General features: G+C 39.0%; 61 protein-coding genes and 5 pseudogenes (2 of these 66 only partly in view). 10 read left to right on the forward strand and 56 right to left on the reverse strand.

The genetic code is table 11. From position 1 onward, the window contains the following. Together RHOM_RS14580 and RHOM_RS14585 are read right to left on the reverse strand one after the other, a co-directional pair. A protein-coding gene (locus tag RHOM_RS14580) for a TRAP transporter substrate-binding protein (RefSeq protein ID WP_014081065.1) crosses the window boundary here: on the reverse strand, positions 1-411 show its start. 633 nt of this gene lie to the left of the window's left edge; 411 of the gene's 1,044 nt are visible here — the first part of the coding sequence; the start codon lies at positions 409-411; its stop codon lies off the left edge, out of view. A 39-nt stretch (positions 412-450) separates the two neighbouring features. After that, positions 451-2,964 carry a glycoside hydrolase family 31 protein gene (locus RHOM_RS14585; protein WP_014081066.1) on the reverse strand — a complete coding sequence of 838 codons (2,514 nt, stop codon included), beginning with the start codon at positions 2,962-2,964 and terminating at the stop codon, positions 451-453. A gap of 219 nt (positions 2,965-3,183) precedes the next feature. On the opposite strand from RHOM_RS14585, the gene RHOM_RS14590 reads away from it, so the two are divergent. Next, positions 3,184-4,005 carry an AraC family transcriptional regulator gene (locus RHOM_RS14590; protein ID WP_014081067.1) on the forward strand — a complete coding sequence of 274 codons (822 nt, stop codon included), beginning with the start codon at positions 3,184-3,186 and terminating at the stop codon, positions 4,003-4,005. A 146-nt stretch (positions 4,006-4,151) separates the two neighbouring features. On the opposite strand, the gene RHOM_RS14595 is transcribed toward RHOM_RS14590, so the two are convergent. The 4 genes from RHOM_RS14595 to RHOM_RS14610 form a co-directional block, all read right to left on the reverse strand. Next, the gene (locus RHOM_RS14595) at positions 4,152-4,712 is read right to left on the reverse strand and encodes a nitroreductase family protein (RefSeq protein WP_014081068.1); all 561 of its coding nucleotides are present in this window, start codon (positions 4,710-4,712) and stop codon (positions 4,152-4,154) included. A 146-nt stretch (positions 4,713-4,858) separates the two neighbouring features. Continuing rightward, the gene (locus RHOM_RS14600; protein ID WP_014081069.1) at positions 4,859-5,086 is read right to left on the reverse strand and encodes a hypothetical protein; all 228 of its coding nucleotides are present in this window, start codon (positions 5,084-5,086) and stop codon (positions 4,859-4,861) included. A gap of 229 nt (positions 5,087-5,315) precedes the next feature. Further along, positions 5,316-7,127 (reverse strand): ABC transporter ATP-binding protein, encoded by a 1,812-nt coding sequence (locus RHOM_RS14605; RefSeq protein ID WP_014081070.1) that lies wholly within the window; start codon positions 7,125-7,127, stop codon positions 5,316-5,318. Then, complete coding sequence (locus RHOM_RS14610) at positions 7,105-8,061, reverse strand: glycoside hydrolase family 113 (RefSeq protein ID WP_014081071.1); 957 nt, start codon at positions 8,059-8,061, stop codon at positions 7,105-7,107. Before RHOM_RS14610 ends, RHOM_RS14605 begins: the two co-directional genes overlap by 23 nt. Before the next feature lie 133 nt (positions 8,062-8,194). Between RHOM_RS14610 and RHOM_RS14615 the strand changes: the two genes are divergently transcribed. After that, complete coding sequence (locus tag RHOM_RS14615; protein ID WP_014081072.1) at positions 8,195-9,079, forward strand: AraC family transcriptional regulator; 885 nt, start codon at positions 8,195-8,197, stop codon at positions 9,077-9,079. Positions 9,080-9,121: 42 nt separating this feature from the next. Here the strand turns inward: RHOM_RS14615 and RHOM_RS14620 are convergent, their stop codons facing one another. The 27 genes and pseudogenes from RHOM_RS14620 to RHOM_RS14745 all read right to left on the reverse strand — a co-directional run bounded on the left by RHOM_RS14620 (position 9,122) and on the right by RHOM_RS14745 (position 31,005). Beyond that, positions 9,122-9,520 (reverse strand): bacteriohemerythrin, encoded by a 399-nt coding sequence (locus RHOM_RS14620; protein ID WP_014081073.1) that lies wholly within the window; start codon positions 9,518-9,520, stop codon positions 9,122-9,124. Positions 9,521-9,625: 105 nt separating this feature from the next. Further along, the gene (locus RHOM_RS14625) at positions 9,626-10,882 is read right to left on the reverse strand and encodes an HD-GYP domain-containing protein (protein WP_014081074.1); all 1,257 of its coding nucleotides are present in this window, start codon (positions 10,880-10,882) and stop codon (positions 9,626-9,628) included. A 106-nt stretch (positions 10,883-10,988) separates the two neighbouring features. Further along, positions 10,989-11,396, reverse strand: coding sequence for a Fur family transcriptional regulator (locus tag RHOM_RS14630; protein ID WP_014081076.1), 408 nt, complete (start codon positions 11,394-11,396; stop codon positions 10,989-10,991). Between the two features lie 126 nt (positions 11,397-11,522). After that, positions 11,523-12,272: a peroxide stress protein YaaA gene (gene yaaA / locus RHOM_RS14635; protein ID WP_014081077.1), complete on the reverse strand. Its 750-nt coding sequence runs from the start codon at positions 12,270-12,272 to the stop codon at positions 11,523-11,525. Beyond that, positions 12,272-12,727, reverse strand: a complete 456-nt coding sequence (gene bcp / locus RHOM_RS14640; protein WP_014081078.1) for a thioredoxin-dependent thiol peroxidase — start codon at positions 12,725-12,727, stop codon at positions 12,272-12,274. Before bcp ends, yaaA begins: the two co-directional genes overlap by 1 nt. Positions 12,728-12,730: 3 nt before the next feature. Further along, complete coding sequence (locus tag RHOM_RS14645; RefSeq protein WP_015516636.1) at positions 12,731-12,940, reverse strand: DUF6219 family protein; 210 nt, start codon at positions 12,938-12,940, stop codon at positions 12,731-12,733. A gap of 189 nt (positions 12,941-13,129) precedes the next feature. Then, positions 13,130-13,561 carry an IS200/IS605 family transposase gene (tnpA, locus tag RHOM_RS14650; RefSeq protein ID WP_014081080.1) on the reverse strand — a complete coding sequence of 144 codons (432 nt, stop codon included), beginning with the start codon at positions 13,559-13,561 and terminating at the stop codon, positions 13,130-13,132. A 210-nt stretch (positions 13,562-13,771) separates the two neighbouring features. Further along, on the reverse strand, positions 13,772-16,231 hold the full coding sequence (locus tag RHOM_RS14655; protein WP_014081081.1) for a restriction endonuclease-like protein: 2,460 nt from the start codon (positions 16,229-16,231) through the stop codon (positions 13,772-13,774). Continuing rightward, positions 16,206-18,386 (reverse strand): MrcB family domain-containing protein, encoded by a 2,181-nt coding sequence (locus RHOM_RS14660; RefSeq protein WP_014081082.1) that lies wholly within the window; start codon positions 18,384-18,386, stop codon positions 16,206-16,208. The genes RHOM_RS14655 and RHOM_RS14660 overlap by 26 nt, the downstream gene beginning before the upstream one ends. Continuing rightward, positions 18,387-18,704, reverse strand: a complete 318-nt coding sequence (locus tag RHOM_RS14665) for a nucleoside triphosphate pyrophosphohydrolase (protein ID WP_014081083.1) — start codon at positions 18,702-18,704, stop codon at positions 18,387-18,389. Positions 18,705-18,716: 12 nt separating this feature from the next. Further along, complete coding sequence (locus RHOM_RS17480; protein WP_014081084.1) at positions 18,717-19,877, reverse strand: HNH endonuclease domain-containing protein; 1,161 nt, start codon at positions 19,875-19,877, stop codon at positions 18,717-18,719. 32 nt (positions 19,878-19,909) lie between these two features. Next, positions 19,910-20,086, reverse strand: coding sequence for a MerR family transcriptional regulator (locus tag RHOM_RS14675; RefSeq protein ID WP_014081085.1), 177 nt, complete (start codon positions 20,084-20,086; stop codon positions 19,910-19,912). Between the two features lie 348 nt (positions 20,087-20,434). Next, on the reverse strand, positions 20,435-20,935 hold the full coding sequence (locus tag RHOM_RS14680; protein ID WP_014081086.1) for a DUF6933 domain-containing protein: 501 nt from the start codon (positions 20,933-20,935) through the stop codon (positions 20,435-20,437). A gap of 18 nt (positions 20,936-20,953) precedes the next feature. Beyond that, positions 20,954-21,895 carry a nucleotidyl transferase AbiEii/AbiGii toxin family protein gene (locus RHOM_RS14685; RefSeq protein WP_044024704.1) on the reverse strand — a complete coding sequence of 314 codons (942 nt, stop codon included), beginning with the start codon at positions 21,893-21,895 and terminating at the stop codon, positions 20,954-20,956. Next, positions 21,882-22,649: a type IV toxin-antitoxin system AbiEi family antitoxin domain-containing protein gene (locus tag RHOM_RS14690; RefSeq protein ID WP_014081088.1), complete on the reverse strand. Its 768-nt coding sequence runs from the start codon at positions 22,647-22,649 to the stop codon at positions 21,882-21,884. Before RHOM_RS14690 ends, RHOM_RS14685 begins: the two co-directional genes overlap by 14 nt. A 213-nt stretch (positions 22,650-22,862) precedes the next feature. Then, positions 22,863-23,222 (reverse strand): DUF6017 domain-containing protein, encoded by a 360-nt coding sequence (locus tag RHOM_RS17650; protein WP_162470216.1) that lies wholly within the window; start codon positions 23,220-23,222, stop codon positions 22,863-22,865. 20 nt (positions 23,223-23,242) lie between these two features. After that, positions 23,243-23,635, reverse strand: a pseudogene (gene tnpA / locus RHOM_RS14700) (IS200/IS605 family transposase); the annotation flags it as partial. A 142-nt stretch (positions 23,636-23,777) separates the two neighbouring features. Beyond that, on the reverse strand, positions 23,778-24,815 hold the full coding sequence (locus RHOM_RS14705; RefSeq protein ID WP_014081091.1) for a hypothetical protein: 1,038 nt from the start codon (positions 24,813-24,815) through the stop codon (positions 23,778-23,780). A 174-nt stretch (positions 24,816-24,989) separates the two neighbouring features. Continuing rightward, on the reverse strand, positions 24,990-25,358 hold the full coding sequence (locus RHOM_RS14710) for a hypothetical protein (RefSeq protein ID WP_014081092.1): 369 nt from the start codon (positions 25,356-25,358) through the stop codon (positions 24,990-24,992). A gap of 15 nt (positions 25,359-25,373) precedes the next feature. After that, the gene (locus tag RHOM_RS17755) at positions 25,374-25,550 is read right to left on the reverse strand and encodes a hypothetical protein (protein WP_014081093.1); all 177 of its coding nucleotides are present in this window, start codon (positions 25,548-25,550) and stop codon (positions 25,374-25,376) included. A gap of 3 nt (positions 25,551-25,553) precedes the next feature. Next, the gene (locus RHOM_RS16620; protein WP_014081094.1) at positions 25,554-26,627 is read right to left on the reverse strand and encodes a ribonuclease III domain-containing protein; all 1,074 of its coding nucleotides are present in this window, start codon (positions 26,625-26,627) and stop codon (positions 25,554-25,556) included. Positions 26,628-26,924: 297 nt separating this feature from the next. Then, positions 26,925-27,239: a hypothetical protein gene (locus RHOM_RS17655; protein WP_044024706.1), complete on the reverse strand. Its 315-nt coding sequence runs from the start codon at positions 27,237-27,239 to the stop codon at positions 26,925-26,927. A gap of 48 nt (positions 27,240-27,287) precedes the next feature. Further along, positions 27,288-27,515: a hypothetical protein gene (locus RHOM_RS18035; protein WP_242823142.1), complete on the reverse strand. Its 228-nt coding sequence runs from the start codon at positions 27,513-27,515 to the stop codon at positions 27,288-27,290. A gap of 145 nt (positions 27,516-27,660) precedes the next feature. Next, a complete protein-coding gene (locus tag RHOM_RS14730; RefSeq protein WP_014081097.1) occupies positions 27,661-29,157 on the reverse strand; it encodes a glycoside hydrolase family 43 protein in 1,497 nt (498 codons plus the stop codon). A 275-nt stretch (positions 29,158-29,432) separates the two neighbouring features. Then, the gene (locus RHOM_RS14735) at positions 29,433-29,957 is read right to left on the reverse strand and encodes a flavodoxin family protein (RefSeq protein ID WP_014081098.1); all 525 of its coding nucleotides are present in this window, start codon (positions 29,955-29,957) and stop codon (positions 29,433-29,435) included. Between the two features lie 107 nt (positions 29,958-30,064). Continuing rightward, positions 30,065-30,774, reverse strand: a pseudogene (locus RHOM_RS18325) (type IV secretory system conjugative DNA transfer family protein); the annotation flags it as partial. Positions 30,775-30,816: 42 nt separating this feature from the next. Then, positions 30,817-31,005 carry a hypothetical protein gene (locus RHOM_RS14745; RefSeq protein WP_197736947.1) on the reverse strand — a complete coding sequence of 63 codons (189 nt, stop codon included), beginning with the start codon at positions 31,003-31,005 and terminating at the stop codon, positions 30,817-30,819. A 442-nt stretch (positions 31,006-31,447) separates the two neighbouring features. Here RHOM_RS14745 and RHOM_RS14750 point away from each other — a divergent pair, with 442 nt between their 5' ends. Together RHOM_RS14750 and RHOM_RS14755 are read left to right on the forward strand one after the other, a co-directional pair. Then, positions 31,448-32,179 carry a helix-turn-helix domain-containing protein gene (locus tag RHOM_RS14750; protein WP_014081102.1) on the forward strand — a complete coding sequence of 244 codons (732 nt, stop codon included), beginning with the start codon at positions 31,448-31,450 and terminating at the stop codon, positions 32,177-32,179. Between the two features lie 87 nt (positions 32,180-32,266). Continuing rightward, positions 32,267-32,467 (forward strand): helix-turn-helix transcriptional regulator, encoded by a 201-nt coding sequence (locus RHOM_RS14755; RefSeq protein ID WP_004611564.1) that lies wholly within the window; start codon positions 32,267-32,269, stop codon positions 32,465-32,467. 139 nt (positions 32,468-32,606) lie between these two features. Here the strand turns inward: RHOM_RS14755 and ftsH are convergent, their stop codons facing one another. From ftsH to RHOM_RS18250, 3 genes and pseudogenes are all read right to left on the reverse strand, one after another. Further along, complete coding sequence (ftsH, locus tag RHOM_RS14760) at positions 32,607-34,421, reverse strand: ATP-dependent zinc metalloprotease FtsH (RefSeq protein WP_014081103.1); 1,815 nt, start codon at positions 34,419-34,421, stop codon at positions 32,607-32,609. 49 nt (positions 34,422-34,470) lie between these two features. After that, positions 34,471-35,460, reverse strand: a complete 990-nt coding sequence (bsh, locus tag RHOM_RS14765; protein WP_014081104.1) for a choloylglycine hydrolase — start codon at positions 35,458-35,460, stop codon at positions 34,471-34,473. Positions 35,461-35,481: 21 nt separating this feature from the next. Then, a pseudogene (locus tag RHOM_RS18250) lies at positions 35,482-35,664 on the reverse strand (hypothetical protein); the annotation flags it as partial. A 160-nt stretch (positions 35,665-35,824) separates the two neighbouring features. Here RHOM_RS18250 and RHOM_RS14770 point away from each other — a divergent pair. Further along, positions 35,825-36,163 carry a hypothetical protein gene (locus RHOM_RS14770; RefSeq protein WP_007887600.1) on the forward strand — a complete coding sequence of 113 codons (339 nt, stop codon included), beginning with the start codon at positions 35,825-35,827 and terminating at the stop codon, positions 36,161-36,163. Positions 36,164-36,370: 207 nt separating this feature from the next. Here RHOM_RS14770 and RHOM_RS14775 read toward each other — a convergent pair whose 3' ends face one another. From RHOM_RS14775 to RHOM_RS17620, 17 genes and pseudogenes are all read right to left on the reverse strand, one after another. Then, the gene (locus RHOM_RS14775) at positions 36,371-36,943 is read right to left on the reverse strand and encodes a CDP-alcohol phosphatidyltransferase family protein (RefSeq protein WP_014081106.1); all 573 of its coding nucleotides are present in this window, start codon (positions 36,941-36,943) and stop codon (positions 36,371-36,373) included. Beyond that, positions 36,933-37,997, reverse strand: coding sequence for an FUSC family protein (locus tag RHOM_RS14780; protein ID WP_014081107.1), 1,065 nt, complete (start codon positions 37,995-37,997; stop codon positions 36,933-36,935). Before RHOM_RS14780 ends, RHOM_RS14775 begins: the two co-directional genes overlap by 11 nt. A 31-nt stretch (positions 37,998-38,028) precedes the next feature. Further along, a complete protein-coding gene (locus RHOM_RS14785) occupies positions 38,029-39,072 on the reverse strand; it encodes a HAMP domain-containing sensor histidine kinase (RefSeq protein WP_014080820.1) in 1,044 nt (347 codons plus the stop codon). After that, positions 39,072-39,782, reverse strand: coding sequence for a response regulator transcription factor (locus tag RHOM_RS14790; protein ID WP_044024695.1), 711 nt, complete (start codon positions 39,780-39,782; stop codon positions 39,072-39,074). Before RHOM_RS14790 ends, RHOM_RS14785 begins: the two co-directional genes overlap by 1 nt. Continuing rightward, positions 39,761-41,194 carry a phospholipase D family protein gene (locus RHOM_RS14795; protein ID WP_014080821.1) on the reverse strand — a complete coding sequence of 478 codons (1,434 nt, stop codon included), beginning with the start codon at positions 41,192-41,194 and terminating at the stop codon, positions 39,761-39,763. Before RHOM_RS14795 ends, RHOM_RS14790 begins: the two co-directional genes overlap by 22 nt. 175 nt (positions 41,195-41,369) lie before the next feature. Continuing rightward, positions 41,370-41,795 (reverse strand): MarR family winged helix-turn-helix transcriptional regulator, encoded by a 426-nt coding sequence (locus tag RHOM_RS14800; RefSeq protein ID WP_005360235.1) that lies wholly within the window; start codon positions 41,793-41,795, stop codon positions 41,370-41,372. 1 nt (position 41,796) lies between these two features. After that, a complete protein-coding gene (locus tag RHOM_RS14805) occupies positions 41,797-43,161 on the reverse strand; it encodes a citrate/2-methylcitrate synthase (protein ID WP_172623729.1) in 1,365 nt (454 codons plus the stop codon). Between the two features lie 254 nt (positions 43,162-43,415). Further along, positions 43,416-44,975, reverse strand: a complete 1,560-nt coding sequence (gene cls, locus RHOM_RS14810) for a cardiolipin synthase (RefSeq protein WP_014080824.1) — start codon at positions 44,973-44,975, stop codon at positions 43,416-43,418. 241 nt (positions 44,976-45,216) lie between these two features. Further along, a pseudogene (locus tag RHOM_RS14815) lies at positions 45,217-45,579 on the reverse strand (methionyl-tRNA formyltransferase); the annotation flags it as partial. 304 nt (positions 45,580-45,883) lie between these two features. Continuing rightward, positions 45,884-46,120 (reverse strand): annotated as a pseudogene (locus RHOM_RS14820) (macro domain-containing protein); the annotation flags it as partial. Continuing rightward, a complete protein-coding gene (locus RHOM_RS18430) occupies positions 46,099-46,779 on the reverse strand; it encodes a DUF6462 family protein (RefSeq protein ID WP_014081110.1) in 681 nt (226 codons plus the stop codon). The pseudogene RHOM_RS14820 and the gene RHOM_RS18430, both read right to left, overlap by 22 nt. 9 nt (positions 46,780-46,788) lie before the next feature. Continuing rightward, on the reverse strand, positions 46,789-47,016 hold the full coding sequence (locus tag RHOM_RS14830; RefSeq protein ID WP_014081111.1) for a DUF6462 family protein: 228 nt from the start codon (positions 47,014-47,016) through the stop codon (positions 46,789-46,791). 457 nt (positions 47,017-47,473) lie between these two features. Further along, positions 47,474-48,706: a site-specific integrase gene (locus RHOM_RS14835; RefSeq protein WP_002596379.1), complete on the reverse strand. Its 1,233-nt coding sequence runs from the start codon at positions 48,704-48,706 to the stop codon at positions 47,474-47,476. A 46-nt stretch (positions 48,707-48,752) separates the two neighbouring features. Continuing rightward, positions 48,753-48,935, reverse strand: a complete 183-nt coding sequence (locus RHOM_RS14840; RefSeq protein WP_002596378.1) for a hypothetical protein — start codon at positions 48,933-48,935, stop codon at positions 48,753-48,755. A gap of 107 nt (positions 48,936-49,042) precedes the next feature. Continuing rightward, positions 49,043-49,225, reverse strand: coding sequence for a DUF6462 family protein (locus RHOM_RS18045; protein WP_002596377.1), 183 nt, complete (start codon positions 49,223-49,225; stop codon positions 49,043-49,045). 541 nt (positions 49,226-49,766) lie between these two features. Beyond that, positions 49,767-50,096 carry a helix-turn-helix transcriptional regulator gene (locus tag RHOM_RS14850; RefSeq protein ID WP_002596376.1) on the reverse strand — a complete coding sequence of 110 codons (330 nt, stop codon included), beginning with the start codon at positions 50,094-50,096 and terminating at the stop codon, positions 49,767-49,769. 3 nt (positions 50,097-50,099) lie between these two features. Next, complete coding sequence (locus RHOM_RS17620; RefSeq protein ID WP_014081113.1) at positions 50,100-50,261, reverse strand: hypothetical protein; 162 nt, start codon at positions 50,259-50,261, stop codon at positions 50,100-50,102. A gap of 386 nt (positions 50,262-50,647) precedes the next feature. Here RHOM_RS17620 and RHOM_RS18340 point away from each other — a divergent pair, with 386 nt between their 5' ends. From RHOM_RS18340 to RHOM_RS14875, 5 genes are all read left to right on the forward strand, one after another. Further along, the gene (locus RHOM_RS18340; RefSeq protein ID WP_002596375.1) at positions 50,648-50,989 is read left to right on the forward strand and encodes a MobC family plasmid mobilization relaxosome protein; all 342 of its coding nucleotides are present in this window, start codon (positions 50,648-50,650) and stop codon (positions 50,987-50,989) included. After that, on the forward strand, positions 50,938-52,341 hold the full coding sequence (locus RHOM_RS14860; RefSeq protein WP_014081115.1) for a relaxase/mobilization nuclease domain-containing protein: 1,404 nt from the start codon (positions 50,938-50,940) through the stop codon (positions 52,339-52,341). The genes RHOM_RS18340 and RHOM_RS14860 overlap by 52 nt, the downstream gene beginning before the upstream one ends. A gap of 217 nt (positions 52,342-52,558) precedes the next feature. Next, positions 52,559-52,906 carry a helix-turn-helix domain-containing protein gene (locus RHOM_RS14865; RefSeq protein WP_014081116.1) on the forward strand — a complete coding sequence of 116 codons (348 nt, stop codon included), beginning with the start codon at positions 52,559-52,561 and terminating at the stop codon, positions 52,904-52,906. A gap of 231 nt (positions 52,907-53,137) precedes the next feature. After that, positions 53,138-53,524, forward strand: coding sequence for a BlaI/MecI/CopY family transcriptional regulator (locus RHOM_RS14870; RefSeq protein WP_014081117.1), 387 nt, complete (start codon positions 53,138-53,140; stop codon positions 53,522-53,524). Between the two features lies 1 nt (position 53,525). After that, the gene (locus tag RHOM_RS14875; protein WP_014081118.1) at positions 53,526-55,322 is read left to right on the forward strand and encodes a BlaR1 family beta-lactam sensor/signal transducer; all 1,797 of its coding nucleotides are present in this window, start codon (positions 53,526-53,528) and stop codon (positions 55,320-55,322) included. 90 nt (positions 55,323-55,412) lie between these two features. Here RHOM_RS14875 and RHOM_RS14880 read toward each other — a convergent pair whose 3' ends face one another. The 3 genes in view from RHOM_RS14880 to RHOM_RS14890 are tightly spaced (at most 59 nt apart) and all read right to left on the reverse strand, a layout consistent with a single transcriptional unit that may run on beyond the window. Further along, positions 55,413-56,921 carry a WD40/YVTN/BNR-like repeat-containing protein gene (locus tag RHOM_RS14880; RefSeq protein WP_014081119.1) on the reverse strand — a complete coding sequence of 503 codons (1,509 nt, stop codon included), beginning with the start codon at positions 56,919-56,921 and terminating at the stop codon, positions 55,413-55,415. A gap of 20 nt (positions 56,922-56,941) precedes the next feature. After that, positions 56,942-57,382 carry a hypothetical protein gene (locus tag RHOM_RS14885; protein ID WP_014081120.1) on the reverse strand — a complete coding sequence of 147 codons (441 nt, stop codon included), beginning with the start codon at positions 57,380-57,382 and terminating at the stop codon, positions 56,942-56,944. A 59-nt stretch (positions 57,383-57,441) separates the two neighbouring features. Further along, positions 57,442-57,671 carry the final stretch of a DUF6070 family protein gene (locus RHOM_RS14890; protein ID WP_014081121.1) on the reverse strand. It continues 1,036 nt past the right edge of the window, so 230 of the gene's 1,266 nt are visible here — the last part of the coding sequence; its start codon lies off the right edge, out of view; the stop codon is at positions 57,442-57,444.

A 57,671-nucleotide genomic window follows, 5' to 3' on the forward strand; every position in this document is an offset into this window, starting at 1 on the left:
ATCCATAATGTCGTAGAAGTCTTCGGTATCATTGAAAATGTACGGAAGGCCGAACGTATTGTAAGCTTCGTTATAGGTGGCAAGACCCGGTGCGGAAACCTTGGTCATTGCGATTACGCCTGCCTGCAACTGCTCTAAGTTCTCTGTCTCAGAACCAAGCTGTCCGTTCGGGAAAATGTTGATAATGATGCGTCCGTCGGTCTTCTCTTTTACCTCATCCGCAAACTGCGTCATGGCAATATGTACGGTGTGCGTCTCGGAAAGACCGTGTGCCAGAGTCAATACCATCGGATTCTCTGCCGTTGCCTCTGCACTGCTGGAAACTCCGGAGTTTGCGCCACAGCCGCCTGCCGCAATTACGGTCGGCAGAACGAGCGCTGCCGCCAAAATGAGGGCGATGTTCTTTTTCATTGCTTTTGTTCTCCTTTTCCTTTTTTATTCTAATTTAAATTACATTCCAATCATATCGAATACCTCAAAGGAAATCATCACATGATGATCCTTTTTCGGATTCGGGTACTTCACCTGTACCGACTTTAAGCTCTGGCTGTAATACCAGCCGGTCTGCGCCTCTTCAAATTTGCGTCTGTGAAGAAAATGCGGAACTTCCACACCGTCAATCTGAACATAGAACGGCGCTTTTTCCCTGTGTACCACATCCAGATACATCGTGTCCACGGTATTCTCATAATTTCCTTCATAAGTGAAGTCCACACAGGTTCTGACTCCTGCCGTCACTTTAATATGGGTCTTAAGATATGCCCCGTTCTGGTACTCATTGGTCTTTCCGTCATCGTCATATACGGTAAATTCAGAATCTACGTCCGGCGCCATAAGAATATGAAGTCCGGTTACCGTCTCATGCATCAGGTTGTAGATCTGATTCTCCGCCATCGGAATAATCGCACCGCTCTTGATGTAAAGCGGGATGGAACTGATATCGACCGGCACCTCGATCGTCTGTCCCTGCGCATACTCTTCTCTGGTATAAAAATCATAGAAACGAACGTTCTCATCCCCCGTCTGCGGCAGGTAAATGCTTCTGGTCTTTGCTCCTTTTTCCACAACATTAGCTACCAGGAGTGAATCGCCCCACATAAAATCTACGCCTTCATTGTAGGTCTTCGGGTCATTCTGAAATGCCATAAACATCGGCTCCATAATCGGAAGACCGGTCTCATGCGCTCTGCTCTCCAGAGAATACAGATACGGAATCATGCGGTAGCGGAACTTGATTGCGTCCCGGATATACTGCTTCTTGTCCGTGTACATCCACGGTTCCGTTACCGTATTGTCGGTGTTGGTCGAGTGGATGGAAAATCTCGGCATAAAGATACCGTTCTGCACCCAGCGGACGAAAAGCTCCGGTTCCGGAGAAACACCATAGAAACCTCCGACATCGCAGCCGTGGTTTGCGACTCCGGAGAGTCCCATTCCGAGAATGGTTGCGATATTGTATTTTAACGTATCCCAGCAGGTCAGGTTATCGCCTGCCCACACCTGTGCGTATCGCTGGATTCCGGCATGTCCGGACCGGCACACGGAAAACGGGCGAACCGATGGATTGTACTCCGTTACCGCTTCATTGGACAGCTGGCACATCAGGTTGCTCATAACCGGCTTCATCGTACCGATCGTGCTGCCTTTTCCCTCAAAATATACTCTGGCATCCTTGTCTACCATGGAATCGTATTCACAGTTATCGTTCCATACAGACTCGCAGCCATACTGGATCAGACCCTGCTTCAGATACTCTTTCCAGTTCTTGCGGTTCTCTTCTTTGGTAAAGTCGACGAAAATTCCGGTTCCACCCCACCATGTACCGATTCCCGGCTCATCCGTTGTGCTGTCGAGGACGAACATCTTCTTTTCCTTCATCTCCTCCAAAAGCGGATGAACGAGAAGCATTCCCGGCTTTACATTCGGTGAGACAACGATGCCCGCCTGCTTCATCTTTGCAAACCAGTCCGCCGGGTCCTTGAATCTTTTATAATTCCAGGTAAAGCTGCATCTCTTGATGCCCTGCTCTGTCTCAACGGCACAATATCCGGAAGAAAGCTGGAAACCATCCACCGGAATGCCCTCTTCCCTGGTGGTGTCAATGAATTCCAGAATTGCATCGTCACAGTTCTCCGGCAGTTCCGGATAGTACATCGACGATCCCAGATATCCGAATGCAGCCTTCGGAAGAAGAATGGACTTTCCTGTCAGATCGGTGTAGCGCTCAACGACCTCCCCGATCGACGGTCCCGCGATCAGGAATAAATCCACATCGCCGGCATCTGCACGGAAGGAAGAATAACGATGCCAGTAATTCCGCTTCTCGCGTCCCATATTGAAGTCACATTCTGCCGTGCTGTGGTAGAAATATCCTACAGCTTTTTTCGTGCTGCGCTGCAGCTTGATATAGAACGGAATATGCTTGTACAGGGAATCTGTCTCCTTCGCATTGTATCCCATCGCATCTCCGGGAGCCATGTTCATATATTTTTCTGCTTTATTGATCTCGCCGCCTTTTTCACCAAATCCGTAAAAATAATCGTCATCCTCGATCTGGCTGGTATGAATGCGGCGCCTGTTAGAATCCTCACGGTACGCAAGCTCCGGAATATCCGCATGAAGCATGGTTCCTTCTGCATCATAGACACAGATACGGAATGGATCTTTTTCCACTTCCACACGGAGCTTCTTTCCGGTAATCACTGCCCTGGTCTCACCATCCACCAGTGCAGCTTCCGCTACGTTAATCCGCTTCCGGTAATCCTTCATCAGTTCATCTGTGCGGGATTCCCACGCGGTTGTTACCAGACTGTAGGATGCTTCATCCCAGTCTCCGTCAAAGCCCGCCCGGATACGGATGATATCATCCGTAAGGAACCATACACGAATCTCCACTGCATCTGCAGCAATCGAATAATAATGATTCTGTGCTGTGACAGCACCTGCTTTGTAACATACTTTCACGAGTTTTCCTCCTTTGGTTTTGTAACTCTTTTTCTTATTGTCTATATCCGGTTCATTCAGATCTGTTTTCCTTCTGTCATCATCTTACAAAAACTCAGGTTCAATAACTATACAGACTTTGTTCAAAATCGCACTTTTTTTTACATATCTTGCACTTGTTGCGTTTTTGCTTTATAATTTCCATAGAAACAGAGTTTTTTATTTTCTATGAGGTGCCTTATGATTGATGTTGCACAGACAAGTATGGCAGCCGGTGCAGCCTGCGCCATCGCCCAGGTAACTGGCGTCAATGACAATATGTCACAGTCTCACTATCACGATTATTTTGAGCTGTATTTTCTCGACAGCGGGGAGCGCTATCATCTGATGGATGACAAGCTCTTCAAGCTTCAGGCCGGGGACTGTATTCTCTTCCCTCCACAGACGATGCACCGTTCCTACGGTGACCAGGATATGGCATTTTCGCGGGTGGTGCTGTATTTCCGCCCGAAAACGATCACCTCGGCGGATCTTCTTCATAAGCTTCTCCACTCGCAGGTGGTTTACCGTCCTGACAGTCAGGAGCTTCACCAGCTGCGGCGCATCATCTATGCCATGGAAGAGGAGCAGCATTCGCATCTGGACTGCCACGACGAATGTATGCAGTCTCTTTTGAACCTGATTATGGTGCAGCTTCTGCGCATGAATCAGGAGAGCACCGGCATCCTCCGCGAGACCCGGGTTACCAAAGTGATTCAGTATATCCATAACCATTATGCAGAAGATATCACACTCAAGGACCTCTCCGAGCGTTTTTATGTCAGCGAATATTACCTCTGCCGGGAATTCAAGAAAAGTACCAAGCGCACGATCGTGGAGTATATCAAGCAGACCCGCATCATGAACGCCAAGCGGCTCTTCATGGAAACGGACCGGAATGTCACCGAAGTCGCCAGAGAAACCGGGTTTTCCAATCTGACACATTTTAACCGGGTCTTCCGGGAAGTCGCGGATGTTACACCGTCCGAGTACCGGAAACGCTGTCAGGAGCTGCACCGCTAAAGCGTCGGCAAGCAGGGGGCTTGTTCTCCCTCTTATTTTTCATAAATATACGAAAACGGGGCGGCAGAGAAACGCTTCCCTGCCGCCCCGTTTTTATAATGTGATATCTTTGTTTGCCAACCTTCTGCTCTCGGAATATTGGCTTATCAGTTCATAATATAGTGCACTCTGCTCTCCTCATACCGGTCTTCCTGCGCTCTCTCCTCTGCCGGGTAACCGCAGGGAACCAGCGCAAATGCATGAAGATCCTCGGGAATATCCAGCACTTCCTGCACCGCTTTCATTCTGCCTTCGTCCGGCGAAATTCCCATCCAGACCGCGCCAAGCCCAAGCTCGTCCGCCTCCAGCAGAAGGTTCTCCACCGCCGCGCTCATATCGATATTAAAATATTCCGGCGCAATCCCCTTAGACCGGAAGCACGGCACAAACACGACCGGCGCGTCCTTCGCACATTTTGCATAGGGCGACGCCTCTGACAGCCGCTCGATCACCGCCTTGTCCTTCACCACATAAAATTCCCACGGCTGCTGATTACATGCGGACGGAGCAGCCATCGCCGCTTTTAACATCAGCTCGATTTTCTCCTGCTCCACGTCCCTGTTCTGATATTTTCTAACGCTGATTCTGTGAAAAATACTGTTCATCCCGTATCCCTGTCCTCTCTGCATGTTCCGCCGGCAGTCTTCCCTTCTCTTACCTTCTGCCATGCGCAGCTGTCCCTGCCGCGCTCTGTCTTATGTCCGGTACTCCATATTCCGGCTGTCCATACTTTTTATCTGTAATCTTCCGACACTTCCATGTACTCCCAGCTGCAATACTCCTCGTTTAGTTCCCGCAATTCCTTTTCGCCATATCAATACTCCTTTCCGATCTCATCCTCAATGCCATACATTTTCTTAAACCGTTCCAAATCCGCCGGCCCCTTAATCAGCATCACTTCCTCGATCTTTCCCGTATGAAGATCCTTGAAACCGGCAATCTGCTCGCCGTTGCAGATGCTCGCCTTAATCACCGGCTTTTGGCTGGCTTTATCATAAGTCTGTTCGGGAATTTTTTTCTTAAACAGTTTCGTTGTGGTCACCTTCTTTCAAATGCGGGCTGATCCTGAGTAATTTATCCCCTACTCAAATAGCTTTGGTAAATCGTTGGTAAAAATCTACTGTAACATCCCCAAAACACTGTAAAATCAAGTATTTTTAATCAAGGTTAGTATGTTGCTCTGTGCCTCTGCATCTGTCCAGCTATTTTCTTTCTACTCTTTCCAGATCAATTCCGCAGACAGGTTTCTGAACTAACCAGCTACTGATTTTTTACATTTTCTCCATCCGATAAAATGCGCCTTTTTTCTCTATCAATTCTTCGTAAGAGCCACATTCCAGAACATTTCCTTTTTCAATCACAGCAATCCGGTCAGCATTGCGAATGGTAGACAGACGGTGGGCTACGATCAGTGTGGTACGTCCTTTCACAAGTTTCTGGATTGAATCCTGAATCTTCTTTTCAGAGATGCTGTCAAGCGCAGAAGTTGCCTCATCCAGAATCAGGATCTTCGGATTCCGTAAAAATGCGCGGGCAATGGAGATGCGCTGCCGTTGTCCGCCGGAAAGATTTTCCCCATGTTCTGTGATCATCGTGTCCAGACCATCAGGCAGTTTCTGGACAACTTCTTCCAGGTTGGCTGCACGGATGACATTCCATAACTGTTCCTCGGAGATGGATTCAGATCCATAGGTGATATTCTCGCGGAAAGTTCCGGTGAAGAGAATGGACTGTTGTGGAACGACGGCAATCTGCTTTCGGTAGCTGTGCAGATCCAGTTCCATCAGGTCATTTCCATCAACCAATACCTGTCCGCTGTCAGCTTTCAGGAAACCGATGGCAAGATTGAGGATTGTTGTTTTTCCAGAGCCGGAACAACCGGCAAAGGCAACTGTTTCCCCCGGCTGAATCTTGAAGTTCAGATGACTTAATACCGGTTTTTCATCGCCTTTATAAGTAAAAGATACATCCTGAAATGTAATCTCACCTTTCAGATCAACTACTTTTTTCTTCCTACGGTTGTCCTCAATATCATTTGCACAAAGCACATCACCAATCGATTCAACGGATTCCAGGCCTTTCGCAATGATTGGCAGCAAAGTCACAATACCTGCAATCTGAGCGACGATGCTGGAAAAATAAGTCTGGTATAAGGTGATATCTCCGACACCGATGATTCCTTTCCATGCAATGTAGGCTGTAAATGCAAGACAGAATACCTGAAAGATCTGAAATGCAACCCAGCTGATTGAAGAAAAGTATGTCTGAATCATATCAAGCTGAAGCCCTTTTTCAGCAACTTTACGAAGCTGTTCACTCATTTTACGGGCTTCCTGATCTTCCAGAGCGTGAGCTTTCGTTACAGGAATCATTTCAACCATTTCCATTACTTTTGCAGAAGTTTCTTCCATTTCTTTACGGAAAGCACGGTTATGGGTTTTGATTTTTCCTTTAAAACCAACAATGATCAAAACAGAAACCGGTATCGTGCAGAGGAAGAAAAGAAATACGATCCGGCTTTTGAAGATGACCACTCCGAAGGATACACCAATGTTCAGAATGATAGTCAAAAGAGAGATAAAGATCTGAGATGCAAGATTTTGTATCTGTTCTACATCTCGCATGATCTTCGACTGAAGCCTTCCGGACTGCATTTCCTTGTGATAGGTGATCGACAATTGCTGAAGCTTGCAGACTAGGGCTTCGCGCAGTTCTTTCTCTACTGTTCGTACCGTTTTGGCATAGAGCCAGGTATGGATGTAGTTGGTTGGTATGTTCTGTACCAGAAATACAATCATAAGGATGGTATTCAGAATCAGAATTTTGGTAATATTCCCGTTGTGGTCTGTCACTGCATTGATAATATTAGCTGTGACGATTGGAAGAACCCAGGTTGGGGAATGCTTGATAATGAAAAAGAAAATGGAACCAGCCAGCGCGCCATAATGTCCCTTGAAAAGAGAAAGAAGCGTGCGCAGGTTATTTTTTCTGTTCCGGCTGAAGATGTGCATCATGGCAGCTTCTTCCTGCCAGAGATCCTGTTCTGAAGTTTGTTGTATGTTATTTTCTTTTGTCTCTCCCATAGTAGTCTTTAATAACCTCCTGTACCGGTTTGTTGCAGATTTCGTAGCTGGTATCTCTTGCCGCAGTACTTCTGGAAGGAAGAACCGGTGCCCATTCCCACATGGCAAAACCATTTACCCATGAGCGTTTTGCGCAGGCCTCGAACATAGCTCGATACCAGTCTGGTTGTTCCTCCAGACGTAAAGCTCCCTGATTTGCCCAATTGTTAGGCACCATTGAGGAACCTTTTCTGGACATGCATCCTGCTTCAGCGAAGAAAAATGGTTTCTTGAACTTCTGAACGACCCTTTCAATACGGTCAAGTTCCTGTTCCCACTGATCAATCGGATAATATCCGCTGGAGGAGATCATGTCGACACAATCCCACCAGGTTACATTTTCTTCCTGATATTTATCGGTATTATAGGAAACAGGTCCGTGGTAATAGTTTCGGATCGCAGCGATTACGTTTCTCCATTCTTCACTGCGGTGTTCCGTCATTACCATCTCACATCCTGCAATAAAAAGATCACATTGTTCGGCTTCTGCAATTTTGGCATAGTATGTCTGGAATTCTGTGTAAGAGGCAAACCAGTTTTCCCATTTCGGTTCACATGGAACATCTTTTTCAAAGAAACTGATGTAAGCGCGCCAGACACCGTTTTTACAATTAACGGTAGGTTTCAGGGCAACACGGATGCTCTTGCTTTTTGCATAACGTATCATATTGATTAATTCTTCATCTGAGAATGTGGCACTGGAAGTGTAACAAATCTCTTCTGAGTGTGCGTGCTCCTGTAGCCCTACAGGAGCAAGGATTACGAAATCAGCAGCCGTGTGTTCTATCATATAATCAAAACTATCACGTGCAGTCTGTGTAGAAAGAGAACCACGTTTGTGAAATGGGGCAAATGTAATTCCTTTAATATATCCAAGTTGATTTTGAATTTTCATTTTAGTAAAAATCTCCTGTCTTTCGAATTATATAGTTTCTGGATGTTTTCTGCTGAAAGTATATCATGTAGAAAAAAGATATGATATAATGAATCTATTACAAAATTGTAAAAATCTATGATGGAGATAATCTGTGAAACCTTATTTTGAATGCTCAGACAAATTAAACAAACCATATGAAGCCTTTTTATTTGATGCACAGACATCTGAGATGTTTCCAATTCTTCCACATTGGCATTATTTTGTGGAGATTCTTTACATGGTGGAGGGAAAGGCGTATGTAGAGGCAGGAGAAGAGAATTATGTATTGGAACCGGGAGATCTAATCGTATTTTATCCGCAGATGGCTCATGCAATTTATTCAGCAGGACAACTTCCAATCCGCTACTATGTTCTGAAATTTGATCCGGTACATCTGAATATATCCGGTTCGGCGCTTCCACCGATTTCGAGTCTGATCGCCATGGCAGCAGTGGAGCAGAAGCTATCGGTTTATTTTTCGAAAGAGAAATTTAATCAGGAAAAATTGAAGCAGCTGATTCAGGGATCAGTGAAGACGTTAGAAGAAAAGCAATTTGGTTATGACATTATTATGCATTCGAATTATTGTCTTCTTATGGCAGAAATTCTTCGTGTCTGGAAGCAGGAAGGCTTTCAGATAAAAAAAAGGAAAAAAGAAACTGTATTAAGCGAAAAATTTACAGAGGTATCTGAGTACATTTCACAGCACTACCAGGAAGCTCTCTCGGTGGCGGAGCTGGCGGAAAAATTTCATATGAGTTATTCATATTTTGCCGCAATATTCAAGGAGTACTATGGGCAGACCTGCAAGGAGATGGTTCTCACAGTAAGACTGCAAAAAGCGGAGGACTTATTGCAATTCACAGATTTTGACCTAACTTATATCAGCCAGGAGACAGGATTTTGTGACTGCAGCCATTTTATCAAGGCGTTTAAACAGAAGTATGGCGTGACACCTAGGAAGTATAGGATGTGTCATATTTTATATTCAAAATAAAAAAGGCTGCTACTCTAAAAAATAACAGCCTTTCTTACTATATCAGCCTTTTGGAATTTGACCATCGACATACAGAATGTGATTAACTAACCACTCTGTGAGATATTTTAAAATTCCCATAATCTGTTCATCTTGATCTTCTACCTCATCATTGTGATGTTCCATAAATTCATCAAGTTTATGTATAAATTCCTGATGTTGAACTTTCTGTGTAAATATCTTCTTATAATTAATAGATTCCATATACTGCTCTTCATCACTAAAGTGTTTTACTGTATAATTTCGGAGATTTTCTAATATTATATCAATCCTATCATATTTATCCGGTGTAAACTCATCAAGAAGCAGTTCATATGCCTCATCTGCATATTTAAATAACTGCTTGTGTTCTTCGTCTATCATATCTATACCGATATAATATTCTGGTTTCATTTCATACATAAATTAATCCTACCTTCCGTTTATTTGTTTTATGAACCTGTTCCATACTATTCATAACAGGCAAATGCATTTCTCATGAATTTCCTATATTTTCTCGTTTTAATGTTAGATTCCACCAAAACATTCCCTAATTTTCTTGGAAATATCCGAATCAACAAAACCTTTCTGCGCCATGTCATCGAGTATCTCACACGTTTTTTCGTGCGATAAACCTTTCTTATATGGTCTGTCCTCGGTTAATGCCTGATAAATATCAATACATGCCATAATACGTTCCGGCTCATTTAATTCAGCTGCGGTTTTTCCAAAAGGATACCCTTTTCCATTTAACTTTTCATGATGGAAAGCTGCCCAGTCTCGTATTTCTTCAAAATCATTAACCTCTGATAATATAAGGTATGTATAGCCAGCATGATTCTTCATTTTTGAAAATTCATCATCCGTAAGCTTATCCGGTTTTTCCAAAATTTCATTGCCTACTGCCATCTTCCCAATATCATGCAGTGCACCAGCCAGATAAATTTTTTGCACATTAATAGAATCATATCCGATATATTGAGCAAAAAAAGCTGCTTTTTCAGCCACTCCTATAGAATGTCTGCTTGTAAAAGAAGATTTATAATCTACAATCTTTGCAAAAAAATCTGCGACATTTTTACACGTTTTCCAATCAAAAACCTGTTTTTGTCTTGGGATAATCTCCCATAGCTTCGTTTCAAAAGAATTATCACGTAAACATATAAATGATTCAGAATGTGTGAATGCATGAAAAAAGGCATTCACACATTCTGAATCGAATAATCCATCCCTATTTTTTAAAAGGTACTGACATATAAAATTCCAACTGTTATTTCCAGATCCCGTATTATTTCCTATAATATCAATGGTATCTGCAAGATGAATAATCCTTGCAAACAATGGAATTTCATTCCACTTTTTTTGAAAAGGACCGGTTCCATCGGCATGTTCATGATGATACAAAATCACATTTGACACATCTGTTTTAAATGGAATTTTAGTAATATTTTTTTCACCATAAATACAATGAAGATTTGTTTTTTTCTCGGATAAATCTTTTTTACAATTAATGACGGAATCCTTTTTCAGTTCTTCCGAAATATATTGTGTCAAAGCATTATCATGCAGTAAAGCACACATGGCTAAATCTTGTAATTCATCACCTTGAATTTTCCAATATTCAGCCATGCATATACTTATATAAGCCACTCTTTTTCCATGTTTGTTTTTGATATTTACCAACTCTGCTTCTATACAGTCCAAAGCATAAGAATAGGCTCCTGCAAGTCCGATGATATCTATACTTAGTTCTTCTTTCATTGGTATAATCCTATCATAATACATTTATGCTTCTGAGAACTGGTCTTTTCCTACAGAGCATCCGTTATCTTTTTCTGCTTCTTTAGCGGTCAATATAAACAGTCCATAACTCAACTTATACATTGCTTTTCTATCCATGCTGTTCCTTCTTTACCTTCTCCCTGCATTTCGGGCAAATGCCTTTAAATGAAATATCATAATCCACAAATTCAATTCCATGAGTGTTATGAATTCTTTCCAGCAAATCCGGTATTTGATCCATATCCACATCAAAAACTTCACCGCACTTTATACATCTTACATGGTAATGATTTTTCAATGTAAAATCAAATCGGTTCGGTCCATCCGGAACTTCAACCTTTCTTAATGCACCTTCCTCTACCAATATATCAAGATTTCTATATACAGTTCCCTTTCCAATTGTTGGATATGCTTCTTTTATAAATTCATACACTTCATTTGCCGTAACGTGTCTTCTCATTTCGTATACGGTATTTCTTACAAGATCTTTTTGAATGGTATTTCTCCTACTTGTCATTTTCCTCCTTATTAGGATTAGTTCTTAATAAGGATTGTATACCACTATCATCCTGTTGTCAATAAAAATAGTAATAATTCTCATTATTATAAAAGCTTCCAAACTGAGCATCTTTTTCCTGAATAACTATTTTATTTCGCGTTCAAATACATATTCTGAATCTGAAGATAAATCAGACCTAAACGAATATCCGAGTCTGTCAAATTTCTGAATCTCCACCGGATTTTCAATATTATTTTCCGCTATGAATCTGACCATTTCACCACGAGCCATCTTGGCATAGGTACCTTTTGTTACCAATTTATCTCCGGATAACTCACAAAATACAATCGTAATATATCTGTCCTGTGATGTCAGATACTTTTCTATACATTTTGAGTATTCTTTTGATGCAAGATTAATGATAATCCTACTGTCATCGATTACTGAGCGGTATAACAATTCTCCCCAGTACTCATACAGATTTTTTGCATCTCCAATTCCAACCTTTGCCTGCATTTCAAGACGATAAGGAGTCACACCATCCATTGGTTTTAAAATGCCATAAAACGCAGACAAGATTCTTAAATGATTTTTCAAATACTCAAACTGCTGGATTTCAAACACAGATGGTGCCATATATTGAAATGCAATCCCTTCATATGCTAAAACAGCCGGAGTAAGCCTGTTATAAAGATCCATATTTTCCAATCTGTTAAAGTTCTGCTCTGCAATCTTGTCATTACATTTCCAGATAGCTTTCAGTTCTTCTTTTGATTTGCTTTTCATCCAGTTTAATACTTCTGCTGTCTTATCAATATAGACAGGCAGTTCAACCGGTGCTAAGTTATCGGTATCTACAATCATCTTTTTTGCAGGTGATAAAATAATCTTCATTATGCCAATTCCTTAAGCATATTTTCAGGATCATCTGCCGCCTTGACTTTATCATTTGCCTTTATAATGATTCCCTGCTCATCAATAAGATATGTAGTTCTTACTACGCCAATAGATACTTTTCCATAATTTTTCTTTTCTTTCCAGACATCATATGCTTCAATAACTTTACGATCCGGATCTGCTAATAGCGTAAATGCCAGTCCGTATTTTTCTTCAAATCTCTTGTGAGACGCTACAGAGTCCTTGCTTACTCCGAGAATAACAGCTCCCTTCTCAGTAAACTGTGGATAACGCTCAGAAAAGCCACATGCCTGCTTCGTACATCCTGGTGTATTATCCTTTGGATAAAAATATAAGATCACTTTTTTTCCTGCATAATCGCTTAATTTATGCATTTCTCCATTCTGATCCGGCAATTCAAAGTCCGGTGCTTTTATTCCTAACTCTAACATTTACTATTCCTCCGCTTTTGTATTTTCCACCTGTTTTCTTGTTCTTTTATTACCTGAAATCATTTTATGACCAGAATAGACTGCCATAATCATGCATATCAGAGAGCCAAATGCAAAGTATTTGTGTGCTGCTTTTAACCCTTTATATCCTGTATAAAAAGTTCCAACCATTGTAACTATTGCTCCGATTGACCAATATTTATGTGCTTTCATGATACACCTCCATATTTTATTATCAACATCATAATACAACAATTTATTATTTTTCAACACCAGCATTTTTCATAGTTTTCTTTTAAGTCAGCAACCACCAGTTCAACTGGTGGTTTGCTATAAGCCCTCCAAAGGGCTATGTTACTACTCGCCCCAAAGGGCGGTGTCACAAGCATTTTTACTGGTCCGCTATAAAGCGGTACTTCTTGAATCTTCTTTTCTCGATTCTTCTGCTTGTTCTTTTATATACTTCTGTACTGCCTCGTCTGTGATATTACCGATTGTTTCCACATAATATCCTCTTGCCCAAAATGCTGCTTTATCCCACTTACTCTGTAACTCTGGGTGACGATCGTATAGCATTAGGGTGCTTTTACCCTTTAAATATCCCATAAAATCTGAGACACTTAATTTCGGTGGTATTGCGACACTTAAATGCACATGATCTACACAAACTGCTCCTGCAATTATTTCTACATTTTTATATTTGCATAGTGTATTTAAGATTTCACGTACATCCTCTCTTACCTTCCCATACAATACCTTTTTCCGATATTGGGGAATGAAAACGATGTGATATTGGCATTTCCATCTAGTGTGTGATATGCTTTTATTGTCCACTTGGACCACCTCCTGTGTTGAGTTTGGCTTGCGACACCATTCTCAATATACCACAGGAGGTTTTTCTTTTTTATCCTCACCGTTTCCAACTATTCCATTCTCCCCAGCATAGCTGGGGGATTAGACTTTTCATTCAAGAAAAAGGCGTGTTCATGGGAGTAAGCAACAATGTAGTCATTCTTTCTTTTATTAGTACTATTTTAAAATATTCTATTTCGCTATCACCCTCATTGACTCCCTTGGTTTCCTCATAAAAGTCTCAATAGAAATTTGCTCAATCTTTGTTCCATCCTTAAGAACAACAATGTCCCCATTCTCCATAATTATTGTCTTATCATCATACTTGAAACCAGGCTCAGCATCCGTCTCGTTGACCGATGCGTCATTTGCCAATCTTCGTACTTCAATGTACAGGCGATATTCTTCCTCTGAACTGATATGAAGATCTGGCACATCTGGACAGTGCTGCAACAAGAACATATTTGTAAAGAATGGGAAATCCCTGACTTCTTTTGCAACCAATGGGATGTTTAATTCTTTCCATTCCTTAATCTCAAATCGATAATATGCCTCATCAGAATTCTTTGGAATCTCTCGTATGTCTCTACGCTTTACAGCACTTGTCTTTGTAACCTCACCATAGTACCTGATTCCCGCTTCTCTCCCAAAGATATTGATAGATTGATAAATTGCCACATAATGAATTGGTAAATCCGCATCCCTAATCTTTGACGCCGGGATATGATAAAACTTATACTTTAAGCAAGTATCCAACTGTGCTCTGTTTCTCAACGCTCCAACCAGCACATCGCGTTGATTCCAATCAATCTTGGCAAGCTTGTCCTCAATACCTCTTGGCAATGTTGCTCTTTCAAATGCCGAATCTGGAGAATCAGCTATCAAAGCATCAAGCATATCCTGTACCATAGAAGTCTCTGAAGGAAGAAATGGCAAACCGCCTATGTTCACTTTCTCAATACTTTCGAAGAATTTGTGATTTCTATATTCTTCCTTATTTGCATAAGGGAATAACACATATGCCCCAAACATTGTTCTCTCGTATGGATCTGCACCATTATGATAAACAATCGCATCTCTGTAACGATGCATTGTATTTATATCATCCGTTTCAGGACCAGGTGTATGTGAAATAGTATTGTAATAATCACTGCCTTCCAACGCAGGATTTACGCGATACTTTGCATCAAATACATATTCATATTTAACCTTTTTTCCAACCTGATTTACCGTCTTTTTCTCAAGTGAAAGAACATTATCGGGCTTTTGCGCCACGGTCGGAACTTGTCCTGACTTAGGGTTGTACGATAGTGTAATCACTTCTCCATTCTCTGAATTACGATACTTAACCTTTGACGAGGAGCCCTTTACCAAAGATACAAACAAACCATTTCCCTGAACCTTAACTATATCTTGAGAAATCAATTCATATCGATCCTTCATCATGCTATTGAGCTTGATAAAGCACCAATACTCATATAATAAAGCCAAATCTTTTACAGAAATATTGAAGACATCTCCTGTAATAGATAATCCTCTTAAAAGCATCAAATAGTATTTATACAAATCCCTATATCCTGGAGCCATTGAGAAAACTAATGACATACCGGAGGATGCTTCTTTTGCCTCAACATCAGCCAAAAAAGTAGTATTACAACGCCGGTTTAGTTCTCTCACCATTCCGTCAATCTTGGCTATTACGGCCTGGTCTTCTTTTCGCTGCAATTTAAGATAATTCTTTTTGAATGATTCCAACTTCCTCGCAGTTGAAAGCAGTATGTATTTTGTAAGCTGATTCTCTTTTGTATCATATGAAACTTGTTTTCTTACAGCCAATGCTCTTTCAATGCGAATCTCTCCATTCACTCTCTTCGCTTGATCTGGATGCTTTTTAATCCATCTTATCGTTCTGCCATCAGTCTTCTTAACTTTGTGACTTGGTAAAACTTGATGTGTTGTATCTAGCACATGATGAGGCTGTGACATAATGGTATCTGCCGCTTTAATAAAATCTTTGTATATCTTGTTTATAACCGCAAAGAATTCAACTGGACTACTATTCACCTTTTCGCTCTGCTGATATCCTAAATATGTTTTCTTAAGGAAATCAAAAACAACATTGTAAACTTCCTTAGTTACATCTTCGACAATCTGCTTATAATCGTTTTGATAATCGATTTTAGTAGGAAAAACCTCTATAACAAGGCGCAAGTAATTAACACCATCAATTTGGATCACTAAATCAGAAAAACCAATTTCATTTCCAAAATTGATGACGCCAGATAAAATCTCATGATTTCTACTCGCTCGTGTCACCTTGTTACGCACATTAAGGTTATCATGCCAAAACGCAACCTTATGTCCATCTACAGCTTCAATTACAATTTCATACTGCTGTTGCTCATAAAACATCGGATAGATTGAATATATACCCGTTGAAATTTCCCCATTTCTTGAGGAAAACCGTGGTACATCGCCATCCCTTAAAGTCATTTGAAAATCATCTACACAATGAACCTTAATTGATGAATCGCCGTTTTTATGCTCAATTCCTTGGAAGTTAGGATGTGTTGCCTTTCCTTTTATGGTGACACTTACTTTTTCAGTTTGCACATATAGCAACTCATTAGAGCCAGTAAGCTGTGAATCCATCCTCTTCAAATCTCCTTACCATGAAAGCAATCTTCTTTGCACTTTCCTTGTATTTGCAAGTTTCTTTATTTGCAGCCGCCATCATCTTCGCACTTACATCATCACTCTCCGTCTGATAGCTCTCATAATCTCCTGCGCAATACTTAAATAATTCGCATAACATTATTTTTACTGAAGCGCTACTTCCTTGTATTCTAGGCAGAATCTTCTGCATTATTTCATGATCAAATGCCTGATTTCTTGTCAAAAGATTACCTGCATTCTTATTGTTAAGCATATAGAATACAATCTCATCTCTTACACGATATCCAACATGAGCATTTGCTTTTTCCAAAATCTTATTAATATCCTGAAGTTCTATACAAACATCTTCGACAAAATCCTTGTCTGAAGCACACTGATTAAAAAAAACATAATCAGCTTTCATAAATGTGTTATCTGCGAAAATAGCTTTTACTTCGCCCTGCGTAGAATCAAAATTTGCTAGTAATTCTACGGTGGAAAATTCAATGGTATTTGCCCTATCAAGAACCTTTCTACTGAATGGGAATGTCGTTTCATCCATATTTACAGTACCAATTATATATAAGTTCTCTGGTATTCTTACAACACCATATTTTCCTTTTGCAGTAATATCTGCTCCATAATAATTTTCTGTAATAAGCGGATCTGTTGTAACTTTTCCATCCACATATTCTCTTGTTTCTATGATTGATAAAATATCACTTAAATAATATTCCACACGCGCCAAATTCATTTCATCTAAGCATAAGAAATATGGATTTCTACTATCCAGTTCTGCCTGCTTAACAAAATCAATGATTGCTCCTGGAATAAACTTATCATTTAAGTTCACATGGCCGAACAAATCTGATGAGTCTGACCAATCAGGTCTTACAGAAACAAGTTTATAACGGCCATTCTGGCTTGTTGCACCAATTGCTTCAGCAAACAGTCTTACAAGACGAGTTTTTCCTGTACCACTAGTTCCTGCAAGAATTACAAATGGCTTTGATTTAAGGCTGAGGTAATAATTCTCAACAAGACCTTCATTAAAAGTAAAGCCTTTTGCCGCTATGTACTTCTTTATCTGATCTAATGTATCCTTTGTTGACAATTGTTCCTCACCTACTTCCACATCTATAATCTCTGTATTCTCAGCTTTACCATTAACATATTCTTTGTAAATATCCATCATGAGTCTTAAGTCATTCTGTAACTCTGATTCACCAGGAACGTTCCCTTTTTTATATTCCTTATAGAAAATCATTCCTTCCTGATATAATTCACCCAACTCAGTCAAACCATCCCCAAGTTTTGCGTTGTTATCAGCATTAAATCCTCGAGAATCAATTCGTTTTCTTATGTCTTCGGCTTTCTCACGCATGATTCGAATAGTATCTTTCTTCGAATTATTTTTCCTTATATCTGTACATCCCTGATTAAATGAAAGATATAAAGAATTTCCATCCTTAGAAAGTAGATATACAATGTAAATGCCCTTTGTGGCTGTGGTCGTAATCTTCCGGTCGAATATACAAACCCATGGAATCATGGCCCAATTTCCCTGGCCTACACTTCCTGTTATCAAATACGGAGCTGATTCTACAATTCCGGTTTCATATATTGCTAATGGTATATCCGACCTGAAAAACGATCCCATCTGATGTCCCGCAAATGTTTCTTTTTTTGAAGGGACATAATCATTCAGAATTTTTGTTACCACTGTATTTAGATTCATAACACCTGGTGTTGTTGAAACAGCACTATCTTCATTTATTGTGTTCACGGTTACAGCGGGCAAACATTTAAATGTTAGTTCGCCAACTTTTCCAGAGTATACTTCTAGCTTTCCGCCTACTGCATCATAATTGTCTGAGTTAGGTGAGAAAATCTTTCGTAATTCTGAAACCAAATCCCCTGAATATCTAACTTGAAATACAGTTCTTCCTGCATTCTCCCCAGTCAAATTAACATTTGTATATGAGGCTGAACACTTTAACTGACCAACCCATACAACTATTTCCTTACGTTCGCCTTTTTGCAAATTTGCCCCTAAACATTTTGCAAAAATATCCCATTTATCTACAGGAATAGTGAATCCCGATGTCAAAATGGATTTATTGATATTATTTGAATATATACATTCTGCCATCTACCTTTTCTCCTCCACATACTCTAAAAATATCTTCTCCTTAAATCCACCGCGCTTTTCAGCCTTATTAGCTCTCATAGCCTCTAATTCAGCCAATGAATACCCTCTCGCCACGCAAATTGCATGAAGCACTTCCAGAACATCTGCCATCTCTTCAAGATTTTTATCAGCCTGATACTCAGCCACTTCCTCATTCAACTTAGCCTCAAGCGCAACTATATATTCCTCATTTGATAAAATATGTGTCCTACACACCTTACCGTCTGCTTCAATTATTTCTGGAATTTTATCACGTACTAATTTGTTATATACCTTCATTATGACGCCCCCTTATGAAACCTTCCAAATCTCGTAACCTTGTCTTCTTGCAGAATCGTATACCGGTTGCATATTTTTCCCAAGGATGTTTATAAACTCTGACGGTGAATTTCCTTTCCGATATAACTCCTGTACTGCCCATATCGAGTGCAAATTATCTTTATAACAATGCTTGTATAGTTTTTGCAGACCTGGCTTTTCATGAATCAATTCATACATTATGAATTGATTATTTGCAAACTGCTCAAAATAATCGTTCCATGCAGGAAGTTTCTTATTTTTCTGCATATTCTGTATCGGATCCATAGGCATCAAATTCCACAATTCATCATTCATAACAAAGTTTCTTGGAATAAAGTGATCCACAGCGTAGCTTTCTCTATTTATGTCACCTTCCATAAATACATTTTTAACTGGTCGAATTTCCAAAATCGCATCCCACAGTTTTCTTACATTTTCAAGTTTTCTTGCTTTCTCATCTTCTTGAGTTAATTTATATACTATCCCTGGGACTTCCGGGTTATTGTTCTGTAACCACTTTACCTTCTCATACTTAATCCATCCTAAAATAGAAACCGTATTATCTTGAATCATCTGAATCCAGCCATCATTGAATGAGACAACCTTTTTCAAGCTCTTTTCATCATTAAATGTATATGGAAGCAAGATTTCTGACCCACTTAATCTATTATAATAAGCTATCATTCTTCCTGCGCTGCTATTTAAGTCAATCTTCTCTGTTCCTTTATTTGCAAATCCAGATAAAGCTTTATAAGGCACATTCTTAGTAAGCTCTGTTTTATAAAAGTGTAATTCCTTGTCATCTGAAAATTCATTTAGTTTGTTAATAATCTGAATTTCATCCGCGTTACTTGGAAGATCAGATAGTTTGAATAATCTTGATACAGCCTTTTCAAGATTATCTTTCACCTCTCCCTCCCCGTAGATTCCACTTAAATGAATATGATATTCCTGGACAGGGAACCACGCATTCACAATCATTTTATTGATTATTTCATCATATGTGACTTCTGTTCTATTAGCGGATATCAACTGTACAATTGCTTCAAGCCAATAGAATTTATAGCTATACGAAGGAGAGCTCATCATCTTAGAAAAGCCTTCTATATCAAGTTTATTATAATAATTTCTATCAATTATCAGTTCAGCCAATATCTCACCTTCTCTCTATCACTGTTACATTGCTATATGTTCTTTTTTGCTTTTCTAGGATCCTCTGGTTTTTTTGCTTCCTTAGGAATCATCCACATTCTTCCCATCATGATAGCGCCTTCTATACGTCCTTCTTTGCAATAAATCGCCACTCTTCTCTGTGAAACATTCCATTTTTTTGCACAATCTGCTGAAGTTAAATATTCCATTCTATGTCCTCCATATAAAACGACAACATGTCATATTAATTATATTCGAATACGCGAATACTTTCAAGATAAATATTCTATGTTGCGAATACTTTTCTATATGTTGACAGCATGAACCCGCAGCCGCACTTGAAGGCAATAGAAAAGGCCCTGACCATAGAATTTTCCCCACAATCAGAGCCTTCGGCAGAACAGCCTAGCACAGCTGTCTTCGTTCCACTTCGGTCGTCGCTAAACAAGTGCCACCGGCACTTAGCGACCTGCTGTAAACATATTTAGTTAGCTAACACATTTTATATCGACTATTTTACTCTCTTCAGTTTGAATTGTCGCAAATTTTGCGATGGTTCAATTATCCAGTTCATCCAGCATCCGCTCAAATGGCTTCACATATTCTTTCCCTTGCCGTCTAATTCCATTATTTTCAAATGCTGCCTGTTCCGCCTGAACACTTTCATTTTCCTGCCATCTGTCACAAGTGTATTCCATATCAAGAAACATTCTGGTAAGATTACCTGTCATTTGCCTATCTGCTTTCTCTGCAAATATTATTTTCCCCAGCCCGGACATATACTTATCAATTTCAAGGTTATTAAAACCACCGACTTCCATGGTATAAGGGATAGCTTCTTTGATTAGTTCTGCAAACTTATCAACATTCCTTGGCAATCTGTTTCTGAAAACTAGTGAATACATCGTTCTGTCATTCATTAGGATAATCGTGTTCTTTCCATTAAGCTTTGTTATATGACCATGCCAGGCATATAATTCATTAATTTGAGCATCTACCGGCATTTTCTGTAATTCATTTTCTTGATATTTAAGGCATCGGCTAATGCCTTGGAACAAAATATATACATAGCCAATCTACTCCTTACATTTCCATAGTGCCATTGGATGATTCTTCACTCTTTCAACTATCTCCGCGTCTTCAAAAAGCAACTCTGGCATGTATTTTTTCTCTTCGAATCTATCAATATATTCCTTCTCTTTAGTAGTCAACACCATGAGATCCGATATGTAATTCTTCGCAATCTTCTTTCTCTCATCCAACTGGAAATTATCTTTCTTATTAAGTACTGGAAATAAATCTCTTCTGATTTTGTTGAAATCAAGTGTGTCAATAGCTGAGGTGTCAAATGATTTATTAAGCGTATCTGCTGAAATCGTCATATAAAATAAAAAGCATTTTCTAAACAAATCACGCTGTTCTTCAAAGAGACCCTCAGACAACATATTGCACCAATCATACAAATCCCTGGCCGCAGCTCTTGTAATGAGAGCATTGCCTTTAGCTGCAAATATTTCCAAAGGATTTACCATTCGTATTTTCAATCCATCATCAAATGCTGATGGAAGAATGCTTCTGTACACCGGTTCAAAGATATGCGCCCTCAAGGAATAATTGAGTTCTATCTTAATCATATCCCTATTACCACCGGCGTTCTGATAATTATAGTGAAATGCATCCAAGCTATGGCTAAATCTTGATGCTTCCGATAACTGATACCCTTCTGATTCCATATATTCCTTAATTATGTCCGTTATCTTTGCACGGCATTCAAGCATACCCTCTCTCGTATCATTAGGAGTATAATCCATATCGATATCTACTGATAATCGAGGAAGGTTAAATACAGTTAAATTAATTGCTGTTCCGCCCTTCAAGAGTAAATGCTCTCTTAAGGACTTGTCCTCATTCAGAAATTTTAATATTTCCTTCAATCGAAGCACCTTTTCAAAAGTATCCCTCACAAAACCACTTTCTGTGGCCATTCGTCCAAGTTCTGCTCTATTATATTGTGGCATCTTCTATCACCCCATTTTTCATATTGTAAATATTCTCTGGTATCACAAGCTTCCATTCATCAACATATCGTCCACTCGACATGTCCTTCGTCAGGTAACGCTTACTCTTTCCAATCTGACTCTTACATGTATCAAAGAATTCATCTGAAAGCCCCATCTTCTCCTTATACTCAGAAAGAAGAAATCCCATCTTTTGGTATAGGAACTGATTCGATAATAGGTCTAAATATTTCAAGACTCTTTTCTCCTGCATTCGCTTCATACTTCCAATATCCTGTATCACTTCTTCTATTCCAGCTATTTTATCCATATCCTTTACGCAGTCTACCAAAGTTCGTTCCCGATTTGTGATACGTATTCCACCACTTAGTGCAGGCGTTTCCACGCCTTCCATATCCTTTGACGCCACATATCGATACGTATATCCATCAAATTCAAACTCTCGAAAGCTGGTTTCTGATGCAACATAGACATCGTAATATACCTGATCAGTTATCCCGTAATATTCCATAGCGGTATGGTGAGACACATAAGAGGTTGGCGTAATCTTGCTTGCTATCTGAAATCGATTAGCAACCGGCGCCCCTGTCTCTCCACTGATGCAGGTATACATATTGTTACGGATTTTCGCCACCATTCCCTCCTTCATCAATCGCTTGATTGCAGAGCGAGCGCTGTCCATATTGTCATAATATTTATTTACATCTTTCACAGTAAATACTGGAGTTTTCAATAGTTCAAAATACAGATTCAAAATCAACGCCTCCATGTTTTATAAATCAACTTGGGTTATATGTAAACTAATTTGTCACTTTTATAAACCTAATATAATACCAGTTTCCAACAAAGTCAAGTTTAATTTTATTTCAAAATGGTTTGTACAGTTGTTGATTTGTCGCATTTTTAAACTTTTACAATGGATGATGCAGAATTTGCACCAACCACACATAGTATTCTCGTTGCGCGATTACCCAGCATATTGTGGCATATCATGATTTATCTCAGCCCTATAATAACTGCTTATGGTACTTCCTGCATTGAACAAGCTGGCAAGTAAATAACTTTTTATATTCCGCATCTTAGTAGTATTCTTTCCAAGGCAATTAATTACATACTCCACATGAGAATAATTAAGCTTCAGGAATTTGCTTTTCACAAGATTCTTTGGATACACATCTCCTGCGATGGTAATCTCTCCATTTTTAGACAAAACTGTCTCCAGAATCAGGTCAAAAATTCCCTCCACCATCTCCTGGTCATATGGATGAGCCAGAAGAAGGCTGTCATACTCAATATTCTCCTTGATGATTTCGCTATAGCCTTCCATCTCGTCAATCGCTTTCTCGATTCTTCTGCTTGTTCTTTTATATACTTCTGTACTGCCTCGTCTGTGATATTACCGATTGTTTCCACATAATATCCTCTTGCCCAAAATGCTTTATCCCACTTACTCTGCAACTCTGGGTGACGATCGTATAGCATTAGGGTGCTTTTACCCTTTAAATATCCTATAAAATCTGAGACACTTAATTTCGGCGGTATTGCGACACTTAAATGCACGTGATCTACACAAACTGCTCCCGCAATTATTTCTACATTTTTATATTTGCATAGTGTATTTAAGATTTCACGTACATCCTCTCTTACCTTCCCATACAATACCTTTTTCCGATATTGGGGAATGAAAACGATGTGATATTGGCATTTCCATCTAGTGTGTGATATGCTTTTATTGTCCACTTGGACCACCTCCTGTGTTGAGTTTGGCTTGCGACACCATTCTCAATATACCACAGGAGGTTTTTCTTTTTTATCCTCACCGTTTCCAACTATTCCATTCTCCCCAGCATAGCTGGGGGATTAGACTTTTCATTTATCAAATTTATTTGTGCTCAGCCAACCATTGCATTTCGCTTTTTAGGTTAAGTAACAAATCAATTACAAAAATACTCTTTAGCGATTTTTCCTCCGTTCCGAAATCCAATTGATCGCCATGACAGATTTTATTTCTCAGCGGGTTATGATCACGATATTCTTCCCCATGACTCGTTAGCACTACATTGTATATGTAATCAGTCATTGCTTCCCAATAAAAGACAGCATTTTCTGTCATTGCAGCCAACCTCAAAATCATATGCTTTTCGCTTGTCTTCGCAAATTTCTTATGATTCTGAAAATCAATCCGGTAGAGTTCACAAATCTCCTTCTCATCATCTTCCGAGCATATTAAGCCATTTTCATCTGTATAATTTGAAATGTCACAAATCAGACCATCCACTTGACACATCATGATAGAAGTCGCACCATAATAGCATCCAGAGTTGTGAAGATTAACTGCCTCCTCCAATAACAGCAATCTCTCTAAATCATCCTTCAATAGTTTCCTCCATCCGTCTACTATATTATCTAATTTCTCAGAATTATAGTAATTGCAGATAGATGCAGCCAATTCATCCAATGGATAGTTTTCTTTTTTATCCCCACATAGACCCGTAATGATTTCTTTTAATTCCTCATCATCTTCAAGAAATAGTGGCCATGTAATGCTTTTTAACGTATATAGATATCTTAGGTTACCTAGAGTCTTAAAAAATGACTCCGGAATCTCAATTTTAGGAATTGTAGCAGTGATAGCCGCAATTGTTTTACCTAACGATTCTAGTGCTGGCCGAACGGATTCCATTATCTGTTGCTGATATTCAAAAATGGGGCGGATAGTCTCACTAATTCTACGAGCGTTTTCCATAAAGGTTTGCGAGATACCTTGATACTGCTTCATACAATCAGCAATTTGTTTTACCGCAGAAACAACTCCCGGATATGCTTCTATGGAGCGGGATGCAATCTTTGCAGCATCTGATAAGGCCTCCATATTTTGAATATAAACAGATGGAATAGTATCCTCTTCCTCTTCGCCCATCGCCCACAGTATAAAATCAATCTTTTTGGTATCGCTGATTGATGAATAATCCGGAAAACGACTATCAAAGGATGTTATATATTCGTTATAGCTTGCCTTGTTTGCCTTAAGATCACTATACCATTGTACAATGACATCATATAACTCAATTGTTTCCTCGAGTTTTTGCTGTCCTCATTTATTTGAAGATTTAATTCCAATTCTATCAAGAACCTTCGAATCCCAAATTGGCATATTCTCATCTATAGATGCCAGCATCTTACTCGCAAAGGATGCCTCAACTTGTCCGGTTCCTTCGTACAGTTCCGTTATAATTTCTTTGTAGGAACAATTCTTCTTTTTCTTCCTTTCGAAAATCTCAAAGAATACTTTCCGCCATTCTGCATTTCGTCTAACCTTGTAAAAAAAGTCAAATTCCCGCTGAAAATCTTGATCATCGGCAACGTTAACCGTCTTTACTTTGCTCATAATATTCATATAGTGTTGAATATCCTGTGCCCTTTTTTCAAGATTATCCAATGCTTTCTCAATGTCATGATTCATTTATTATCCCTCTGGTCAATCCTCATTCCACATTCTTCGTTCTTCCCGGCGACGCTCTTCTTCCTCTTCTTCCTCGCGGCGATACTCACTGTCATCCCAGTTATAAACGTATTCACCACGATCTATACTGAAGCCGTCTCTTTCTATATATTCATATTCGCCGGAATCATAATTGAATGCATATTTTGCCATGGCTTATTCCTCCTCCAAAACAAATGTCAGCATATCATATGCTGCCTGTTTCTTCGCATCTTTCTTAGACGAAGATCTTCCATTGGTTACAGTATCTTTTTCTTTTATAGAGCATTTACAATTCCAAACCGGATTACCATCTTCGTCATGCGTTTCTTTGAAGTCATATTGAGGGATGGAGAAATAGCCTCTTCTGGCAAGGATCTCCAACTGCCCGATGGAATCATTATAATTCGGATCATCAATCTCATCTCTAATAGAAAAGAGCATATCCTCATCTTTCAGATATTCATACGCCAATCTCGATGCGTCCATCCTGGCCAGATTCTTTGATCTGCCGTATCCGACGAAATGATAATCAATTCCCGGTATTAGAACTTCACACGCAAAGTGCGTATCCTGCTCCGCTTTTCCATATATACACATATGATGCCTTGGCATATACCATGTACCCTGCATGGAAGTAGGATAGAAACAGTGAAGTGGAATGTTTCCTGAATTAGCCGATGACCAAGCTTGTATCTCAGCCACATAGTTTACATCTTCATCAAACATGAGCTCGCCTGGATTCAGCATAACATTCATGCTATCCTGTAATGCTTCAATATCCCAATTTGAATCCAAGGCTATCGCACCAAGAATCGCTTCAAACAGATCCTCTTTAACCGATAGTGAATCCTGAATGTTTTTCTCGACATCTCCTTTTCCCATTATCAGATAGTAGGCTATCCCTAAGTTGTCGATTGCATCTGCAAGAGTGTTCTTTTGAACCAATTGCTTCTTAATCTCAGTTAATTCTCCCTCATCCAAATCAGAAATAAAGGTTCCCGTTTCCTCGGTCTTACCCCACTTTTCCCAGTTCTGATACTTCTTTGAATAATGGCCGAATTCCTCGGAGAGCTGCTTCACGACAACAAAATCCAATGCCTTGTCTCCGATAAATTCAAGGACCTCATTATCCTGTCCTCCATTTTCCATTGAATAGGAGCGACGAGTAAATGCTTGAACAAGCAGCTCCTGGTTTTTGAACGTGTATCCAATTTGATCTTGGATAAATTTGATTTCTTTCTCGTCCATAAAAAAAGACCTCCTAGTATTTATACTAAAAGGCATAAAGATAGTCTGGCAGAAAATCCACGTATCCCGGGTACGCTGAATAAGCCAGACATGATAGATTAAATTTGATTCCTTGTTCTTGAGAGTTTACCGATGCTCACTTTCATAAGCAAAGATAAACATGCATAAACAATGTCTCATATTTAACTTATTATGCCTTTTTCAAGTAAAGATTAACACACGTCAAATAGAAACACAAGATATTATAAAAGCATTTAAGGGTTCGAGACATGCTCAAACCCTTAATGTATACGGATTTCAGAGTGCGCCAATTTTTTCAATCAGCATATCACACCAATCCTGCACTGTTATGACAGCCAGCAAAAGAGCCATGATAGCTGCAAAGATCAGAGACATAAGAAAGACATCTGACCATCTCTTGCAGACAAGGTAATATATAATACCGCCTCCTGCAATCATAGTAAGAAGCCCCACGATAGATTCAGTGAGCTTTAACCGCTTCTGCATCAGCCTGTGTATAGGTAACCTTGTATCCTGCTTCCGGTCCGTCCAGTACTGCTCCTCCACGGTCTTCATAGCTATTGCTCGGAAGTGCCTTGACATAATCTTCATCTGCTATTGCTCCAAGATAGTCAGATGCTGCCTGAAACTGGGGATAGCTCATACCATCACCAATAAACAGAAAACATATTTCGGTGCTTTTGCTGTTTCTTCTTGCGTCTGCGTTTCTGCAGATACTTCTGTTACGATTGTTTCCTGCTCTGTTGCTGCTGTACTTTCTGTCTGTGCCGGTGACGGTGACTCAGAAGAAGTCTGGTCTGCTGCAGGTGCTCCGGAGCATGCTGCCATAGACATTGCCATTACAACAGCAAGCATACCCTTCATCATACTCTTAATTCTCATAATCATTTCTCCTCTCTGAAACATGTTTTGTTTTTCCTCTGCTTCACTATACAATACCGTTGTAAAAACCAATGTCCAAAGTAGGAAAAATTTGAGTAAATTCCGACACTTATTTTATGCAGTTCTATCTTTATGAGATTTCATCAACATCATAATACTTAAAATCCCGGAAGCAGGCACTTCCTCCTGTTTCCTCTGCCGCATAACAGAACAGACCAAACCGGCAACCAGTAAAATGATCCAGTTTGAAGTACAGCTTATGCACGGTTCCGATGGGTAGCCAGTCTCCCTTATTTACCCGGTAATAGCAGCGTGCTTCATCCTTCATGTTACAGAAATCTGCTTCAAGACGAAAATCCATCTGGTGTGATTCAACAATAGTTCCTTCCGTCATATCCAATATACCATCTTCTTTTTTATCCAGCATAAGGACTTCATATTTTCCATGATGTTTTGTAATGCCAACTGCAGCATAACAGCTCTGCAACGCACACAAACCTGCGACATCGCCCTCTTTCAATGCAGAAGCATCAACAGTAACCTCAGCTGCGCAGGACGGATAACTCATCCTTTGCGTAAGCGTATTTACTGCCTGTGTAAGCTCTGTACAAACTTCCCGTGTTGTAATTGTATAGGTTCCCTGCAATGCATCCAGATGATAGTACCGTGGATCTGGATCATGATTAAACTGCCAGCGCGGAAGCAGCCCATTACAGAAATCATCACTTCCCACTAATGGCTGATAAATATATCCTGGTCTGGTACTGTGAACCTCTATTTCTTCCGGCACATGTCCGTTCTGTCCAAAAAACGGAAAATGATCCTTCCAGGTAACCGGAAGCAGAATAGGAATCCGTCCAACTGCTCCGAAATCCTGAAACAGCATTGCATACCACTTTCCATCCGGCGTATCCACTATTCCTCCCTGTGCCACGCCCTGTCCACAATATCCACGATCATCACAAAGTACATCTCCACCCGTGAATTCTCCTTCCAGAGAATCACTGTAAAAGCATGCTTCCGTCCGCATCCAGCGGTCTCTCCGGGAATGAATCAGAAAAATATAATAATAGCCGTTTATTTTTTGAATATGAGAACCCTCATAGCCTAGCTCCGGGTTCTTATGATCACTGACTAAAAGACGATGTAATCCGTCCTTCTTTGGTGCAGTCAAATCTTCATTCAATTCTGTAATCCAGATTTCATCATTTCCATATACAATATAGTTTCTGCCATCCTCATCAAATAATAAAGAGCCGTCATGATAAAAGCCTTCTATCAGCTGCTTTTTCCATGGACCATCTATTTTTTCCGAAGTATACAAATAAGTCTTACGGGTATCATTTGCCACAAAGCAGATACAAAATCGGCCTTCATGATAGCGCAGGGAAGCTGCCCACATGCCCTGTCCGTAAATATTCTGACCGTTTTTCAGTTGCTGCGCATCCGTATGATCCAACGTCTCATAGACATAAGTCACATGCTCCCAGTGCACCAGATCAAAAGACTGCAGAATCTCACAGCCCGGCATAAAATGCATGGTTGTGGATACCATATAATAGGTGTCTTCTACGCGGATCACGTCCAGATCTGGATAATCCAATCTTGTTATAGGATTTACATTCATTGTCTATTCCTTTCTGTTTTATCTCCATATTCTTTCTTTGTTCTATTCTATTTTTACTATTTTATCTTTGTTTCTTATCCGTCTGCCTTTTCAACTCTTCTCTGCCCCATTTCACTATTGCTAATATCACAATCTCACAGTAAAATATAATAATCGAAAACGATCCTGCACCATGTTATTCATCAGAAATTTCCGGTTTGCACAGATTTACCGGGAATAAACAGAAGGAGACCAGCATGAAGGAAAACCGTTTTGTCACTTTCATTATACAAGCTTTATAAATCTTTTCCAATATCCTCAAGCTCTTTCATAGCATCCTGATTTTTAGAAAGCTCATCCTTTGCTGTTGCATAATATGACTTCTGGAAAAGCAAATCCCATGAAAGATATTTTGCCATACAGTCAAACTGCTTATCAATCAACTCATACTGGATACTGTCAACTGGAGAACCGCCTACAACAATCGTGCCAACTTTTTTATTTTTTAACTGCATTCCACGGCAATAACACTTATCAATGATAAGTTTCAATTGTGCTGACATTCCCCACCAATAAACCGGTGTTGCAAAAAGGATCATATCTGCGGCAGCAATTTTATCAATTGTAGGATTTGTATCATCCTTATCTACACATCCCTTAGAACATTGACAGGCACCACAGCCCTTGCATGGTGCAATATTAAGTTTGTCAGGTTCAATGATTTCAATTTCGTTTTTTTCAGATGCTCCTTTTACAAAAGCCTCAATCGCTGTAAGAGTGTTTCCTTTTCTTGCACTTCCATTTATAATGATTACTTTCATCTCGCAAAGCCTCCATTCTGCTTATCATATAAGCAAATAAGTTCTAAATAATAATTTTTCTCACATAGGCACATTATACCATAGTAAACATGCCTATGCGATAACATTTACTGCTTCTTCCGATATGAACTCATCTTCTCCACAGTTACCTCTGGATAGAAGTAAGTAAGAATCGTTGCTTTGGGAACGCCTGCAGCAAGAGCTTTCTTCACTTCCTCTTTCTGCTCCGGCGTATATGACCAATGCAACATTCAGTTTGTGATAGTATCCTCCCACTTAGGCTTTTCCCTCTCAGGATTCCTTACAGGCTTAGCACCAGCACTTCCATTAGAAGCGTTGGCACTTTCTGCAGCATCAGACTTCTGCGATTCATCGACATACTCAAGCTCATTCGACTGCTCCCTGTCAATCTTTGCTTTCTGTTCTGTTTCATCCTGCATGGAGAATCTTCTGCTTAATTCCGCATCACCAAGCATCATAAACTGCTCATAGGTAAGAGAGTCTATATATACATTCTCTCCCTTATCCCTTAATTTTTCATAATACTTAACTGCCTTGTCTGAAAGAATCTCAAATGGTGGACCGATGAGATTCTCTGCTCCCCTTATCTGATGAACATAAGGCTCTCCCTTGCCATCTGCTGTCTGATTAAACATCGGATGATTGAATGGTATGAACTTATATTATCCATGATAGGATCAAAACCACGGATAAAGATAATACACTTTTTGTTATCCAGCTTTCTGACTTCATCCGGTGTAAACAGTTCTCTTCCTAATACATCATAGTTTCTTGAAGAGCTTCCCTGTCTGCCCTTTGCAAACTAGTTTTGGTCCCGACATTAATGTCGGGACCAAAACTATTCGTAAAACTGCTCTTCAACAGAAATGGCATTAAATAATTTTAACTTTAATGCTTCATCATTATCATAAGTATTATCTAATATAGCAGTCATCAGCTCGGTTAAAAGCTCCTCATCTATGTGCCCGGCTGCCACATGATAACTTATATTTTCCATTTCTCTGAAATACACATTTGCAATTCCCATGTATCCATTTCTCAGTAAGAAATCTGCAGTCAACGTGATCGCAATTCTCTTGTTTCCGTCTGTAAAACAATGAAATTTGCAGGAGCAAAAGAATAAATGTACATCAATACTAAATAATTGGTCAGTCAATCTGTGCATCTATTTTTGTGTAATACAAGCTTTTGGGTACAATCAACTTCCATTCATCTGAATAACACATATCTGATCTATCTTTTGTTAAATAGCGCTTACTCCTTCCAATTTGACTCTTAGTCCAAGTATATGAGTAATGTTTCTTACAGGGCATAGTATAACCCCAAGAATAATCGACTGTCAACGGACACATGTGTCATTTTTCTCATTATATTGGATTTTTAACTTGAATAATTGGCACTATTGCTATATACTATGGAGTGAAAAGAGACATTTGAAATCAACAAAATGAAAGAAAAGAGGCGTATGTATGTACTCAATCGGAGAAATCATTTCATCATATAGAAAAAAGAAAGGCTTGCTCCAACAGGATCTCGCTGATGAACTGGCAAAGGAAGGCATTACCATTTCCTATAAAGCCATATCCAACTGGGAGAGAAATCTTGCTGAACCAAGCGTTACCATATTTTACAAAGTGTGTAGAATCCTTGGTATTACTAACATGTATGAGGCATATTTTGGAGTAAATCCTACTGATCCTTTCTCCTCACTTACTGATGAAGGCAGGGAAAAGGCTATGGATTATATCAATCTGCTCCACGCATCCGGAATGTATGAAAAGCAGACTGCTAAGATAATTCCATTCCGTAGCATTGATATTTTTGAAAATGCCGTATCAGCCGGAACCGGTAACTTCCTTGTAGACGGACCGAAAGAGACTGTACGCATAGATGAATCTATCCTGCCGGAAGATACTACTTTCGGTGTCCGCATTAGTGGTGACAGTATGGAACCTGAATTCCACGATGGTCAGATTGCATGGGTATTACAACTGGAATCTGTTGCTAATGGAGAAATCGGCATCTTCGCTCTAAACGGAGAAGCCTACATCAAGAAATTACAAAACGATAAAGACGGAATTTTCCTTATCTCGCTTAATGAAAAGTATGCACCTATCAAGGTTGGAGAAAACGACCGCTTAGACATATTTGGAAAAGTTCTTGGAAAATCTGATGCTTCTGCTATCACAGGACATTGCTGATAAAATTGCAAGTCCTTTTTATTGGACACATTATTTTGCATAATTGAAAATAAGAAAATATCTATAGAACTGAAAGAAGGGATTTTTATGGCGGTTACTAATAATATCAGAGAAATCCGGGAACAGCGTGGCATTTACCAGGATGACCTTGCCGCTGCTATCGGATACAGCACCAAAACGGTCGGCAGGATAGAACGTGGGGACAGCACCCCATCTGCCGAATTTATGCTGCGGATATCAAAGTACTTTAATATGCTGGTCGAAGATGTATTCCATGTGGAAGATTGAGCCGAGTATTTTATCCAGCTCAATCTTCCGCTCCCTGTAAATGAGAATTTGTCCGCTCCTTTATATAAAATAATTCCATTTTTCAGAACTACTAACTATTTTTCTTATCTAAATGACATTGATTATCTAATTAACTACATTATTTTCTGTCTAAAATATCCATAAATTCGTCACCTGTAATTGTTTCCTTCTCATACAGGTACATAGCCAGTTCGTCCAGTTTTTCCCTGTTTTCAGCAAGGATTTTTCTTGCTTTTTCATGCTCTGCTTTTACGAGCTGCACGACTTTTTCATCAATTTCCTTCTGTGTATCTGCAGAACAGGAAAGAGACGTATCGCCGCCAAGATACTGGTTGGTCACGTTTTCCATTGCCACCATGTCGAATTCATCTGTCATGCCGTAGCGGGTGATCATCGCTCTTGCAATTTTTGTTGCCTGTTCGATATCATTGGAGGCTCCGGTCGTGATCTCACCAAATACGATCTCCTCTGCCGCACGTCCGCCTGTAAATGTAGCAATCTTATTCTCAAGTTCTTTTTTCGTCATCAGATATTTATCACCCTGCTCAACCTGCATAGTGTAGCCGAGTGCACCTGAGGTACGCGGGATGATCGTAATCTTCTGGACCGGAGCTGAATGACTCTGTAATGCAGCTACCAGAGCGTGTCCTATCTCATGATATGCAACAACCTTCTTCTCTTGATCTGAAAGAACCGCATTCTTCTTCTGATATCCTGCAATAACCACTTCTATACTTTCTTCGAGATCAGATTCATTTACAACGGTCCTTCCACTACGGACAGCACGTAATGCTGCTTCATTTATAATATTGGCAAGCTCCGCACCGGATGCCCCCGATGCCATACGCGCAATCGTATGCAGGTCAACATCATCAGATGCTTTTATCTTCTTTGCATGAACCTTTAAAATTGCTTCACGGCCTGCAAGATCCGGCAGTTCAACCGGCACACGTCTGTCAAAACGTCCCGGACGTGTAAGTGCCGGATCTAACGACTCCGGACGGTTCGTTGCAGCAAGAATGATGACACCATTATTTCCTTCAAATCCGTCCATCTCTGTAAGAAGCTGGTTTAAGGTCTGCTCCCTCTCATCATTTCCGCCCATTTGTCCGTCACGCTTTTTACCAATGGCATCAATTTCATCAATAAACACGATACATGGTGCCTTTTCCTTTGCCTGTCCGAAAAGATCTCGAACTTTGGAAGCTCCCATACCGACAAACATCTCAACAAATTCTGATCCGGACATTGAGAAAAATGGTACATTTGATTCACCCGCCACTGCTTTTGCAAGCATTGTTTTGCCGGTTCCCGGAGGTCCTACAAGAAGGACACCTTTTGGCATAGACGCACCTACATCGGTATACTTCTTCGGATTGTGAAGATAATCAACGATCTCTGAAAGGTTTTCTTTCGCCTCATCTTCTCCTGCAACGTCTGAAAAACGGATTCCCTCACTGGATTGCACATAAATCTTCGCATTGCTTTTTCCCATTCCAAAAGCCATCGAATTTTTTCCTCCGGCATGCTCCATCAGTTTCTTCGCCATATAATTTCCCAGTGCGATAAAAAGGATCAATGGCAAAACCCCGGTCAGCAAGAAGCTGATGATCGGTGACATCTGCTTATCGATATCTTTTGCGAATACTGCTCCACATTCATATAGCCTGTCCGTCAGGTTCGGATCGTTCATCAGACCTGTTTTATAAATATTTTTTTGATCTTTATCTGTAAAGATGATCTGATTGTCATTAACTTCTACTTCACCAATATTCTTCTTCTCGATCATGCTCAAAAAAGTTCCATAATCCGTTTCCTTTACCTGATGCTCCATAAGGATTGGTGTGACAACCAGATTAAATACGATCAGCACTATTAACACAATCCCATAATAATATGCCAGTGGTTTTTTCGGTGTTTTAACTTCTTTCATGGTCTTCCTCCTGTTGTTCTGCGATATGCTTTCTCCGTGCATTTTCGTATTATTTATTCTGCCATCTGACTTCGCCCTTGGACAGAAGCGGATAACAGATCAGCTGATCTGAATCCAGATTTTCCGCATGCATGTCAACCGCTGTGATCTGATGATTATCATAAGTCGTATAATAATAAATACCTTTTGCTGTATTACAACAGGACGTGTATATCGTGATCTCATATTTGCCTTCTGTCACCTCACAACATCCACGCTGCTGATCTACGGATCCTAAGATATGGAAGAACTGGCTTACACTCTCATCCTCTTCTTCACCGGAGATCGAATTTAATTTTGTAAAGGCAACTTTCACAAATCTTGACTGGCTGGAAAGATCTCCAGGTATTCCCATTCCCCCCATTCCTCTGCTATATGCATCAAGCTGTAATACTCCTGCAAAAGTACTCTCCGGCTGTTTTCTGGATACTCCGGCATAATTATTCAGTGCAAACATCTGACTCGGGAATGGTGGATTATTGGTAAGCACTCCTACCGGATTATCATATACATGCAGCCCATCCTTCATAGACTCAACAACGATACAGGAGTCTTTGTCTGCAATGATCCAGTGAAGCTGTGCTGTCGGCAGCTGTTCACTGAATGCTGTGCCTGTCAGTCTCATTGCTGCCAGCTTCTCTCTCACCTCTGCTACAGTAGCACACTGTGTAAGGATCCATGGGATGAACTCGAACTGTGCCACTTGGCTGACTTCTGTTTCATCTTCCGGCAAAGCCTCTTCATATGCCGCATTGCCGACAAAATTAAGACCTGCCATTCCAAGGCCTTTTTCATTAACAGCATCATAATAAAGCGGATAACCTCCTGCAACAAATGCCATTCCGATCAAAGCATAATGGCTTTTTATCTTCCCGGCAAACCGGAAATCAAATTCGTAATTTCTTGGCGTTATCGTGATCTGTTCCCCATAGGAAAATTCATAATCAAGCGTTCTGCCCATATAAAAATCTTTTGTTTTGTAAGTTGCTGCTGTACACATATCGAACACCTCTTCTTTCTGCTATAATAGTCCTGCAAACAATCTCATAAACAACTGTCCGAGCCGTAAATATGCACTCCGTCCTGTGCGGTACTTTTCGGTCACTTCCCTGCATTCATTCATGATTGCTCCCAGATCATCTCTTATATCCAAAACTGTCTGACTATCCGTCATAAAACAACCATTTTCAAAGTGGTGATAAAGCAATGCCATTCAGTTAAGCATCATTTTAGTGGTTTTCTGTCATAGAAAGCCACTGTTTTTATGCCTAAAAACTTTAAAAATATTACAAAAAACAGTTGACAAGTAAGCCAATATATGTTGCGCAAGCCTTGATTATAAACATATTTCAAGGAGGCTCATTATGGCTGATTTTTTCTTATCTAATTTAAAATCCACACTCGACAACTGCATCACAGAACTCGATGAAATTCACTCCATGTTCTGCCGTAATCCGGAAAGTGATTTTACCAGGAACCGCAAACTTTCTTTCCGCGAGTATATTCAGTTTATGCTCCAGATGCAGAGTAAATCCGTTTCAAATGCAGTAAACATATGCAGGGCATATCTCAAACACGATGGTAACGAAACAGAGTCCATGCTTCTCATACAAAAGTATCTGACACCTGTCAAGTACAATCGAAAATATCCTATCCACCTCCGTCCAAAGAGAAATAGGGATTTCATGTATCGGGTTGCATAAATCTCGTTACCATCATACTGCATTATAAGGCAGATAAGCAATCTGTCTTTTTGTCATAAAAAACCTTATCTAAATGACATTGAATGATTTATTTTCTATCTAAAATTTTATTAAACCGACTAAAGACTCCATAGTTTGTGTGTTTGACTTACTGTTTATATCTATCTTCTCCTAAATATTTTTCTAGTCATTGCAATATAAAATTGCTTATACAGTCTCTCCCTTAAGAGTCCTGGTATTCTGGATAATATACAGAGCGACCGATATGACCATCATTATAGCGCACAAACCAATCAACAGATCTGATACCATCGGTGTAATTTGGAACCATATAATATGCACCGCTGCAGTTCCATATAATAAAAAGGTTACTATCTTTCCATGCCAGTCTGCACCATGTACTTTTCCTGTCTTTCGTATCACAAGACATCCACTGACTACCATATACAGCTCCTTACCTGCCATTATTACGATTAAAAGAAGCATATGCGGAAAACGAGTAAACAGACAGATTAACATCGCTGCCTGTGTCAGCTTATCAGCCACCGGATCAAGTATTTTTCCTAAATTACTAATCCTATGGAATCTTCTTGCGATATATCCATCAGCAAGCTCCGTAAGACCAGACAGCAATAAGATTTCACCAGCTAACAGAGGATTTTTCTTTACACAATAACTCCATATAATTACCGGAATCAGACAAAGCCGAAAAAAAGAAAGAAGATTAGGAACCGTAATAATTCTATTCAAATTTTCTTCCTGATTCACTTCACTCTGCATGTACGGTCACATCACTTTCCTTTTTTTTAGACATAAACCAATAAAATATAACACAAAATGCTAAAGCAAACACAACACCAAAAACATTTTGAATCACTCTAAGACTAACCGCTCCTTGTAGTCCATAAGTCTCTGTAGCAATGGCTAAAGCACCAAATGTGTTAAATACTGCCTGCCAGCCATATTGTGCTGAAAATCCTACACCGATTCCACCAAGAATTCCTATATATGCATAGATTGACGAAGGAAGCAGAAAATATAATACTGTAAAACATATAACACCTGCAATATTTCCGACAATCCTTTTACGGACTCTGTAGTGCATATCTTCCATAAACGGCAAAATCGCTGACATGGCCGCAATACCAGCCCACATTGCACGTGGCATATTACAAAGTTCTGCAATGCAAAGGACAATCGGTACGCATAAAATCTGACATATCTGCCATTTTGTTCTGGAAGAAGTGATATCAAATTCTTGTATCAGATCTTTCAGATTTCTTTTATAAGTTCTGTTTTTATGATTTCGATAAAATACGAAGCAGGTAAGTGCTGCACCTAAAGCCATTCCGACTAATCGCATTTGATAGCTTTTTCCCGTAACATCATAACCATATAGCAGCAGATACCCAAGAACCAATGTAGATTGATTAAACATGAATGGATTATGGCATCCGAACAGAATCAACACAGCCAGTGCCGCAATATTTAACAGCATTCCCAATACCGGTGAAAACTGATTTGCTAAATGCGGACATACAGTCATAATTACAAAGAACAAAGCCAAAAGCATCGTAGATTGTCCGGTGTGGATCCCCAGATCCGCATTTCTAAACACCATGAGACATAATAAGACTACTACACCTACAATGCTGTTCTCATTTCCAAATAGGATACTGAAAATACTAACAAAGAAAAAACAAAATGCCATTGTAGCAGCTATCTTCACCAGATATACCCACATATGATATAATTTTTCTTTTAGTGTTTCACTCTTTTTCAACAGGTTTTTAGAACCTGCCTGATTTAACTGCAACTCCTGATAAAATGTCATGTAATTCCTCCTCTATCTGTTTTTCTTAAACTTATATGGTCTCATCTTTCTGTATTGGAAGCTCTACAACAAATTTGCATCCACCATATTCACGGTTTTCTGCTTTGATTGTTCCTCCGGCACTATCTACAATCCGTTTTACAAGTGCAAGACCTAGGCCATTTCCTTCTGCTTTATGAGATCCATCTACCTGATAGAACTTGTCAAATATTCTGGATTTTACATCATCCTCTATTCCTGGTCCTTCATCTTCCAGAATGAACTTAACAGAATCCTGTTCTTGTTTCAGAAACATCGTAATTGTCCCCTTTGAAGGACTGAACTTAATCGCATTATCCAAAAGATTTATCCAGATATGCATAAAAAGTCCTTCATTCCCAGTATATTTAACTTCCTCCAATTCTACCTGAAAACCAATTTCTTTTTCTGTCCATTTTGTTTCCAATGAAAGAAATGCCTGGCGGATCTGTTCATCCAGACGATATTCTGTTTTTTTCATTGGTATATTCTGATTCTCTAACTTGGATAACAGCAAAATATTACCAACCAATCCGGAAAGTCTTTGGGTGTTAAATAAGATTTTTTCTACATATTCCTCTTGATCCGGAGACAGTTCTTCTCCCTGAAGCAGCATTGTATATCCTTCAATGGCATTAATCGGGGTCTTAAACTCATGAGAAACATCAGATACAAAATCCATCTGCAGCACCTCTGTTGCACGAAGTTCTTTTGTCATAACGTTAAAACTTTGATAAGATTCTCCAACTTCTGCTATACGGCTGTTCGTTTCCAAATGCTGTTCAAAATCTCCCTGAGAAACTTCCTTCATTGCTTTACTAAGTCTGGTAATTGGTTCCAGTAACTTTGCATTGATAAAGGAAGTGATCAGCCCTGCAATCAATGTATTGAAAATCAAAAGCCAGCCAAGCACAGGTATGCTACCAGGCAGATTAAAAAAATGATTCAAAAAAGCAAATAATAACGCAGATATGACTGTTGAAAATACGAGTGCCAGCCAGATTGCACCAGTCAGACAGGATCGGATCCGCAATCCTTTTTCTTTCTTTTGTTCCATTATTTTTTCACCACCTTGTATCCAATTCCACGCATTGTTACGATTTCAAAATCAGGGTTATCTTTAAAACGCTCTCTGATTCTTCCTATATGTACCTCTATCGTATGTGGGTCTGCCTCCGTCTCGTATCCCCATACTTCATCCATCAACTGTTGTTTTGTAAATGTTCTGCCTGGCGAAGCTGCAAGCTTATATAAAAGCAGGAATTCTTTTTTAGGCAAAACAAGACTTTCCTTATCAGTTGTAACCGTCATTGCATCATAATCAAACTCTGTTGAACCGATCACAATTTTGTGTTCATTCAGTATCTGTGCACGGCGAAGCAGTGCTCCAACTCTTAAAACCATTTCATTCACATTTACCGGTTTTACCATATAATCGTCACTTCCCGAAAGAAATCCCTGGCGCATATCATCAAAGGAACCTTTCGCAGTGATCATAAGTACCGGTATCTGATATCCTGCTGAACGGAGTTCCGACACCAGTTCATAACCATCCATAACCGGCATCATAATATCGGAAATGATCAGATCAATATACTCTTTATCCAATATTTCTAATGCCAGTGCTCCATCCGATGCACTTTTGACCTGATATCCATTCTTCTCAAGCACTTTTTGGAATAGCTGGCTTAATTCTTTATCATCTTCTACAATCAATATTTGAAACACGTTTTCCTTCCTCCTTATTAAAACAGATACCTTGCCCATCCAAGCAGATGCTGTACCAAAAATATTTTTCTCTGACGTTTCTTTGTTAATTCGATTGGCTCTACATGATATGGATCACGATAGGTTCCATCTTCCAATACCTGGCGGGACACTCTTTCATATTCCATCATGCCCTCTTCCAACTGTTTATTAATATCTTTACTGCGAATTACAAGCATCAGTTCCGTATCCAGATATGCACTTCTCATGTCCATATTAAAGGAACCGATTACAGACAGATCATCGTCAATCAGAATACTTTTTCCGTGGTATGAATAACCGCCTTCATATTCCCAGATATTAATTCCTGTACTTAAGATTCTATTTCTGTTTTTCGCATAATCGGCAGCCCCAAATGGATTCCCATTATTTGCAACTGAATTTGTCATGATAGAAAAATCTGAATCGTTCTCTGCAATCTCCTCCCATGTATTATACATCATATCATTACAGATAATATATGGCGTGTGGATCTTCACACGATTTTTTGCATTTTTCATCAATTCTCCCAACTGATACCACACTACTGGTTCTTTGGAACCTGTGTGAATAGGATTTGACACTAATGCAATCTTTTCTGTCTCAAAAGTTTCGTCCGTGTAATCGGTATCGCAGATTCTTTCCTTATTCTCTTCAAAATATTTCTGATAGCCGTTCTGCAGCTCTAAAACTGCGTTCTTTACAGATTTTCTATTTGCCAGTTTTTTATTGTCATGAAAATAACCACTGTCTTCTTGTTCCCATATCGTTTCAAAATACTCTAACAACTGGTTAACTGAATTTTCTTTCTCAGGTTCATCGCAAACTACTAACACGTCTCTGTCATAGTTCTTATGTCCCGGAAAATCACCCAGGAAATAATTGTATGTATTTCTTCCCCCAAGAATATATCTCTTTCCATCTGCAATCAAATATTTATCATGCATTCTACCCATCATCTTCCATGGTTTCAACGGATTGGCCTTATTATATAGTTTAATTTCAACATTCTCATGGGAAGATAATCCATAGAAATACGGATTTCCTTCCATATCAATCCAGCTCTCCATTCCATCTACTAACAGACGAATATGTACACCTCTGTCTGCCGCATCATGCAGTGCTCCTAAAATCAATTTTCCACTTTCATCGGATTGAAATGCAAAAGTAGAAAGAATAATTTCCTTTTTTGCATTCTTGATCAAACGCACTCTTTGTAAAAGCGCTTCTGGATTCTTTTCTATGATTACTGCCCGTTCTGTATTTTCACTGCATTCGTTCCATGACCCATTTTTTGTTTCTTTTTTGGTTGTATTGGACACTTCCGGCTGCTTTTTATATGCAACGCAGATTCCGAGCAATTCATAAAAAGCCATACATAAAAAAATTGCCAGTATAACAAGAAGGATTTTACATATTTTATACTTTTTCATTGTACATCACCTGATTCCTTTTTATTTCATACTGATACAATACAAAGTCAATCTCAATTTAACCTCAACAAAATTTATTTTTCATAAAAAAATATGACAGGCTTCTTTTTAAAGAAACAGTCATATTTTTATTCTAATATATGAAGGAGCTTTTCTTACTCCGTTGTATTAATCACTATTTTATTTCTTCCATAAGCTGTCGGATTTTTCTCAATGTACACCGTGTAACTTCCAGGTCATCTTCTTGTATATTCGATATGATTTTTTCATAAGCTTCTATCATTTTTTCTTTCTGACAATTACTTAATTCAATTGCCTTGTTCGTCAAAACAAGGTACGTTCTTTCTTTTTTTTCATCTAATTTCCAGATAATATATCCTTTATTTTCAAGACTTTTTACCATCTTAGATGTTTCTGGAATCGATAATTTCATGTATTCTGCCACTTCTGAAAGATATACTCCTTCATGACAGTCTGATTTTTCAACACATTCCTTTATACTATAAAGGAACAAATAATCTGTTCTTTCGACAAATTCAAATATACTTTCAACATTGATGCTCTTTAAAAAAAACTCCTCTGCACTGGTTCCTGCTCCCATATTATCGTTCCTCTCTTTCTATATATTCTTTTTTGCTGACTAGACTCTTATATGCCGGGCGAATGATCTTATCTGTAGTTATCAATTCTTCCAGGCGATGTGCACTCCAACCAGCAATTCTTGCTATCGCAAATAATGGCGTGTACAATTCTCTTGGAATATTCAACATGTCATACACAAAACCACTATAGAAATCTATATTAGGACTTACTCCTTTGAATATCTGACGCTGCTTTGCAATCAACTTAGGTGCAATCTTCTCAATATTGTTATAAAGGGTCATATCTTTCTCACGTCCTTTATCCCTTGCGAGTTGTTCTACAAAGCCTTTGAACACCCTTTCTCTCGGATCGGAAATAGAATATACAGCATGTCCCATTCCATAAATAAGTCCTTTCTGATCAAACGCCTCTTTCTTCAAAATCTTACTCAGATATGATGCAATTTCCTCTTCGTCTTCATAATCTTTCACATGACTTTTAATATCATCCATCATATTCATTACCATCAGATTTGCACCGCCATGTTTTTTTCCTTTTAAGGATGACATTGCTGCTGAAATAACAGAATAAGTATCTGAACCTGAAGATGTTACTACCCGTGTAGTGAATGTAGAATTGTTACCACCACCATGTTCCATATGTAACAATAATGCTATATCCAGTACTCTTGCTTCCAGTTCTGTGAATTTTGTATCTGGTCTTAATAGGCGCAGGAAATTTTCAGCAATAGATAAATCTTTTTCAGGTCTATGAATATACATACTTTCGTTTTTTTCATAATGACAATAAGCATGGTATGCATATACTGCTAACATAGGAAATACTGCGATCAACTGCATACTCTGCCTTAGCACATTCGGAATTTCAAGACTTTCTTTCTCCTTATCGTAAGAGCCCAATGTAAGAATACTTCGAGTCATAGAACCCATAATATCTGATGTAGGTGCTTTCATAATGACATCTCTGGTAAAGTTAGTCGGTAGTTCCATACAATCAGATAGTCTTCCCTGAAATTCCATTAACTGTGTATCAGTTGGCAATTCTCCGAATAAAAGAAGATATGCTCCTTCTTCAAAGACAAACCTTTTTCCTTTACTTCCTGTTACTAAATCTTTTATATTATAACCACGATAAGATAACTCGCCATCACATGGACTCTTTACTCCATCACAATATTCAAAAGCTTTTATATCAGAAATATTTGTAAGCCCCGTCAACACACCTTGGCCTTTTTCATCTCGTAAGCCTCTTTTTACACCATACTCTGAATACAGATTCTTACTAATGCTATCATTTTGTTCACAAAAAATTGCTTGCTGTTTCATATAATTTTCCAAATTGCTCATTTGAATCGCTCCTTTCATTCTGTTACGAACTTACATACTATACTCAGATATTCTTGTTTCCAGAGCATTCAGCATTGTCTGTTCTTTTTCTTATTCTTATTCATTAGCAATACAATACAATGGAAAACTCAATTTAACCTCAACAAGGTTTGTTTTTTCATCCATGCAAAATCTTCTTTGTACAACAGACTGTTAGATATAGCAAAAACGGCCTTTCAAAAACAGTTAACTTCTAAATCAACTGTTTTTTGAAAGGTCGTTCCATCAGATTCTTATAGCAATCCAGCAAATAATCTCATAAATAATTGTCCCAGTCGCAAATATGCACTTCGTCCGGTTTGATATTGGTCTGTCACATCACGACATTCTCCCATCGTTCTTATCAGATCATTTTTTATTTCCACAACTGCCTGACAATCTGCCATAAAACAGCCGTTTTCAAAATGGTGATATAAACTTCGATAATCCAAATTAATTGTTCCACAAGTTGCCATACAGTCATCTGCCACACTCATTTTTGCATGACAGAAACCAGGAGTCCACTCATAAACACGAACACCATGTTTAACTAATCCATGATAAAAAGAACGAGTTATATTATAAATGAATTTTTTATCAGGGATACCAGGTGTGATAATTCTTACGTCTACCCCTCGCTTAGCAGCCAGACATAACGCATGCGTCATTTCATCTGTTATGATTAGATATGGAGTCATAAACCAACAATATTTTTCAGCTTTATTTATCATACTGATATAAACTTCTTCTCCTACTTGCTCATTATCCATCGGGCTGTCTGCATAAGGTTGAACAAACCCAGTTTGCTGTGCCGCATAATCATAGTGGAAAAGGTATTTACTAAAATCAGAATCATTAGCATCCTTATCACTTACTGCATTCCACATTTCCAAAAATGTCACCGTAAGCGACTGAACAGCATCTCCTTCTAAACGAATACCTGTATCTTTCCACTGTCCATACGGGTGTGTGTAATTAAAATATTCGTTTGCTAGATTATATCCACCTGTAAATCCGACTTTTCCATCAATAACTGTTATTTTTCTATGATCACGATTGTTCAAAAACAGATTTAAACCTGGCATAAACGGATTGAATACACGGCAATGAATTCCTATTGCCTCCATCTTTTTCACAAAATCTGTGTTAATAAAGCCTATAGAACCCATATCATCGTAGAATACTCTAACTTCCACACCTGCTTTTACTCGCTCTTCCAGAACATCTTGAATCTTATGCCATGCTTCAGCGTCTTCTATCGCATGATATTCCATAAAGATAAACTTCTGTGCTTTCTCCAAATCCTTAAGCTGTGCCTCTAATCCTTTCACTGCTTCATCAAAATACACAATATCCGTATTCTGATAGATTGGATACTGCGAATTTCTTTGTATGTAACTTGCTATATTTCCTGCTTTCGGAATTGTTTCTTTTATTCTGCTCAAACACTCCTGACTGTCCGGAAGCATTGGTAACAATTTGCTATCAATTTCTGCATATCGCTCACGCATTTTATGTGTGCCACCATTCAAACCAATCAACAAATACAGGCCTACACCCATAATTGGGAAAATTAGAATTAAGATGACCCAAGGCATTTTCATAGAGGATGTCTTATTTGATGCGTACAATCCCAAAACCAAGATTCCACTCAAAATCCTTGTAAATAAATTTATGATTTCTGCATATTCATTCAAGCGTGTTACGATAGTAATAATAAAAATCACTTCCAGAAGAATGCAGATTATGGAAAAACACAGCCGTTTTACCCCATTTTTTGTTTTTGCTTTGCCCTCTAAAGTATCTTGTTTCATATATATTCCACCTTCCTAATAAAATACTAATAATTTATTCTACTCAATCATTCTTTCACTAATATCTGCAACCTCATTTGTATGTAACATAACCAATGATATATGCTACTTTATCATCAAAGTCACATAATAACCTTATATGTTTTACCTCTCTCCGTAGTTCCTCCTGCTTTTCACATTCTTATCAACAACAACGATAAAATGCCACACAGTTATTAACAACCATGTGACATTTATACTCTTAATACAATTTTGCACCTGCTGGAATTGCATCATCTAACATTACCAGATTCAGTTTTTCTTCTCCATTTACATTGTGAATTGCAGAAAGAAGCATACCACATGAATCTATTCCCATCATAGAACGTGGTGGAAGATTTACGATTGCCAATAATGTCTTTCCAACAAGTTCCTCTGGCTCATAAAAAGCATGTACTCCTGAAAGAATAGTTCTTTCATTCTCTGTACCATCATCAAGTTTAAATCTAAGAAGTTTCTTACTCTTAGGTACTGCCTCACAATTTTTTACCTTTACAACACGGAAGTCTGACTTTGAAAATGTGTCAAAATCAACATATTCCTCAAATAATGGCTCAATCTCAATCCCTGTATTATTTTCAACAACTGCTGCCACTTCTTCTGTTACTACTTCATTGTTATCCATTTGATTGTAACTCCTTTGCATTAATTTCTCATAATAATATGTAATGTCGGTTGAAACCGCATTACTATTAGCTAGTATACCATATACATACTATTTATGGACGAAATAGGACATTTTTTTCAAATTGGTTGAATTTGACCCTATTTAACCAATCATAACCCCTATTATATAGCAGTTTGAGTACTAATTGGTTTAATAATCGGTTTAAACAAAGAGATCTAACCAATCTTAAACCGATTAATCTTTAATATATTTTATCAACCTCAGATTCATACACCGATTCAGTCTGAGTATCAAATAGCACCCACTCCACCAGATCAAAACAATCCGGATTATCCTGCAAGAACCTATTTACTGTATGTACTGCAATCTTTGCTGCCAACTCAACCGGAAAACTAAATACTCCCGTTGATATAGAAGGAAATGCAATAGACCTGATTCCATTATCCATTGCTAGCTTCATAGAATTAAAATAACAGTTGTATCCTTTACTTCCTGCCTTACAGTTCCGACCTTGTAAAACTTTTCTTCATACTCAAGTACATCACCGAAAAGTGCCGGAGTAGTTGTAATCTCCTTTACACCTGTGACAAATACCTGAGAGATTGTTTTCATCATTGACCATCCATGATCAATGCCGATTACTTCTAACTTATTATTCATGTGTTTTGCACATCCTTTCTTCTTAAATAGCCACTTGAACATCTCTTTCAAAGGTCTTACAGGTTGTCTGAATTGCTCCATATAATTATCAAATATTTCTAAATTAATTAGCACAGCCCCCCCTGTTCCCTCATTTATTTTATATGTTGCACCTGCTGCTCTAGCCAACTCGATAAATCTATGTCTGCCAATACTGTATATAATTGAAGCTTCTCCAATTTTCGCAAACTTTTTGATTATCTGCTTATTTGTTCCCGGCACTTTATATATGTGTTTCATAAACTCATCAAACCTTTCCTTTTTTACCAAATAAATACGGGCAAGCTTATATAAAGAACTTGCAGCCTTAGCTATATATTCAGTTTCTTCAACACTAAATCCATATTCATAAGCCACCTCTTCGACCTTTATGTATCTTTTTATTACCTCCCCACCATGAAGATAAGCCCTAACATCTGGCTGTAATTGTGTTACCATCCTTTTCACCTACTTATAAAATTCATCATCAACTATATGGAATGTCTCAAGGTACTCATCAAATATTTTTAAATTCACAAGTACTAACTGACCTAACTTATAGATTGCTTTGGCATCCTTAGCCATTTGCATAAACTTTGATACGCCCATATGATACATTTCTGCTCCTTCGCTATATCTTACAAACTTTGTATTACCATTCTTCTTAAATTCCTGATATGCCTTTGTGTGTTCCATGCTATTCTCCTTTCGGTATTTCAATTGTTCCTATAACGCAAAAAGAGGACATCTTCTAAATTTCTTTAGAAAATGTCCTCTAAGTAATACAATCTTTAATTTTTCAGACTAAGCAATCTGTACTAACCTGTACTAATCTTTTTTGACTATGCCAAAAATTGGTCAAATCTTGGTCAAAACCCCTTGACCAACTATATATTTTAGTACATCCAAGTGCTGAAACCCTTGATTTTCCTGCATTCTTACTTATCAATAGACTTCATTGTCGGGAATATAACCGAAGCTAATCCACCACAGTCCAAATAAGTTGATAAACGCTTTTTTACACGATTTTCATTATATATCGCCAGTCCATATTTGTCCACCAAAATCCAACAAACTAATGTCATTTTGATGTATTCTGACTTTTTTGATGTCAGGTTTGTCTTGGAAATCGTCCCCTTGCAAGGACTTCTTCCTAAAATATATCACTATTATTTTCCAGAGCTTTAATTGCTTCCTTTTTCTTCACATCTGTTGCTTCCGCATAAATATCCATCGTTGTTTCAATATTTGCATGACCCATAATACTTTGAATCACTTTCAGATTTCTTTCATTTTCACAAAATCTGGTGCAAAATGTGTGTCGGATATGATGACACGAAAAATGAGGAATCAATACCGGGCGTCTGCTCTCCCGTTTTGCCTTAATAATTTCTTCGGCATTGTAGGCTTCGTAAATTCTTTTGATTGCACTGTTGATTACGCTGGGTTTATGGATAATTCCGTCTTTATTGCAAAAGATAAACCCACTCATACCATCAACCACTTGCACATTAAAACCGGTTTCTTTCTGTGCTTCGTATTCATCCTTAAATGCCTGTTCTACAGCCTGCATCATCGGAATAGTACGAATCCCGGCTTCTGTCTTTGGCGAAGAAATATGAAATTCACTCTTTCCATTCTCCATTACTCGATAGATAGCCGCATGGTTTATACTAATGGTTTTATTCTCATAATCCAAATCTTCCCAACGCAGCCCTATCATTTCTCCTATGCGACATCCCGTTCCAAAAAGTGCTGTAAACAGTGGCAACCAATGGCAATACACAGGACTGTTCGATACATAGTTCAAAAATGCTCTCTGCTGTTCCAATGTAAGTGCGTGTCTTATGCCCTTATTCTTTCCATTCGCCTTTTTGATTTCTGCCATTACACCGCTTGCCGGATTATTGCGTATCACATTGTCCCTAACTGCCATCTGAAAGGTTGGGTGCAGAATCGTATGAATATTATCCAATGTATTCGCCTGTAACCCCAATATGTTCATCAACGAACAATAAAAGAATTTCACATCAGAATACTTTATATCATTGATGATTCTTTTTCCAAAAGTATCTCTGACAAAACGGTTATACATATACTTATAATTTACCCGTGTGTGTTCTTTCAAATCATACTTCGTTGAAATATACCTGTCAAATGCATAGTTCAAAGTTGTCTTTCCACTGCAATAGCTTTCAAGACCGTCCAACTGATTGCGAACAAGTTCTTTTTCCTTTTCCCTTAACTCCAACAGGTCATTTGAATAAACGACCCGCCTTTTACCTGTCGAATCGGTGTACTGGTAGATATACCTTCCGTCGTTTTTCCTCTGACTTTCGCCTTTCCTTAATACTCTGCCTTTTGAATCTTTTCTCGACATTGACATTATGTACCACCTTCCTCTCAATATAAGAAAGAGGTCACAAATGCCATTACTCATTCTCGGTATTATCCTGCTCTTGCAGCTTTCTAAATCCTTGAACAAGCGTCTGTGTTATGGTCAGATCATGAGAGCTGGCATACTCTGTTATATCTGTATGCTCATCTTTTGTAAGACGGATGAATACACCTTCACTTCTCGGATTTTCTAACTTAGGTCTACCCATTCTTGCCATCCGTCAACACCTGCCTTTCATAACCTGACTTCATTTTACTACTTGTATATCAAAAAGTCAAATACTTTTTGATATACAATAATTCGTTTTCCTCTTTCTTATCATGTCTACGCCCGAAAAGATTCCAAATACTCCTCAAAAATCTTCACGTTTACCAATGTGATACGGTTAATTTTATAAACAGCACGAGCATCCTGTGCCAATTTCATAAAGCTGTGTTTACTCATAGAATACCTCTCCGCACCCTCGTCATACCTTATAAAATTTTTTGTGTTCACTTTTGCCTGCATTCTTCCACCTACCTTTTCAAAGTGTGTTCTTTTTCTCTTGCTATGGTTATGGCATATCTGCCAATAAAAACATACTTAACAAACAAATATGCTTTTATTGGAAGATATTAAAAAATCCGTACAGGTAGCAGCTCATTACACTACCCACATCGGTATCGCACCGTCATCTTATCTGACCGGACTAAGCCGGAAGTATCATTATCAAAAATATGTATCAACGCCTCCGTGTAACTGCTACACATTTATGCCGGATATTTCTCGCTCCACACCTTAACTTCAATATCTGCTTTCAATATTCCTTCGTATCCACCTCTGCCAAAGGCAAAAGCAGGTGTCTTATGGCGTATCCTCAAAGCGGCTCCACATATTCCACACGTCCTGTACGCATTGGTTTATGAAATTGTCAAGGTACAATCGCAGACATCGTCTGCATTTTGGATAAAATCAAAGCTGAAATTGTCAGCCTAAAAAGCACATAAGCACACTTCCGTCTGCTATGAACGGTTCTGTAAAAATTATGTGCTTTATCAGAATGACAAGATCAAAGTTGTAATTTATCCGGTCCATATTTTCTTAGGACTTGAAATAAAACTTTTTTATGTATGCCCTCCGTCCAATCATATAATTCATGCAAGGCAGCTACTTCCATAGGTGTCAGCGAATTGGCATAAGGCTTGTAATCCTCTCTTATAAAAATTCCTCCGTTCTCTCCCTGTTTTGTATAAATCGGATAAACCGGAGTTAAAGCCTGAATATCATACTGTATCGTGCGAATGGAAACGCCAAATTCCTGTGCCAATTCATTCGCTGTTGTATGTCGTCTGATAATAAGAATATTGATTATTTCCGTTCTACGATGTACGGTATTCATGCTTCACCCCCTCTCTTCTGGTTTTCCAATTCTAATTTTAAATGCAGAATATGCAGTATCTTTGCTTATTCCCCTAAATTTCTCTGTAAATCTTTTATCTCTCTCCAGCCATTGACTTTCCCCTTTCCCATTGATAAAATCATTATGGATAGAATCAAAAATCATAAAAAGTCACACAAACTGCTATGGAGTTTTTACGGGCAATCAATGCCCTTATGAACCGTGGCAGTTTTTTTATTGCTTCTGCCCAACTGCAAAGTCGAATTATCAACGCTATCCATAACAAGGGCGGTAACGCCCTACTGTGTTGCAAACCGCTCGCCTATACTCACGCAACACGCAAATTCCCTACGGGTAATTTGCAGAAGAATAGCAAGCACTGCCTGTGTTCCCTCACAGGCACCATTTCCGCAAATTTCTACCAAGTGAAAACTTGCAGAAATTGGCTTGCATGGGGCATATCCCCCTGTCCCCCTAAAAGCAAAAAACAACCGCCGGCTACGGCATATTTGAAAATCTTTTATACAAATAAGGAAAGGACTGATACTGCAATGGCAAACCGAGAAAGACAAAATGAACTTAAAATCTATCTCAGCGATGACGAGCAATACATCTTAGATCAGAAATGGAAAGCCTCCGGCATGAAGAGCAAATCCGCATTTATTCGGCATCTGATTTTGTATGGCTATGTCTACGATGTAAACTACGAACACCTGCGGGAATACAACACCACGCTCGCCCGTATCGGCAATAATCTGAACCAGATTGCCAAGCGGATGAATGCTACTGGCAATGTCTATAAAGCCGATGTAAACGAAGTAAAGGAGCTGATGAAACAGGTATGGCAATCACAAAAATCCATGCTATCCAGGCAACCGTCCATAAGGCAGTAAACTATATCTGTAATTCCCAAAAAACAGATGAAAGTAGTCTCATTTCTTCCTTCGGATGCAGTCCTGAAACCGCTGCCTTTGACTTCAAATTTGCTCTGTCAAAAACAAATCAGGCAGACCCCAACAAAGCCTTTCATCTGATACAGGCTTTCGCTCCGGGAGAGGTATCTTATAAGGAAGCACATCAGATCGGTGTGGAGCTTGCCGACAAGCTGTTAGAGGGGAAATTTTCTTATATCGTTTCCACTCATATTGATAAAGGTCACGTTCACAACCACATCATTTTCTGTGCCGCAGATAATGTGAATCACGAAAAATATCATGACTGTAAACAGACCTACTACCACATTCGCCGCCTGAATGATGAGCTGTGTTCCAAGCATCAGTTATCCGTCATTTCTCCCACAAACCAGCGTGGTAAAAGTTATAAAGAATGGACATCCGGCAGAAATGGCACCTCGTGGAAAATCAAGCTCAAGCAGGACATTGATGAAGCAATTCAAAACGCTGATACATATGAACAGTGCATGGAGCTGATACGGGCAAAAGGTTATGAAATCAAAGGCGAAACCATTGGAGAAAACGCCTTAAAGTACATTTCCTTCCGCCCCCTTGACCGGGAGCATTTTGTCCGTGGCAGCTTAAAGTCTTTGGGTGCAGAATACACCAAAGAACGGATTAAGGAACGGGTAGAAACAAAGGCTTTAGCACAGACACAAAAACGTGTCCCATTCCCTGCCCGAAAAAAACCTCTTATCAAGGATTATTCTTCCCGAACGCTCATTGACACCTCGGAAGAAAAGTTCACGCAAAGCCCCGGTCTGCAGCATTGGGCAGCGATTGAAAATCTCAAAATCGCTGCCAGCAGTTACAGTAAAGCAGGTTCTATCATCGAGCTTGAAAAACAGATTGAAAGTAAGTCTGTTCTTGCAAAAACCGCACGGAACAGTCTTGTGGAAACAGAACGTCAGCTAAAGGATTTAGGACAGATATTGAAATACGCTGAACAATATCAGAGCAATCATATCTATCACATCCGTTACCGGAAATCGAAAGACCCTGACGCTTATCTCCGCCACCATGAAACAGAACTCCTGCTCCATGACGGTGCAGAAAATATGCTGAAACGCTTTGGAATCAGCTTAAAACATTTTGATATTGATAAGTTTCGTAATGATTACAATGCTCTGTATGCCAAGAAAGAAGCCTTGCAGAAAACCTATAAATCTGCTGAAAAAGACATACAGGCTCTCAACCGAAAACTGGATAATCTGAACCAGTATCTTGACCGGACTCCGGGACAGGAACAGACCACAAACCGCAAACCGGAAAAAGACTTTACAACGCTCTGATTTCCCCACAAAAAAGGTGTATCGCGTTGAAGTTTTATACTTCTTTGCGATACACCTTAGTGTGTAATATGCTGCTATCTCAAAACTTTTCACTATTCTTTTTCTATGTATTTTCACATACTTTACATCCATGTATTACACTCCATATCTACACTGTATTCTATTGCAATTCACTCGTTTTAATAGGTATTGTAAACTACTATCGAGGTGAATTATAATGCATGACATAAAACAAATTCTTGCCATTGCAGTGCGTGAAGCCCGTACCGAACTCGGACTTTCACAAGAAAAGCTGGCTGAAACTCTTAATATGGATACCCGCACCATACTAAATATTGAAGCCGGACGTGGTAACCCCAAATATGATAAGCTGTATCCTTTGATTACATATCTGAAGATACCCGCCGATAAGATTTTCTACCCAGCCAACGCAAACCAACAGCCAAATCTCCAAAAACTCCTGACCCTGCTGAATGACTGCACGGAACAGGAGGCTGCGGATTTATTGCCTATGGTTCGTTATCTGCTTGATCTGCTGCACAAGCAAGACCATCCAACTCTGTAAGAATGCCAATAGACTCCTTGTGACTCTATTGGTTTTCTTATTTTCAAAGCACTTTATTTACAATTTCAATCATCCTGATTCCACTCCTTTTTTAAATTCTTACTTATGTAATATTTGAATTATTACATAAGTAAGATTTCAAGTCAATCTATTTTCTCTTAAATTGACAACTACACAAATAACATCTATAATATTTTTATTACAGCCGTAAGATTTAAGGAGGGATTTGAAATGAGCGATTTACCACAGATTTCTGAAGCTGAATTTGAAGTTATGAAAATCGTATGGAAACATGCGCCGATCAGCACCAATGAAATAACTGATAAATTATTACAGACTACGAACTGGAGTCCAAAAACAATACAAACTCTAATTAAACGTCTAGTGAACAAGGGCGTTCTGACTTATGAAAAACAAAGTCGGGTGTTTGTTTACACTCCAGTTGTGAAAGAAAGTGAATACATCGGTCAGGAAAGTAACTCTTTTCTAGAACGATACTACGATGGAGACATCACTGCCATGCTGTCTGCATATATAGAAAATGACAGACTGTCCGAAACGGAAATAGACACTCTCCGCTCTCTTCTTTCCAAGAGGTCAAAAAAAGGAGGTAATTAACATGGCTGATTTTATGATACGCTTTTTAATATGCAATGTATTTATCAGCGGTATCATCGGAATTCTTTTGATAGCCAAGCGGATATTCAAAGTCAACCTATCCAGCCGGATGCAGTATAATCTATGGTTCCTGCTACTTGGATTGTTGGTAGTTCCTTTTATACCGTTCCGTTTAATTGGGTTTCCGCAAATCCTCTCGTGGCTCAGTAGCCTGAAAAGTTCTCCTACTTCTGGCACCAGAACCGCCATAGGAGAAGCTGTTGGGATCAATCCAGCCGGAAATGCAGACTGGATGAATGACTTTGCCCTTTCGGTAAATAGTGAGACTCCATCCAGCATCGGATACATACTATTTGGAATATGGCTTGTAGGCATCCTTGCAATGATTATATTGGTAATCAAGTCCTCTATCCGCTTACAGAACTTGAAAAAATCTGCACTTCCCCTTCAGAACCCGGAAGTCCGAAAACTATATCATCGATGTATGAAAGAAATGGGAATTAACAGAAATATCCATGTTTACAGTACTGCATTTTTGAAATCTCCGATTATTGTGGGGCTTTTGAAACCTTGTATTTATCTGCCGATTCATCTCATCTCAGATTATAACGAATCGGACATGCGATACATGCTGTTACACGAGCTACAGCACTATAAGCACAAAGATGCTATTGCCAACTATCTAATGAACTTTGCCGGAGTAATATATTGGTTCAATCCTCTTGTCTGGTATGCTCTGAAAGAAATGCGTAATGACAGAGAGGTTGCCTGTGACACCTCTGTTTTAAAGATGCTTGAGGAGGATGATTATGCAGATTATGGTAATACACTGATCAATTTTGCGGAAAAGATTTCACTTACTCCATTTCCGTTTGCCGCCGGTCTTGGTGGAAACATGAAGCAGATGAAACGGAGAATTATCAACATTGCATCTTATGAGAAGCCGACATTTATAAAAAGAGTAAAAGGTATGACTGCATTCATGTTGACTGCTGTCCTTCTCCTTGGATTCGCACCTTTTATTTCTACATACGCAGCAGATGGAAGCCACTACCAATGGGATTCCTCTTCTGAGAATATTTCCTATGTAGACCTCTCCACATACTTCAGAGAATACGAAGGCAGCTTTGTTTTATACGATTTGGAAAACGATGCATGGAGTATACATGACATGGAGCATGCCACCTTACGGGTTGCTCCAAACTCCACCTACAAGATATACGATGCTTTGTTCGGATTGGAAGAAGGCGTCATTACACCAGAAAATTCGTTCATTGCATGGAATGGAGAAACCTATCCATTTGAAGCATGGAACGCAGATCAGACCTTACAGTCTGCAATGAACTCCTCTGTGAATTGGTATTTTCAAGCAGTAGACGAACAGCTTGGAACCTCTGACGTTTACAGCTATGTTCAAGAAATCGGATATGGTAACGAAAACATGAGTGGCGATTTCTCCTCTTATTGGATGGAATCCTCCTTGGAAATCTCTCCAATAGAACAGGTCGAACTTTTAACCAAGCTGCAGAATAACAGTTTCGGCTTCGCCCCTGAAAATATCAATGCAGTAAAAGATGCCATCTGCCTTTCAGCTTCCGATGCCGGAACATTCTACGGAAAAACCGGAACTGGCCGTGTTAATGGACAGGATGTAAACGGATGGTTCATCGGTTATATCGAAACTGCAGATAATACATACTTTTTTGCCACCAACATTAGTGCAGACAGCGATGCTACCGGAGGCAACGCAACTGAAATAACCATGTCTATCTTGTCAGACATGAATATCTGGAAATAAAACATAATAAAATCGGGTAAAGGTCATAGTCAGTCGTACAATCTTTTACCCGATTTTTTGTGTTTTAACACTATTCGTATCTTTTATTTCTTATTGTAAATCACCTTCGCCTGTACTTAATCCCTCATACATCCATGTCTTTCCATTGTCGTTAGATGTAAATCTCAAGCCTCCGTAACTGCTGTATTCTGCCTTGATGATTACAGTCCATTGTCCATCGGATACTTGTGGCATCTCTGCGTAATCATAATCTGCGATTGTGTATCCTAGTTCATCAGCAATATCCGGCAGTTCCGTAACCTCTTCCATTGGAAATTCCATCTGTGTAAAAGTAACTCCGCCATCTGATGTCACATATAAAGTTGAGGCATCCTGTGAAGCGCCTGTCATACCAATCACACCAAGATTTTCATCGTAAAATTCTATTCCCAGTGCCACGCCAATCTTGTTGTTAAACGGATTGGCATTTATCACATTCCATGTTTCACCACCATCTGATGACTTTTCCAATTCATAATAACGGCTTCCTGCTGCCGCATCAGTAACTACTAATCTCCATCCAATTTCTTTATTCTCAGACAACCAGTAATATACAGAACCGTTGGAATTATCTACATACCAGGATTCTGTTTCTTTAGCATCATCAATAGTCTGCTCTTCCTCCCTGTCGATGATAGTTTCTAACGGAATCACTTCCGGTTCCATAAAATAACGTACCGGAGTCACCTCAGATTCACTTGGAATATGAAGCGAGACTTCATATCCATAAACAGCTCCACCATTCAGTTCCGAATAAATGGCATTGTCTGTGTTGTCCACTCCGTCACCATCCACATCACCTTGAAGATATACAAATCCTTCCATTGTGTTAAATTCCCGCTTGCCATAATAGAGAATTTCATAATCGTCTGCATATCCTTCCACAGCCCAGTTATTTACTCTTGTTTTGTAATCAGCGTTTTTCAAAATTTCAAGCATCGGCTGTAATCTCATGTCATCATCGTAAGATTTGCTCGCAACTCCATTAATACACACAGTCATTTTTGAATCTGCATCCACATCATAGTCAATAAGGAATGTATTTTCGTCTCCATTTTCATATCTTCCATACATATAAGTATAAATACTCTGAATTTCACCATCTTTGTCAAAGGAAAGCTGGAACTTATTTTGAACATAAAGTTCATCCGGTAAATCCAACTCTGTCTCAATGTCTTCCAAGATTCCTTCTACACCTGTCTCAAAGAAGTTGGTATGAGTAAGTTCAATTTTCTTTTGGTTACGCCATTCGTCAATCTTCCATGACAATGCACCATTATAAGGGATTGCCGAATAAATAATCCTGCCTCCAAACAAAATGGTCAGGGCAACAACTACAATACATTTTCCCCAGAACAGTTTACCTTTTTCAATTTTTTCTTCTTTTCTACTGCTAACAATTCCAAAAATGATTGTTGCTATAAGAACAACACCCAAAATCAATATTGGAATCAAGTCCACTTTCGTCCCACCGTATTGACATAGATTTGAAATGCGAATCATCAGCACCGCATATATAGCAATTCCAATAAAACCACATATATTAGAAATTTTCTTCATAATTTGTCTCCATCTCGTTTTTAGTGTCCACGTATATCCAATTCATCCAATAGAGAATTTTCACTTCCCCAAGAATATACAATGTAATAACCCCTGTCCTTTATTTCTTCCGCAAATTGTAGTGTCCCGTGATCAATCCCCTCAATGGACTGCCCTTCCTGAATTTTCACCAAACATTCCCACTCATTACTTCTGTACCTTGAATAGTAAGCATCCAATTCTTCCAAAGACAAGTCACTTCGAATTAGAATTGCTCCGAAATACTGCATTCCATTTCCGTTACCTGTCAGCTTCCCTGCCCGTGATATTGACTCTATCAATTCCGTTTTCTCTGGCAGTGGTGTTTCACATAATTTCTTTTCCACTTTATAAGCAGTGTGGTTATTTATAAGCGGAATTGAAATCACACCGCCTATTAATACAACTGCTGCCAATATTCCAACTAGTTTTAATTTCTTCATGTGTCCTCCTTCCTTTTCTTACATCTGTAAGATTACCACAAAACACAACTATTATCAAATCATTCTTTAATTCGGTATTGATAATCGGGTATCTGCATAATTCCGTCATTTAGGATTTTATTCCCCAAATACTGAAAACTGCCATCCTCTGCAAACCTTACCGTAAGTTCATGGGTTATGACTGCATCATCGCAAATAACCATATCACAAACCGCCTCCACCGTTAACGTGACTGTCTCATCATCATTTTCTTTGATATCCGTGACCTCTGGCAAAGAAGTTCCAAAGA

This window comes from Roseburia hominis A2-183 (assembly GCF_000225345.1).
In the GTDB taxonomy this organism is placed as follows: Bacteria; Bacillota; Clostridia; order Lachnospirales; family Lachnospiraceae; genus Roseburia; species Roseburia hominis.

What these genes read in the sequence shown, in the direction of transcription:
- RHOM_RS14590 (WP_014081067.1), top strand. Translation starts at nt 3,184, where the DNA reads ATGATTGATGTTGCACAGACAAGTATGGCAGCCGGTGCAGCCTGCGCC.
- RHOM_RS14595 (WP_014081068.1), bottom strand. Translation starts at nt 4,712, where the DNA reads ATGGCAGAAGGTAAGAGAAGGGAAGACTGCCGGCGGAACATGCAGAGA.
- RHOM_RS14605 (WP_014081070.1), bottom strand. Translation starts at nt 7,127, where the DNA reads ATGGGAGAGACAAAAGAAAATAACATACAACAAACTTCAGAACAGGAT.
- RHOM_RS14610 (WP_014081071.1), bottom strand. Translation starts at nt 8,061, where the DNA reads ATGAAAATTCAAAATCAACTTGGATATATTAAAGGAATTACATTTGCC.
- RHOM_RS14620 (WP_014081073.1), bottom strand. Translation starts at nt 9,520, where the DNA reads ATGTATGAAATGAAACCAGAATATTATATCGGTATAGATATGATAGAC.
- RHOM_RS14625 (WP_014081074.1), bottom strand. Translation starts at nt 10,882, where the DNA reads ATGTATTATGATAGGATTATACCAATGAAAGAAGAACTAAGTATAGAT.
- RHOM_RS14630 (WP_014081076.1), bottom strand. Translation starts at nt 11,396, where the DNA reads ATGACAAGTAGGAGAAATACCATTCAAAAAGATCTTGTAAGAAATACC.
- yaaA (WP_014081077.1), bottom strand. Translation starts at nt 12,272, where the DNA reads ATGAAGATTATTTTATCACCTGCAAAAAAGATGATTGTAGATACCGAT.
- bcp (WP_014081078.1), bottom strand. Translation starts at nt 12,727, where the DNA reads ATGTTAGAGTTAGGAATAAAAGCACCGGACTTTGAATTGCCGGATCAG.
- RHOM_RS14645 (WP_015516636.1), bottom strand. Translation starts at nt 12,940, where the DNA reads ATGAAAGCACATAAATATTGGTCAATCGGAGCAATAGTTACAATGGTT.
- RHOM_RS14655 (WP_014081081.1), bottom strand. Translation starts at nt 16,231, where the DNA reads ATGGATTCACAGCTTACTGGCTCTAATGAGTTGCTATATGTGCAAACT.
- RHOM_RS14660 (WP_014081082.1), bottom strand. Translation starts at nt 18,386, where the DNA reads ATGGCAGAATGTATATATTCAAATAATATCAATAAATCCATTTTGACA.
- RHOM_RS14665 (WP_014081083.1), bottom strand. Translation starts at nt 18,704, where the DNA reads ATGAAGGTATATAACAAATTAGTACGTGATAAAATTCCAGAAATAATT.
- RHOM_RS14675 (WP_014081085.1), bottom strand. Translation starts at nt 20,086, where the DNA reads ATGGAATATTTAACTTCAGCAGATTGTGCAAAAAAATGGAATGTTTCA.
- RHOM_RS14685 (WP_044024704.1), bottom strand. Translation starts at nt 21,895, where the DNA reads ATGCCACAATATAATAGAGCAGAACTTGGACGAATGGCCACAGAAAGT.
- RHOM_RS17650 (WP_162470216.1), bottom strand. Translation starts at nt 23,222, where the DNA reads ATGGAAGGCTATAGCGAAATCATCAAGGAGAATATTGAGTATGACAGC.
- RHOM_RS14705 (WP_014081091.1), bottom strand. Translation starts at nt 24,815, where the DNA reads ATGGGCGAAGAGGAAGAGGATACTATTCCATCTGTTTATATTCAAAAT.
- RHOM_RS14710 (WP_014081092.1), bottom strand. Translation starts at nt 25,358, where the DNA reads ATGAATCATGACATTGAGAAAGCATTGGATAATCTTGAAAAAAGGGCA.
- RHOM_RS17755 (WP_014081093.1), bottom strand. Translation starts at nt 25,550, where the DNA reads ATGGCAAAATATGCATTCAATTATGATTCCGGCGAATATGAATATATA.
- RHOM_RS16620 (WP_014081094.1), bottom strand. Translation starts at nt 26,627, where the DNA reads ATGGACGAGAAAGAAATCAAATTTATCCAAGATCAAATTGGATACACG.
- RHOM_RS17655 (WP_044024706.1), bottom strand. Translation starts at nt 27,239, where the DNA reads ATGAAGATTATGTCAAGGCACTTCCGAGCAATAGCTATGAAGACCGTG.
- RHOM_RS18035 (WP_242823142.1), bottom strand. Translation starts at nt 27,515, where the DNA reads ATGATGAAGGGTATGCTTGCTGTTGTAATGGCAATGTCTATGGCAGCA.
- RHOM_RS14730 (WP_014081097.1), bottom strand. Translation starts at nt 29,157, where the DNA reads ATGAATGTAAATCCTATAACAAGATTGGATTATCCAGATCTGGACGTG.
- RHOM_RS14735 (WP_014081098.1), bottom strand. Translation starts at nt 29,957, where the DNA reads ATGAAAGTAATCATTATAAATGGAAGTGCAAGAAAAGGAAACACTCTT.
- RHOM_RS14745 (WP_197736947.1), bottom strand. Translation starts at nt 31,005, where the DNA reads ATGGGAATTGCAAATGTGTATTTCAGAGAAATGGAAAATATAAGTTAT.
- RHOM_RS14750 (WP_014081102.1), top strand. Translation starts at nt 31,448, where the DNA reads ATGTACTCAATCGGAGAAATCATTTCATCATATAGAAAAAAGAAAGGC.
- RHOM_RS14755 (WP_004611564.1), top strand. Translation starts at nt 32,267, where the DNA reads ATGGCGGTTACTAATAATATCAGAGAAATCCGGGAACAGCGTGGCATT.
- ftsH (WP_014081103.1), bottom strand. Translation starts at nt 34,421, where the DNA reads ATGAAAGAAGTTAAAACACCGAAAAAACCACTGGCATATTATTATGGG.
- bsh (WP_014081104.1), bottom strand. Translation starts at nt 35,460, where the DNA reads ATGTGTACAGCAGCAACTTACAAAACAAAAGATTTTTATATGGGCAGA.
- RHOM_RS14770 (WP_007887600.1), top strand. Translation starts at nt 35,825, where the DNA reads ATGGCTGATTTTTTCTTATCTAATTTAAAATCCACACTCGACAACTGC.
- RHOM_RS14775 (WP_014081106.1), bottom strand. Translation starts at nt 36,943, where the DNA reads ATGCAGAGTGAAGTGAATCAGGAAGAAAATTTGAATAGAATTATTACG.
- RHOM_RS14780 (WP_014081107.1), bottom strand. Translation starts at nt 37,997, where the DNA reads ATGACATTTTATCAGGAGTTGCAGTTAAATCAGGCAGGTTCTAAAAAC.
- RHOM_RS14785 (WP_014080820.1), bottom strand. Translation starts at nt 39,072, where the DNA reads ATGGAACAAAAGAAAGAAAAAGGATTGCGGATCCGATCCTGTCTGACT.
- RHOM_RS14790 (WP_044024695.1), bottom strand. Translation starts at nt 39,782, where the DNA reads ATGGGCAAGGTATCTGTTTTAATAAGGAGGAAGGAAAACGTGTTTCAA.
- RHOM_RS14795 (WP_014080821.1), bottom strand. Translation starts at nt 41,194, where the DNA reads ATGAAAAAGTATAAAATATGTAAAATCCTTCTTGTTATACTGGCAATT.
- RHOM_RS14800 (WP_005360235.1), bottom strand. Translation starts at nt 41,795, where the DNA reads ATGGGAGCAGGAACCAGTGCAGAGGAGTTTTTTTTAAAGAGCATCAAT.
- RHOM_RS14805 (WP_172623729.1), bottom strand. Translation starts at nt 43,161, where the DNA reads ATGAAAGGAGCGATTCAAATGAGCAATTTGGAAAATTATATGAAACAG.
- cls (WP_014080824.1), bottom strand. Translation starts at nt 44,975, where the DNA reads ATGAAACAAGATACTTTAGAGGGCAAAGCAAAAACAAAAAATGGGGTA.
- RHOM_RS18430 (WP_014081110.1), bottom strand. Translation starts at nt 46,779, where the DNA reads ATGGTAACACAATTACAGCCAGATGTTAGGGCTTATCTTCATGGTGGG.
- RHOM_RS14830 (WP_014081111.1), bottom strand. Translation starts at nt 47,016, where the DNA reads ATGGAACACACAAAGGCATATCAGGAATTTAAGAAGAATGGTAATACA.
- RHOM_RS14835 (WP_002596379.1), bottom strand. Translation starts at nt 48,706, where the DNA reads ATGTCAATGTCGAGAAAAGATTCAAAAGGCAGAGTATTAAGGAAAGGC.
- RHOM_RS14840 (WP_002596378.1), bottom strand. Translation starts at nt 48,935, where the DNA reads ATGGCAAGAATGGGTAGACCTAAGTTAGAAAATCCGAGAAGTGAAGGT.
- RHOM_RS18045 (WP_002596377.1), bottom strand. Translation starts at nt 49,225, where the DNA reads ATGCAGGCAAAAGTGAACACAAAAAATTTTATAAGGTATGACGAGGGT.
- RHOM_RS14850 (WP_002596376.1), bottom strand. Translation starts at nt 50,096, where the DNA reads ATGAATACCGTACATCGTAGAACGGAAATAATCAATATTCTTATTATC.
- RHOM_RS17620 (WP_014081113.1), bottom strand. Translation starts at nt 50,261, where the DNA reads ATGATTTTTGATTCTATCCATAATGATTTTATCAATGGGAAAGGGGAA.
- RHOM_RS18340 (WP_002596375.1), top strand. Translation starts at nt 50,648, where the DNA reads ATGGCAAACCGAGAAAGACAAAATGAACTTAAAATCTATCTCAGCGAT.
- RHOM_RS14860 (WP_014081115.1), top strand. Translation starts at nt 50,938, where the DNA reads ATGGCAATCACAAAAATCCATGCTATCCAGGCAACCGTCCATAAGGCA.
- RHOM_RS14865 (WP_014081116.1), top strand. Translation starts at nt 52,559, where the DNA reads ATGCATGACATAAAACAAATTCTTGCCATTGCAGTGCGTGAAGCCCGT.
- RHOM_RS14870 (WP_014081117.1), top strand. Translation starts at nt 53,138, where the DNA reads ATGAGCGATTTACCACAGATTTCTGAAGCTGAATTTGAAGTTATGAAA.
- RHOM_RS14875 (WP_014081118.1), top strand. Translation starts at nt 53,526, where the DNA reads ATGGCTGATTTTATGATACGCTTTTTAATATGCAATGTATTTATCAGC.
- RHOM_RS14880 (WP_014081119.1), bottom strand. Translation starts at nt 56,921, where the DNA reads ATGAAGAAAATTTCTAATATATGTGGTTTTATTGGAATTGCTATATAT.
- RHOM_RS14885 (WP_014081120.1), bottom strand. Translation starts at nt 57,382, where the DNA reads ATGAAGAAATTAAAACTAGTTGGAATATTGGCAGCAGTTGTATTAATA.